The sequence below is a fragment of the Microcoleus sp. D3_18_C2 genome (assembly GCF_036702395.1).
Taxonomy (GTDB): domain Bacteria; phylum Cyanobacteriota; class Cyanobacteriia; order Cyanobacteriales; family Microcoleaceae; genus Microcoleus.
Genome location: NZ_JAUBTG010000001.1, coordinates 1 through 57,671 on the forward strand (window position 1 = coordinate 1; position 57,671 = coordinate 57,671).

Below are 57,671 nucleotides of genomic sequence, written 5' to 3' on the forward strand. Positions count from 1 at the left end.
CGCCCGTCCAAAAAGGACGGGCGGGACGCCCATCCCACTTTCAAGAGTGGAAGTTATTTAATTCTCATTCCTAAGCTGTTCGGCATTTAAAAGACGATTGTAGGGTGCCCAGCGTACAGAAGTGTTTCCCGCATAAGCGCGTAAGTGTTCACTCCTGACGCACCATACAAGCCTCGTTAGTGGTTTAAATGCTCCACAGCTTAGCAGACAAAAACAGCTTTCAACATTCCTTCGTCTCGGTCTGGGTGGAGTTCAAATCCGAGTTTTTTACAGAGGCTCTGCATCTTGTAGTTGCTATTGAGAATGTAGCCGACGATCGCCTCTAATTTCTCTTCCTGACCAATTTGCAACATCCGCCTCAATAATTCTGTTCCCAAACCGCGCTGCTGATAGCTATCGCTAACGATGAGGGCAAATTCGGCTTGGTTTGTGCCGTGGAGTTTGCTCAGACGCGCTATTCCCAAAATCCGGTGTGCTGAGGTTTCCGGGTCTGGACGATCGGCTACTAACACCATTTCGCGATCGTAGTCAATAAAACAAATCCGGGTCAAACGTTCGTGAGCAATGCGGTGCTTTAACTTTACCATGTGAGCGTAGCGCAAATACACGCTCTCTTCGGAAAGTTCTTTGTGGAAGAGCACCATCAGCGGCTCATCTTCTGGGCGAATCGGACGGATGGTGATGGGACGATCGCCCTCCGTTGACCATTTTTGAACGTATTGCGTAGGATAGGGGCGAATCGCCGTTGAAATGGGGTTTTCCGTTGTTTGCAGAACAACACGGGCATCAAGAGCGATCGCACCTTCAGGAGAAACCAACAGCGGATTAATATCAATCTCGGCAATTTGAGGTTGCTCTACAATCAGTTGACTGAAACGAACTAATAACTGTTCGAGTTGTACCAGGTCAATTGCCGATCTGCCGCGCACTCCTTGCAAAGCTTTATAGATGCGAGTTTGCTCCATCATCCGCCGCGCTAAGGTGGTATTTAAAGGCGGAAGTGCGAGCGATCGATCTTGAAAGACTTCCACTAATTGTCCGCCGGAACCAAACAGCATCACCGGCCCAAATTGTGGGTCAATACTGCTACCCAAAATTAGTTCATAGCCTTCCAAATGCACCATCGCCTGCACGGTTACGCCAAGAAACGCTGCAGGATCGATCGCCCGTACCCGCTGGGCGATCGCCTCAAAGGCACTAATTACAGCCTTAGCATCGCCTAAATTTAGTTGGACGCCCCCCACATCGGTTTTGTGAGTAATCGTCTCAGAATGGAGTTTTAGCACCACTGGATAACCGAGGATCTCGGCAATTTCCACAGCTTCGGCCGCACTCGCTGCAATTTCTGTCGCTACGGTGGGAATCCCGTAAGCTGCTAGCAACTGTTTTGATTCGTACTCGGTTAATAGAGTGCGATTGTTTTGACGGGCGGCAGTCAAAATCTTCGCAGCAGTAGCACACCCGGAAGTATCGAGTTCGCAATCAGCGGGGAGAGATGGCGTTTCGTAGATAGCGCGCAGGTTGTATGTGTACCGCCACATATAGTTGAATAACCTGACGGCGGTATCGGGATAAGGGAAAGTCGGAATATTTGCCTGATTGAGAATTTGCGTTCCCGCTGACACTTCCACACCGCCCATCCAGCTTGCTAATAAGGGCTTTCCGAGTTTGCTGTAAGACTTAAGTTTTTCTGCGGTTTGGGTGGGATTTGTCATCGCTTGTGGCGTCAGGATGACCAGCAATCCGTCACTATTGGGATCGGGAGCGACAACTTCTAAAGTTTTGGCGTAAAGATCGCTACTAGCATCGCCCAAAATATCGATCGGGTTGTGATGACTCCACTGAGGTGGCAAAAACTCATCAAGTCGCTGCAGCGTCTCCGGTGCCAAATCTGCCAGGGCACCGCCGTCGCTAATTAAGGCATCAGTGGCGATCGCCCCTGGGCCTCCGGCATTGGTGACGATCGATAGGCGGTTGCCCTGCGGTCGCGGTTGCTTGGCCAGAATTTCTGCCATGTCGAACAAATCGGAAATCGTATGTACGCGCAACGCGCCACAGCGGCGGAAAGCAGCGTTAAGCACGTCATCGCTACCCGTCAAAGCTCCCGTATGGGAAGCGGCGGCTTGGGCGGCGGCGGCGGTACGTCCTACCTTGAGAATGATGATCGGTTTGTCGATCGCCACTGGGCGGGCGGCGGACAGGAACGAACGAGCATCACCCATAGATTCCATGTACAAAACGATACTGTGAGTATGGGGATCGTCCCCGAAATACTCGATCAGATCGCCCCAACCGACATCGAGCATAGAGCCGATCGATACAAAGGCGCTAAAACCGACATTTTCCCCCAAACTCCAGTCGAGAATCGAAGTACAGAGGGCGCCGCTTTGACTGATGAAAGCGACATTACCCGGACGGGCGATCGTACCTGCAAAAGTAGCATTGAGCCCAACCACAGGATTCATCACACCGAGGCAATTTGGGCCGATAATCCGCATTCCGCCCAGACGCGCTTGGGCGAGAACTTGCTGTTCTAAAGCCTCCCCAGCCGCACCAATCTCTTTAAAGCCTGCAGAAACAATAATTGCTCCTTTCACCCCAGCAGCGATACATTCGCGGATCACTTGCGGCACCCCAGCAGCCGGCGTAGCAATCACCGCCAGATCCACTACTTCCGGGACGCTAGCAATGTCAGGATAAGACTTGAGCCCCAAGACGCTGTGGCGCTGCGGATTCACTGGAAAAACTGTGCCGCCAAACGGATTCCGAATCAAGTTCCACAGGAGAGTTCGTCCAACGCTTCCTTCTCTCTCTGTTGCGCCGATTACAGCCACGGAGCGAGGCCGAAAAATCCGATCGAGCGGATGACGCTGTTCTTTCCAAATATCGTGAGCCCGATCGCTCGCAGTGCTTTGATTCATTGAATTTATCTGCATAGTACCCTACTTCAATTAATCAGCAATTAATATTGCTCTGCTTTCGATAACTATCACCGAATCAAATCCGAACTCTTTTTCTGCTTTTTTTCTGCTTTTTCTTCATCTTCTTCGGGTGTTTGCGGTTCCTGAAAAAAAAAATCTCATTGCCCGTTTCCGACACGCCCGCCCTTAAACAACATTTGGGTTGTCTAAGTGTTAGTTCGGGAACCCCTTTGGTCAGAGCTTCCTCAACAATTCACGAGGAGGTTCTGCCTACTATCTATCTTAATTCTTCCCACCAAATTAGCAAGTCAACTTTTGTAACAAATAGCGAACCGGGTATTTAAAATATTGAAATTAAATATATACTAGATATAGTGGTCGAAGCAAAAAAGATCGATCGCTAATAAAAAATTGAGGTGAAAGCAAGCTATGTTTGCAGAATGGCACGGCTTTACTGAAGGCAACTGGACAAACGAAGTCAACGTCAGAGACTTCATCCAAAAGAATTACACCCCCTACGAAGGGAATGCAGAATTTCTCACAGCACCAACCGAAAAAACCCAGCAACTTTGGCAAAAAGTTCTGGAATTAATGAAGCAAGAGCGCGAAAAAGGTGTATTGGATGTTGATACAAAAGTTCCCACATCGATCACGGCTCATGCAGCAGGATACATCGATCGCGACTTAGAACAAATAGTAGGTTTGCAAACAGATCGACCTTTGAAACGCGCGATTATGCCCTTGGGCGGGATTCGCGTTGTCAAGGCCGGTTTAGAAGCTTACGGCTATCAGCTCGACCCGCAAACTGAAGAAATATTTACGAAATATCGCAAAACTCATAACGATGGTGTATTCGATGCTTACACGCGCTCGATGCGTCTGGCGAGACGTTCGGGTATCATCACAGGTTTGCCAGATGCCTACGGACGCGGGCGGATAATTGGTGACTATCGGCGCGTTGCTTTGTACGGCGTCGATCGCCTAATTGAGGATAAAAAAACACAGCAAGAATCACTCGAACTAGACGCGATGGACGAGGGAACAATTCGCTTGCGCGAAGAGTTATCCGAGCAAATTCGGGCATTGTTTGAGTTAAAAGAAATGGCTGCTAGCTACGGCTTTGATATTAGCCGTCCGGCAGCAAATGCACGAGAAGCTGTCCAGTGGCTGTATTTTGGCTACTTGGGAGCAGTGAAAGAACAAAACGGGGCAGCGATGTCTCTCGGCCGCGTATCGACGTTTTTAGACATTTATTTCGAGCGCGATTTACAAAGTGGCGCGAGTTCCGAAGTGGAATTGCAAGAACTGATCGACCATTTTGTAATGAAACTCCGCATGGTGCGGTTTTTGCGAACTCCCGACTATAACGCTCTGTTTTCTGGCGATCCAACTTGGGTAACAGAGGCGATCGGCGGTATCAGCGATGACGGTAGAACATTGGTAACTCGTAACAGTTTCCGATTCTTGCACACCCTGTCAAACCTCGGTACTGCACCCGAACCAAATCTCACCGTTTTGTGGTCGGAAAACTTGCCGGAAAACTTCAAAGAATTCTGTGCGAAGGTATCCAGCGACACAAGTTCTATTCAGTACGAAAACGACGACTTGATGCGTCCTCAATACGGCGATGATTACGCGATCGCCTGTTGTGTTTCCGCCATGCGAATTGGCAAGCAAATGCAGTTTTTCGGCGCGCGAGTTAACTTAGCTAAGACTTTGCTCTATGCGATTAACGGCGGTAAAGATGAGAAGTCCGGCGACCAAATCGCGCCGCAGTTCCCACCGATTACTACCGAATATCTCGATTATGACGAGGTAAGAGCCAGGTTCCGCGACATGATGGCGTGGTTGGCAAAAACGTATATCAATACGTTGAATGTCATTCACTATATGCACGACAAATACTGCTACGAACGCCTGGAAATGGCACTGCACGATCGCGATGTTTACCGGACAATGGCCTGCGGAATTGCCGGATTGTCGGTGGTGGCGGACTCCCTGTCGGCGATTAAAAACGCTAAAGTTAAGGTGCTTCGCAACGAGCAAGGTTTGGCAGTGGATTACTCGATCGAAGGAGAATATCCCAAATATGGCAATAATGACGATCGCGTAGACAGTATAGCCATCGAACTTGTGCAAAGCTTCATGAACGAAATTCGCCAGCACAAAACCTACCGCGGCGCTGTAGCGACTCAATCGGTACTCACAATTACCTCTAACGTAGTTTACGGCAAAAAAACTGGTAGCACTCCCGACGGACGTAAAGCCGGCGAACCCTTTGCTCCCGGTGCTAACCCGATGCACGGCCGAGATTCCTGTGGGGCGATCGCATCCTTATCTTCTGTAGCCAAACTGCCTTACAGTGATTGTCAAGATGGCATATCGAATACTTTTTCGATTCTACCGCAAGCCTTGGGCAGAATGGAGAGCGATCGGACTAACAACCTAGTTAGTCTTATAGACGGTTACTTCCACGATGGCGGCCATCACATCAATGTTAACGCCCTCGATCGGCAAACATTACTAGATGCGATGGAACATCCAGAAAACTATCCCCAGCTAACAATTCGCGTCTCCGGTTATGCGGTTAATTTCATCAAACTTACCCGCGAACAGCAATTAGATGTGATTAAACGGACTTTCCACGAACGCGTCTAAATCCCAGCAGAAAAAACTCGGCGATTGAAACCGCTCAAGAGTCAAACGAAGTCCGAGCTGAGGGGGACTCAAGAAGCGCCTACATAATTGGTTCTCCATAAGTCTTTTTTCGTCTAGTTTCGCTGTTAAACCATGAGGCCAGATCCCCCCTAACCCCCCTTAAGAAGGGGGGAACAAGAGTATTCTTGAATTCCCCAGACTATCTGGGGATTCAAGGGGAACCGTCCACTTCTCAAAGTCAACCCCTACTCCCCTTTTTAAGGGGGATTTAGGGGGATCGAGCCTCAGCAACCAAACGAACAATCCGCAAGTTTCCCGGCTTAAGTTAACACCGAGATTCCCTCATCTCAAATCCGTTAGCATCGTCCTGTATTCATCTCTCTCTTCTCTTCCTCTGCGTTCTCTGCGTACTCTGCGGTTTAATCATTCCAATGCAACCGGAATTGATATCATCCCTACTCTCAAAATCCTTACCAACAAACAGCAAATTAAATGTCTGGAATTGGTCGCATTCACTCAATCGAAACATTTGGTACAGTAGACGGCCCCGGAATCCGGTTTATCGTCTTCACCCAAGGCTGTCCGTTACGCTGTCTGTACTGTCACAATCCCGACTGTCGCAATTCCCACGATGGTAAAGAAGTAACCGTCGATTATTTAATCGAGCAAATTATAAAATGTAAATCCTACCTACGGAAAGGAGGCGTTACCGTCAGCGGCGGCGAACCATTGATGCAGCCGGATTTTGTCAAAGAAATCTTTACCCGCTGTCATCAAATGGGTTTGCATACAGCGCTGGACACATCAGGCTTCTGTGTTTTAGACGTTGCTAAACCGGTTCTGGAAATGACCGATCTGGTTTTGTTGGACATCAAATCCTACATTCCCGAACTCTATTACAAAGTCACCAATGTTTCCATCGAGCCTACTTTAGCAATGGCCAAATATCTCAGCGAAATTGGCAAACCGACGTGGATTCGCTTCGTTCTAGTTCCTCACCTCACCGATCACATCGAAAACGTAGAAAAATTAGCGGAGTTTATTGCCAATCTGAACAATGTGGAAAAAGTCGAAGTATTACCATTTCATAAAATGGGAGAATACAAATGGGAGCAATTAAAATTGGATTACGAACTCAAGGATACACCTCCAGCTTCACCGGAACTCGTGCAACAAACAGTTGATATTTTTCGCAGTCGCGGGGTCAATGCGATCGGAGCTAGCGGTATATAATAATTAAAAGGCCACGTTCACAAGTCACCCACAATCTTGAAATTATCTGCGTCGATCTGCAGGTTCCCTACCAATCAAAGATTGAGGCAATAATTTTTCCGAAATCCACATCACGAAAAATCACATGAAAGTTACCAATTTAGAAGAATTAGAAGTCCTAATTCAAAAAGTAAAAGCAGCCCAAGCTGAGTTTGCCACCTACACTCAAGAACAAGTCGATCGCATATTCAAGCAAGTAGCTTTAGCCGCTAATGCCGCCCGCATTCCCTTAGCCAAAGCAGCAGTCAAAGAATCGGGAATGGGAGTCATCGAAGATAAGGCAATCAAAAATCATTTTGCCTCGGAAATGATTTACAACAAATATAAAAACGACAAGACTTGTGGTATCATCGAGTCCGATCGGCATTTTGGCTACGAACGCATTGCCGAACCAGTGGGATTGCTAGCGGGAATCGTTCCTGTAACTAACCCGACTTCCACCACCATCTTTAAGTCATTAATCGTGCTCAAGACGAGAAATGGCATTATATTTTCGCCCCATCCCCGCGCCAAATCCTGCACGGCTGCGGCGGCAAAAATCCTCCTCGATGCTGCTGTAGCAGCCGGCGCACCACCGGATATTATTGGGTGGATTGATGAGCCAACTGTGCCACTTTCCCAAGCTTTGATGCAGCACCCCGATATCAAACTAATTTTGGCAACTGGCGGGCCGGGAATGGTAAAAGCTGCCTACTCTTCAGGACATCCCTCCCTCGGTGTCGGCGCTGGAAATACTCCCGCCATCATCGATGAAACCGCTCACATCCAAATGGCTGTCAGCTCAATTTTGCTCAGCAAAACTTTCGACAACGGCACGATTTGTGCTTCGGAACAATCGGTAGTTGTTGTGGATGAGGTGTACGATGCCGTGCAACTGGAATTTATCAAGCGCGGTGCTTATTTCCTGAATGCTGAAGAACGAGAAAAAGTGCGGCGGGTAATCTTAATTGATGGTCGATTGAATGCCGAAATAGTCGGACAATCGGTGCAAAAGGTGGCGCAGATTGCGGGTTTTGTAGTGCCGTCAAACATCAGGGTTTTGATTGGAGAAGTGGATACGATAGGTAAAGAAGAACCCTTTGCTTGTGAAAAACTTTCGCCGATTCTCGCCATGTACCGCGCCAAGGACTTTACTGAAGCAGTAGACAAAGCTGAAGCGCTGATAATTTTTGGCGGACACGGACATACTTCTGTACTCTACACCGCCCCCCACAATCAGGAACACATTCGTTATTTTGAAAGCAAATTAGAGACTTCGCGGGTGCTGATTAATACGCCTTCTTCTCAAGGTGCGATCGGCGATTTGTACAATTTCCGCCTCGATCCCTCCCTTACCCTCGGTTGCGGTAGCTGGGGCGATAATTCGATTTCTGTCAACGTGACACCCCATCACCTGCTCAATATCAAAACCGTAGCAGAGCGACGCGAGAATATGCTCTGGTTCCGCATTCCTCCCAAGATTTATTTTAAGTCGGGTTGTCTTCCTGTAGCTTTGAGGGATCTTGCAGGTAAGAAACGTGCTTTGATTGTGACGGATAAACCATTGTTTGAATTGGGATTGACTAAGGAAGTCACAGAGAGTTTGGAAGAAATCGGCATCGATCACTACACATTTTACGATGTGGAACCCGATCCTTCGCTGGCTACTGTTCGCAAAGGTTTAGAAATCTGCAATAGTTTCCATCCAGATGTGATTATTGCTTTTGGTGGTGGCTCGCCGATGGATGCTGCTAAAGTAATGTGGCTGATGTATGAGCATCCAGAAATTGAGTTTGAAGGATTGGCGATGCGGTTTATGGATATCCGCAAGCGGGTATACGAACTGCCGCCTTTGGGTTCAAAGGCAATTATGGTGGCAATTCCAACTACTTCGGGAACGGGTTCGGAAGTCACGCCTTTTGCGGTTGTTACGGATGAACGATCGGGGATTAAGTATCCGCTGGCAGATTATGCTCTGACTCCGAGTATGGCGATCGTCGATCCAGAACTTACGCTGAATATGCCCCGGAAACTGACTGCTTACGGCGGCATTGATGCGCTAACCCACGCTTTAGAAGCTTATGTTTCTGTGTTGGCTTCTGAGTATACAAATGGTTTGGCTTTAGAAGCGATTCGTTTGCTGTTTAAATACCTGCCCAGCGCTTACAAAAATGGTGCCAACGATCCGAAAGCGCGGGAGAAAGTACATTATGCTGCTACGATCGCCGGCATGGCATTTGCCAACTCTTTTCTGGGGGTTTGTCACTCAGTAGCTCACCAATTAGGTGCAACTTGCCACGTCCCTCACGGTTTAGCGAATGCGCTGATGATTTCCCATGTAATTCGCTACAATGCAACGGATGTTCCGTTCAAACAAGCGATTTTTTCTCAAAACAAGTATCCTAACAGCAAGTGGCGTTATGCTCGAATTGCAGACTATCTGAATTTGGGCGGCGATACCGAAGATGAAAAAGTTGAGAAGTTGATCGCAGCGGTGGAAGCTCTGAAGCGTGAGGTAGATATTCCTAGCACGATTCAGGAGGCGATCGCCAGTCAGGGAATGAGTGATGATTTCTTCTTTGCTCGCGTTGAGGAAATGGCCGATCGAGCTTTTGACGATCAGTGTACCGGAGCGAACCCCCGCTATCCGCTGATTGAAGATTTAAAGCAACTTCTGGTGCAAGCGTATTCTGACGGCGACACTTCCGATCTCAATCGAGTGTTAACTTTAGTGTAATCGGCGCGGTGCCATAGATTTCTCCTCAAAAGCCTGTCAATGGGGGGCAGGATACCTAACTCCTACTCCCCACAGTTTCTGGAGAAATCTAACGCAGGGCCCGGTGGTGAAAATAAACCCCGAAGCGGATCAAAATACCAAGTAGGGGTTGAAAAAATATGAAATTGTGTTATAATTTTAGAGGTAACTTTTTTACGAATTTTGTAGTTTTAGTGGCTGTTCGCGCGATGACCTCTTCACCAACCATAGCACCCGTTCGATCGAGTCAAGTTACCCGCAAACCTTATCCCAACTATCGGGTAATAGTCCTCAACGACGATTTCAACACATTTCAGCACGTTGTGGAATGTTTGACGAAATACATTCCAGGGATGACGAGCGATCGAGCTTGGAAACTCGCCAACCAAATCCACCACGAAGGCCAAGCCACCGTGTGGGTTGGCCCGCAAGAGCAAGCAGAACTTTATCATATGCAATTGAGCCGTGCTGGACTGACAATGGCTCCGCTAGAGTCTACTTGAAAAGTGTCTAGAGGGCCGAAAGTTCGATCGTTTTTCGCTAATTAATCTGAAATTGAACGCAGATTGGGATTTAAGAGGCGATCGTGATTTTGCCAATCATCCCCGCCTCTGTATGTCCGGCTACCGTACAGCGCAGGTTGTAGGTTCCCGATTTCATCGGCACAAACACCCATTCTGCCATAGCGCCCGGTTTAAGTTCTAGTTCGTGAATCGCTCCTTTAATTTCCACTTTCCCAGCTTCAACTTTTTGAGTCCAACTCGCATCAGCAAAGTTTTTAGCAGTAAAATAATGTTTCTGCGAACTGGGATTTTTTAGCACTAATTTATAGCGCTTGCCCGATTCAAATTCTAGCAGATTGGGAAAGAATTTGAGTTCCCCAGCTTCGTTACCTAAACTAACAGTAATTTCGGTAACAGGTTGGCGAGACAAATCACCGGCAGCACTAGCAATTGTCGCTGGCATCAAGATTGTGCTCAAACATAAAATTAGTCCCAAAATCACCTTGAAAGTTTTTTGTAACCCCTGGCTGCGGTAGAATTTGCCTAATTGCCAACCGAGTAAATTGATCATGGCTGTTCTGACTACTGTTAACTATTAACTGACTAATGACTAATGACAACTGACAACTGACAACTGACTACTGACTACTGACTACTGACTAATGACTTAATTCGATCGCCAAACTTCATCCCAAGGCCCGCCCCCAACTTCCAAACCCGATAAAGAGCTTTGAGCCTCTAAGATAATTCTAGAACGCTGCTTGCCATTTTTTTCCACATTTCCCCCCAACAACTCTCGCAGTTGCAAGCGCAATTCACCGTGCGTCGTATCCCGGCAGCAAAAAGCCATGCCTTTTTCGGTAGGAGTTCGCACATAACTACCAGGAATGTTTGTAGTGCCAATCAACTCAACTTCAAACTGACTGTTTCTAGCCTGCATTTTCCAGCTTCCCCAAGGTTCAATAGTCCAACTAACTTGCGAATTCCAAGGCACAAATTCGTAAAATTTGCCTCGGTAATGCAGACCAATCATTGCTACCGATTCCATCCACCACAGCACGCCCCGCTTGCCACCACCTGCGGTTAAAGCTAAATCATTTTCGCCTTGAAAACAATTGCAATTAATCCAAAACCACTTTTGCGGAAAAGCACCGCCCCAGTTTTTTTCGCTGTAAGCGGGAGCATCTTTAAATTCGTAGCGATCGCCATTCCAATCGATCCAGCCCGTGGCTAAACCGTGAGCCATTAAAATTTGCCATCCAGGCTCAAAAACGGGCAGTAAAGATAGCATTCCTGCGGTAGATTTCTGGATTTCTTCAGAGTTTCCCCAGCCATAGATAGGTTGAATTTCGTACTGCCAAAAACAGTGGCTGCCGCTTCCCGGATCGTGCAAATAACCTTGATTTAAAGTAGCAGTAGCTTGATAGCCTTCTTCGACGCTGCTGTCGAATACTGCCGGCTCTAAATATTGGGGTTTAATTTGTAAATCTGTTTTGCCCCAATGTCCGAAACCTAAGCTTTCTCTGTGCGCCCAAAACTTATTTACATCTGGAAAGGTGCGACACAAATAGCTATCTTTCGGACCGAGAATCTGAGCTGCACCGCCACTGTAAGGTTGACCGCCTCTGGGGTCTTCGATGGAATACATGAATGCAAAGGATTGTCCGTGAATCGGTAATGTTATTCGGTAGTACCAGCCTTCAAAAAAGCGGCGTGAACTACCGTCCCAGTGGTAGCCACTGTGGGGAGTTTCAAGAGTTTTGAGTTTTGAGAGTGAATTTGACATAGAATTACCAATAGCATGACAGGGAATTCACGGATAACTGTTTCTTCCTTCTTCCTTCTTCCTTCTTCCTTCCTTTATGTCTCTAGCACTTTGGCGATCGCCCTTAGCTCGTGCCCTCCACCGCAACCGCAGTCTTGCTTTTGCCCGTTACTTGCAACTAGCAACTGTTCGGGCTACCGGGCGTCCGGCTAACCGCACTGTGGTGTTTCGAGGCTTTTTAGCAGATACTAATCAGTTAAAGTTTATTACAGATATTCGCAGTGAAAAGGCTGAGGAGATTAATCTCTATCCTTGGGGGGAAATTTGCTGGTATTTCCCGAAAACTCGCGAACAATTTCGGATTGCTGGAAAGCTAGTTTTGGTAGGGGCAGATTATCCAGATGCCCAGTTGTGTTCATCGCGGTGCACAACTTGGCAGGAGCTTTCTGAGGCGGCTAGATCGCAGTTTGCTTGGCCTCATCCGGGGGATGACAAAGCCGAGGCTAGTGCTTTTGATTCTGCTTCCCCAGATGCGATCGAGCCGCTGCCTAATTTTTGCTTGCTGTTGTTGGAACCGGAAACGGTGGATTTGTTGGAGTTGCGGGGGGAACCGCAAAACCGATCGCTTTATCGGCGCGACGGGGAGGGAAATTGGTCTGTGCGATCGGTTAATCCTTGAAAAAGAAGTCAACCGATTTTAGATTTTAGATTTTAGATTTTAGATTGAAGAAAGCGACTCCACTGATAAATCTGGGTAGTCATTAGTCAGTGATTATTGGTTATTGGTTATTTGTTACCAATAACCTTCCAGGCCCCATTGCCAATTCCCTGTTTGGCCAATTCCCTGTTTGGCCAATTCAAATTTTAGATGCCGCTGCCGTCGAAAAATTCTTGAATTGCTTTATCTTTTAACTTGCAGCTAGGGGTTGTAACTAGCTGTGTTTTTTCGGCTACGGCTACATTGCTGGCTTGGTTTAAAGCTTCTGATACTGAGTGGAAATTGTGGGAAGTGGGATCAGAAGTTAAGGAGACAGATGGTTGAGGAACCAAACTTTTTACTTGCTGTTCGAGGGATTCGATACGATCGAGCAAAGAGCGAATTACCACAGCTTCCGAATCCGGCAAACTGCCGTGTTCTAGGGGATTGACGCGCACTCCCGATCGATAGACGATGCGGCCGGGAATCCCTACCACTGTGCAGTCAGATGGTACGTCGCGGAGTACGACGGAACCGGCGCCGATGCGGACGTTATTGCCAATTTGCAGATTGCCGAGTACCTTGGCGCCGGCACCGACAACTACGTTTTCGCCGACTGTAGGGTGACGCTTGCCGCTTTGTTTGCCAGTACCGCCTAGGGTGACACCTTGGTAAATTAGGGCAAAATCGCCGATAATCGCTGTTTCGCCGATCACAACCCCCATACCGTGGTCGATGAAGACGCTTTTGCCGATGGTTGCCCCTGGGTGGATTTCAATTCCGGTCAAAAAGCGAGCTATGTGGGAAATCAAGCGGGGGATGAAGGGAAGTCCCAACACGTAAAGCCAGTGTGCGAGGCGGTGCAGCACTAGGGCTTGAAGACCGGGGTAGCAAAACAAAACTTCCAGCCAGTTGCGAGCTGCAGGGTCGCGATCGAAAATTATACTGAAGTCAGCTCTAAGAGTCTTTAGCACTTTCGGAGTTACCTATTTTGGTTAAACACGCCACTTTCGATTTTACATTTTACTGGATGGGGAAGTGAGCGGTCGATCGGGAGATTGGGGGATATGACGGAGTGGAACCGTGGGAGAGTGGGAGATTGGGGGAGAATTTGATGATATTTTATTGTCTCCATCCAACAGCGCCGCTGCGTTCTATTCCTGTACTGAGATTGTATAGTTAGACTTGACTCCGGGTTCGACAGTACCTACCCAAATCCTGTAAGAGCCTGCTTGCCAGTCAGAATCAAGTATGCCAGCATCTTTATTCTGACCTATATCGTCTCCGCAGCGCACCGCATTACCGGGGCCTTGTACGAGTAAGGTTGTGTCCTTGCCTCCGCTGTTGATTTGGAGTGTGAGTTTTGAAAAGTTTTGCTGCAAGACTATGATGTGGTCGGGAGTTGGGGTGGCAAAACCCAAACATTTGTTTTTGTGGCGATCGGCGTTGGCTATGGCAGATAGAGAGTAGGATCCGCCTGTGGAACCTCTCAAAACTGCTGTTGGGGCTGCAAAACCTCGCGATAAACTTAAAGTGCCGAAATTGGCTGTTTCTGCTAAAACTGGTAGGGCGACGATCGCCGCGATCGCACCCAAGAGCGCACCGTTTTTGAAATTGGCTCCCTGATTAAACAACATGGCCATACTCCTGGCGTCACAACTTAAAATCACAACTCAGAATTTACCCATCGCAGCCCCTGGAATACAAACTATGGAGGAAGAATAATTTTTTTTAAATTAGTTCAACACCTCCTGGCTTATCTTCCTTATGTCTATCAGGACAATCCCTCTACGATCGCGCTCGCTTGTGCCACTCGGATTTCTGCCACAGGCGATCCACTCATATCCGAAATTGTACGGTGTCAGGATGATAAATTTGATACTTCTAGCCTTGCTGTTGGCCCTCGGTTCCCTATTGACACAGGTCTTGGTATTGTTACCTATAGGTCTATCTGGCTGGCTCCACCTGCCTAATTGGCTGAGCCTGACCTTGATTTTTCTGGCTATTTCTTGGTGCTTGGGGGATTAGTAAGCAGTCATGAGTTAATTAGTGATTAGTCAATAGCTAACGCTCAATCATTCCGCTTCCCCCAAGGGTCAAGGCCCGATCGCCCCGGTCTGATGATGTATACTTCACAATTGACAATTCAAGAATCTAAAATCTAGGATTTGACATCTACCTATAGAATGATGCAACGACAAGTTTATTCGATCTCAGCATTTCACTCTCCTGACAAAAGCCTGGGGGAAACTCCTAAAAAACAGGATCGTCCGATACACCGGGCGATCGTGTTAATGCTGGTGGCAACAGGTTTGCTGGGCCTGCACGCTAGTCGGCTGGTGGAATTGCAACTGATACAAGGGAAGCAACACCGGGAACGAGCCGAAAACAATCGCGTTCGCCTAGTGCCCATGCCGGCGAATCGCGGACACATTATCGATCGCAAAGGCAAGTTGCTAGCTGCAAACAATTTAGCTCGATCGGTATATTTGTGGCCGAAAGAACAAACGCCGGAACAGTGGAAAGTGACAGCAGAAAAGTTGAGTCCGCTGGTTAAAATTCCAGCAAAAGAAATTTTAAAAAAAATAAAAGAGGTCGATCCTCAATCCTATAGACCGGTGCGGCTCAAGCAAGCAATGCCGCCAGAGGTGTTCGTGCCACTAGCAGAAGAGGTGGGACAAATGCGGGGAGTGGAAGTGCGGCCAGAAGCGAACCGCTACTATCCCGAAGGCAGTTTGGCATCTCACGCGATCGGATATATCGGCGAAGCTACCGCAGCCGACTTGGAAGCTCATCCTGAATATCCGATGGGGATGATTGTCGGTCAAATGGGCATAGAAGCGAGCTCTAACGAGAAGATTGCGGGAGTGTGGGGCGATCGGCTGATCGAAGTAAATGCCCAAAATGAAGAATTGCGGCTGATGGGAGAGACACCGCCCAAACCCGGTGAGGCGGTGCAGCTAACCATAGACTTGTCCATGCAAAAAGCAGCCGAAAAAGCCCTGGGGAACCGCCGGGGAGCAGTAGTGGCGCTGGATGTCAACACCGGGGCGGTATTAGTTATGGCCAGCCACCCGACTTTTGACCCCAATCTGTTTACGCGAAAAATCACTAAGGATGAGTGGAAAACTCTTCAAGATCCGGAAAATCCATTTTTGAATCGGGCCACGCAGGGCTATCCCCCCGGTAGCACCTTTAAAATTGTGACTTCCGTCGCGGCCCTGGAGTCGGGCAAATTTTCGCCGGACTCAATTCTCGGTACTTCGTCTTACATTACTGTGGGGGGAATTGATTTTAACGAACACAGTGGCGGTTTCGGCGACATCGGCTTTCGGGATGCTTTGGCTTTCAGCAGCAATACGTTTTTTTATCAATTGGGGATTAGTACCGGGCCGGAGCAAATTTCTAAGTGGGGACAGCGCTTGGGAATTGGCAAGGATACGGATTTGAATCTTTTGGGGCTAGGCGGTGGCGATTACGGTCAAATCCCGACGCCGGAGGAGAAGGAGAAACTTTATAAAGAACCTTGGTATGCGGGTGATACGGTAACGATGTCGATCGGGCAGGGGTTGGTGTTGATGACTCCTTTGGAGGGGGCGGTAATGGTGAGTTCGATCGCTAATGGGGGTTATCGCGTGAAGCCTCATCTTTTGACTTCTATGACCGGCACAGCGGAGACTCAACGGGTACATACGGGGATGAAACCTTCAACAGTTCAGGTGATTAAGGAAGGACTGATCGCGGTAGTTGCCGAGGGTACTGGACAGGGATTGAATGACGGTTCGATTCCGCTGACGGCGGGCAAAACAGGGACTTCGGAGGTCATCGGACAGGAGGATCACTCTTTGTATGTCGCCTTCGGGCCCGCCCAGAAGCCGGAAATTGCGATCGCCGTGGTTGTGGAAAATGGCGGTTATGGTTCTGTTGCCGCCGCCCCGATCGCCAAAGAGGTATTTCAAGCTTATTTTGGGCCACAGAAAAATGTGAAGCAGCCAGTAGTTATTAGTCCTTAGTCCTTAGTCCTTAGTCAGTAGTCATTAGTCATTAGTCCTTAGTTATTGGGAATGGGGAATTGGGCATAGTGTCTTGTTTTTCTTCTGACTTCTGACTACTGACTAATGACTACTGACTACTGACTACTAACTAATTGAGCCGCATAAATATAGTAGCTTTGCGAATTCCTGTTATTTCTCCCGTACTGGTGACAGTTAGCGATCGCAAGTGATCGAACAATGGTCTTGCCGAAAGTTCAATTAACCTCAACAGCGGGATTTGTTTTTCCCAAATTGCCCTGCTGGAGGGCCAGTCTAAATAAAAATAGCCGTCGTTAGAGGGCGGAAGCGGTTCAATGCTGGTTTGAAAATCTTGATTGGCAACTAAAGAGACTGTTTCTGCTGCTTCTAGTGCTGCGTCCATTGCTTCTACTGAAGTGGTGAAAATTTCGTATTTGCCGACGGTGGCTCGGACTCCTTTTGCCTCGGTTTCGATCGCACTTTTTCTATTATTTTCTTTACCATAATTCTGGCTAGTTGTCAACTGCGTCCAAGCGGTAATTTTCTGGTTTCTCAGAGTGAAGCTGCCGATGCTGTATTCTTTGCTGCGGGCAATTTCATCGAGTTTGTCGATCGCCTGTTGGGAATCAGCAGAGTTTTCGGCGGCAAAAATCCAGTCGGCACCATTTGACGAATTCGGAAGCACTGCTAAAGCGTATTCTCCTTGTACCCAGTCAAATATATCCTGCGGCAGGTTGACGCCCCAAAGTTGCTGAATATCTCCCAGGGTGCGATCGACTAAATTTGAGACTTCTGGATTAGTAGAAACCGCCGATGACAAATCAGCCCAAAAATTCCTTAAGTCGGTGCTGGCGACCGCGAAAGGACTCGCTGAGGGAATGTATTGCAAGGCTTGCACAGGTTCGGAAAGCGTTGGAGAAGCTGTGTTTTCTCGCGATGTCACTAAAGCAGTTTGAGCCAGCAATCCCCGTCGGTTGACTCCGACAGCAACTGCGAGGGAATTAAGAGAAACTTGGGGATTTTGCTCGGTTGCTGATTGCGGGAGATTGACAAATGCTAAAGCGATTCTGCCTTGAGTTAGCTGCTGCAAAGCTTTTTGATATTCCGGGGTATTGTTGAGATTTAGGTTTGCTGTTTCAAGGTTATTAATTGCATCTCGAATCACAATCGGGCTATTGGAAAATAAAACAAAACTTTGGTTATTCCCAGAATTAAAATTACCGCCGATGGCTGCTGTTGCGAAGCTGGATGGCAACTTGGAAGTCGGCAGAGAAAACGGATTAAAAGGCGAAAGCGAAGCAGATTTTTTCTGGGATTTTGGTGCTTGTTTATAATTAATTCTCACGCCTTTATATATTTCCGACTGCACTGTTTTATCGCCACGAGATTGTTGGCGCCAGTAGGAGTCAAGAAATTTTTGGCTGCGATCGACCTTTTGGGAGGAAACGGCCAGCAAAAACCCGGTTTGTTTGCCGTTGCTGCTGTCGCCATCGAAATCGGGGTTTGTGACGGCGAGGGTAATTTCGTCACCTATCCAAGGTTGGATATCTCGACTGTAATCGAGGCCTGTATTGCCGAGGAAACTTTTTTTGATTTGCTCAAATTCTGCGTGCGATCGACTTCTTTCTTCGGGAGTGGCAAAAACTTGTCGCAATGCTTCGAGGCGATCGGGATTTACCAGCATTGATGCTAACAAAGGTGCTTGTTTCGAGACAAACACAGCCGCAGCCGGAGTAGTTGTCGGCCCGCCAGCGAGCAAATTCAGGGGAGTGTGAGTTGTCAGCCAGTAAAAACCACCGGCACTCAAGCCTAAGAGTGCCAAGACGCCAGCAATGAGGAAAGAAAAGAACGATCGCAACTTCATACAACAAGGACTAATGACCACAGTCTATTATTAACTAGAGTAGCGCATGACCGTAGCTGTCGGCAGATACTTTTTGTGCTGTTCGCAAAAAAAAAGAATCAATTAAAATATTCTCAAGCTCTAAAACTCAAGTAAAATGCTAACAATATCAACGCCCCCCGAACAGCGAGTTTTACTGCCAAATATCAGTTGGCAGTTATATGAAAGCCTGCTAGCGGAACTGGGCAACCAACGTTCCACCAGAATTGCTTATCATCAAGGTCAATTAGAAATTATGGTGCCGCTACCGGAACATGAAAATCGCAACAGGCTGATCGATCGCTTAATTGTAACTCTCATAGAAGAACTCAATCTAGAGTACAACCCCTTTGGCTCGATGACGATCAAAAAACGCAAAAAAGCAGCGGGTAAAGAACCAGATTCCTGTTATTATATCCAGAATGAAGCACTGGTCAGAGGGAGAACAGAATTAGACTTTGCTCAAGATCCGCCGCCCGATTTAGCACTGGAAATTGATATTACCAGCAGTTCCTTAAATCAATTCGATTTATATGCAGATTTAGGCGTACCCGAAATTTGGCGGTACGATGGACGAAGCATCAAGTTTTATCAATTGCAAAATGGCGAATATGCCGAGTGCAATTTTTCGCGGGCTTTCCCGATGCTACCTACTGCAAAAGTTGAGGAATTTATCGATCGCACTCAAACTACAGGCGCAACCACAGCAGTGCGAGAATTACGGGAATGGGTCAATCGATTTTAGATTTTAGATTTTAGATTTTAGATTTTAGAATTGAAGCATTCACCCCACGAATAAATACGTTCGGCAAGTTTCATCGGATACAGGTTTTTTATTTTTCCACGGATGAATCCGGGGGCTTGTATCCTGGATGCTTTCGGTAAAAAATCAAAAAAATCAGTAATTGTGCAGTCTACCACGGCACTCCTCGCGCATCAGAAAAATCTGCATCTAGAACCACCCCCGCATCGAATACAGCATCAGTTAAATCAGCTTTTCTAAACGACGTTATCGACAATTTTTCTATCTGTTCAACAGCGATAAAAAAGCCGATCGCAGTTAACCCCAGAATTACCCCAGAAACCAAAAATAAGACAATTCCCCTGAGAGTATCTCCGCCCAAAAATGTCACAATACCGCTAGCGCCGATCGCAGCAGCAGCCCCAGCCACAGCCCCCGCCACAATTCCAGCTTCGCACCGAGTCGCAGCAATCGCCGTAGCAGCGGTTCCAGCCACAGCCACAGCCCCCGCATCCGCCCCGGCTATCAGTCCCGTCAAAGCCCCAGCAGCCGTCACTGTCACCGCTGTCACCCCAGCCCTAGCAATCAAATTTCTCACCCGCCTGCGGCTTTGTCCGGTTCTGACACCCTGAAAATTTGCCCCCCTCAAAATCGCCCCGGTGAAATTGCAGCCTCGAATGTCGCAACCGCTGAAATTCGCCCCAGATAAGTCAAGCCCTTTAAAAGAACGGTTCCGCAAGTTTTGGTTAGCAAAATTGAGATTTTGAGGTAAAGTCATTCGATTTTAGATTTTAGATTTTAGATTTTAGATTAACCAAGCAAGGATCTGGGTTTTTAGATTTTAGATTATAGATTTTAGATTAACCAAGCACAGGGCATTTAGAATAAAGCCTGTGGTTTATAACGAGTTTCCATGTCTCCCATCTCCGAATCCCCATTTTCCCCCGAACAAATTGCTGCTGAAAGACTCAAACCAGAAGAATATCAAGAAATCGTTCAGCGTCTTGGCCGCCATCCTAATAAAGCTGAATTGGGAATGTTCGGCGTCATGTGGAGCGAACACTGCTGTTACAAAAATTCGCGGCCACTATTAAAACAGTTTCCCACAGAGGGCGATCGAATTCTCGTCGGGCCCGGAGAAAATGCCGGCGTCGTAGACTTGGGAGAAGGCTTGCAACTCGCCTTCAAAATTGAATCCCACAACCACCCCTCAGCAGTCGAACCTTTCCAAGGTGCAGCAACCGGTGTCGGGGGGATTCTCCGCGATATCTTCACAATGGGTGCTCGCCCGATCGCACTTTTAAATTCCCTGCGTTTTGGCAACTTAGACGATGCTAAAACTCAGAGATTGTTCAAAGGCGTAGTATCGGGAATTTCCCATTATGGAAATTGCATCGGCGTGCCCACAGTTGGCGGCGAAGTTTACTTCGATCCGGCTTATTCCGGCAACCCATTAGTTAACGTCATGGCCTTGGGTTTAATGGAAACTCAAGAAATCGTCAAATCCGGCGCATCCGGCATCGGAAATCCCGTGCTTTACGTCGGTTCAACTACTGGCAGAGATGGCATGGGAGGAGCAAGTTTTGCCAGTGCCGAATTGACCGACAAATCAATGGACGATCGCCCCGCAGTCCAAGTAGGAGATCCATTTTTAGAAAAATCCTTAATTGAAGCTTGTTTAGAAGCATTCAAAACCGGTGCAGTCGTCGCCGCCCAAGACATGGGTGCGGCGGGAATCACCTGTTCGACATCAGAAATGGCAGCCAAAGGCGGCGTCGGCATTGAATTCGATTTAGACAAAGTTCCCGTTCGAGAAAGCGGCATGATTCCCTACGAATACCTGCTTTCAGAATCCCAAGAACGGATGTTGTTTGTTGCCCAAAAAGGACGGGAACAGGAATTAATCGATATTTTCCATCGCTGGGGATTACACGCAGTAGTAGCGGGGACAGTCATCGAAGAGCCGATCGTCCGAATTCTCTTTAAAGGCGAAATCGCTGCCGAAATTACCGCAACTGCTTTGGCAGATAACACGCCAATTTATCACCGAGAACTGTTGACAGAACCGCCAGAATATGCTAAAAAAGCATGGGAATGGACGGCGGATTCCCTGCCACAATCCACAGTTGCAGGTATCGAAATTAACGGCAATTTCCAAACTTGGACTCAGATTTTGCTGACGCTTTTAGATACTCCCACCATCGCTTCTAAACGCTGGGTTTATCGCCAATACGACCATCAAGTGCAAAACAATACTGTTGTTTTGCCGGGAGGCGCTGATGCTGCCGTTGTCAGATTGCGTCCGCTAGAACCTTGCCACTCTTCCCTTGCTAACGGGTTAGAAGTACACCCCCTTGCTAAGGGGGATCTACTGAGAGAAAATGCCGTTTCTCTAGCTTCCGAAAGCAAACAGGAAGAAGAGGTAATTCCTCTATTTACAAAGGCACAAGGTAGGGAAACTCCAAAAGTTTCTCCCCCCCTTAGCAAGGAGGAAGCGCCGCAGGGGGCTATTCCCGGAGTTGCTGCAACGGTTGATTGCAATTCTCGTTATGTTTATCTCGATCCTTATGAAGGTGCAAAAGCAGTCGTAGCGGAAGCAGCGAGAAATTTGAGTTGTGTGGGTGCTGAACCTCTCGCAGTTACTGATAATTTGAATTTTGGCAGTCCCGAAAAGCCGATCGGATATTGGCAGTTAGCGTCAGCTTGTCGCGGGATTGCTGATGCTTGTCGGGAGTTGGGAACGCCTGTTACTGGCGGCAATGTTTCTCTTTACAATGAAACGGTTGATGCTGAGGGGAATCCTCAACCAATTTATCCGACTCCGGTAATCGGAATGGTGGGGTTAATTCCCGATTTGAAGAAGATTTGCGGCCAAGCTTGGCTAAAGAAAGGTGATTTAATTTATGTCCTGGGAATTGGTGAATCATCCCAAAACTCCGAACTTCCATCGGAAAGCTCAAAAATCGAAACTTCTCCTACTTTGGGAGGTTCGGAATATTTAGCGGCAATTCACGGGATTGTAGCTGGGAAACCGCCAAGGATAGATTTTGAGTTGGAAAGAAAAGTGCAATCGGTTTGTCGCGATGGAATTCGCCAAGGTTGGGTATGTTCTGCCCATGATTGTGCGGAAGGTGGAATTGCGATCGCCCTCGCGGAATCTTGTATTTCTGCTAAAATGGGTGCGGAAATTCATCTCAGTTTCAACTCGGCAAATGTCCGCCGCTGGGATGAAATTTTGTTTGGTGAAATGGGCAACTGCATTGTAGTTTCAGTCGCACCGAAAAATCAAGAAATTTGGGAAGCTTACCTGCAGGAACATTTGACAAAAATGTGGCAGAAGCTTGGTTTAGTTTGCTGTGCTGAATCACCTTTACGGGTTGTGAGTGCTGACAATCAAGTGTTAATTGAGGTTGGGATGAGTGAGATGGGCGATCGATTCTATAATGCGATCGAGCGTCGGATTGGATCTGTTTGACAACGTGAAGTTTCGATCCCCCTAAATCCCCCTTAAAAAGGGGAGTAGGGGCTGACTTTGAATACTCTTGTCCCCCCCTTCTTAAGGGGGGCTAGGGGGGATCTCCGGGTTGAAAACACACCCTAGAACCCCAACTTCTTACAAAATTCACGATTCTGGTAAAAACCTATTACAGAAGTCGGGGTTCTTGCACACTATACAATATAAACAATATCATTCCTAAAATAAATGATTTGCTGTATCAATCCCAACTGCCCCAATCCTCAAAACCCCGACGGGCAAACATATTGCATCAGTTGTGGCCTTCAACTCGTACCCATCCTGCGAAATCGCTTCCGCATGATCAAACTCCTCGGTCAAGGTGGCTTCGGCAGAACCTATTTAGCAGAAGATATTGATAGACTAAATCAACCCTGTGTCGTTAAACAATTAGCACCCGATGTCCAGGGAACTTGGGCGATTAACAAAGCAGTAGAATTATTTCAGCTAGAAGCTAGACAACTGCAACAGCTAGGACAACATCCCCAAATTCCATCCCTTGATGCCTATTTTGAAGACAACAAATATTTGTATCTCGTACAACAGTTTGTGGATGGGGATAATTTGTTGACGCTTTTCCAAAATCAGGGAATTTGGCAAGAAAGCCAAGTTAAGCAACTATTACTCGAACTTTTACCTGTTCTCAAGTTTATTCACGAACAAAAAATTGTTCACCGAGATATCAAGCCAGAGAATATTATGCGCCGTCGCAGCGACGGTTTGTTAATGCTGATTGATTTCGGAGTTTCCAAACAGTTGTCAGGAACAGTGATATCGCGACAGGGAACGCAAATTGGTTCCCATGGTTATGCACCGCTTGAACAAATGCAAGGGGGTGAAGCTTATGCAGCAAGCGATTTGTTTAGCTTGGGGGCGACGGCTTTTCATCTACTGACGGGGGTACATCCTTATGGTTTGTGGACGGAACACGGTTATAGTTGGACTGGCAATTGGCAGCAACATTTGAAGAGTCCCATAGACAAGGAATTGGAATTGATTTTATCTAAGTTGTTGGCAAAAGATATCCAGCAGCGCTATCAATCAGCCGAGGAAGTTTTAAGAGATTTTCAAGGTCAGTCAAGACAATCTCCCGCACCGACACCAAATCCCACAATTCCTGTGATTCCACAGCACTCTTTGCCGTTACGAACTAAGACAACAAGGCGAGGTTTCTTGCAATTAGCGGGTTTTGCTGGGGGAGGATTTGCATTAGCTGTGCTGGGTCAAAGTTTGTGGAACAACAAAACTTCTTCATCTTCACCAAATCTTCCGCCTTCATCCAACAATGCGGCCCCATCTCCTAAATCATCAGCTCAAAAATCATCTCCAAAAACTACAGCAAAAAAATCATCGCCAAAACCATCTCCACAATCTGTAGCAGAAAGTCCATCGCCCAAACCATCTCCAAAACCCGCACCAGAAACTCTAAAACCTACGCCATCTTCCAATGCTTTAAAAAGCTTTACTTTTGAAACAGTGACAGTCAACTCAACGGGGCAAATTGCCAACCGCCGTCAAGGAAAAGCACAGGCTTTTATAGAAAATATTGGGAATGGTATTAGTCTAGACATGGTAGCAATTCCTGGCGGCAGTTTCGTGATGGGTTCGCCCGATACGGAAGCCGGACGAAGTAGCTATGAAGGGCCGCAGCGTACCGTGAATATTCCTGCTTTTTTTATGGGTCAATATGAGATAACTCAAGAACAATACCAAGCGGTGATGGGAAATAACCCTTCTGAGTTCAAAGGTGCGAAACTTCCTGTGGAAAAAGTAAGCTGGAATGATGCTGTGGAATTCTGCAAGCGGCTTTCTCAAAAAACAGGCAAGACTTATCGCTTACCTTCACAAGCGGAATGGGAATATGCTTGTCGCGCCGGAACTAAAACACCTTTCTATTTTGGCGAAACTATTACCCCAGATTTAGTTAATTATAATGGCAATAATCCCTATGGTGGGGCACCGAAGGGACTTTACCGCAAACAAACAACTGATGTCGGGAATTTTTCACCCAATGCTTTTGGACTTTATGATATGCACGGGAATGTTTGGGAATGGTGCAGTCATCCCGACAACGATCGAAGCGATCGCCGGGTGCGTTGTGGCGGTTCCTGGAACGACACTGCGGTGAATTGTCGCAGTGCGTATCGTCTTAGCAATTTGGCGGGCGATCGTTACTCGGACATCGGTTTTCGCGTGGCTTTGGTTTCCGCGTAGTCTCTGGTTTTCGGTTCTTTGCTGTAGTCTCCCGCGAGGACTTTTCTTTTAAGGCTGGGCGGTTTCAACCTGGTTGATAAATATAGTCCTTGACGCATCAAAACCTTCATAACCGGGTTTTTTGGGGTTTTTGCGGTCTGTAGCGCGTCTTCTGGGCAAAAAAAACCGGTTTCTGGCTACCCGTGCAGAAGTCCTATAATAGTTAAAATATGCCACGGTCACATATTAGGAAGGATAAAAAATATGACCCTCAATCTTCCTCTTCCCGATTCAATTCAAAATTTTATTAACGAACAAGTGGCAATCGGAGGCTACAGTAATGCAGCGGAATACATCTTGCACCTAATTCGCCAAGAACAAGCAAGAGCCGCGCGGGTTGAGTCGTTATTGTTGGCTGGTTTGGATAGTGGCAATTCTATAGAGATTACCGATGATTGGTGGGAGCAAAAACGGGCTCAGTTGGTGCAGAATCTTGACCCACACCAGCAATGACTAAACGGATTGTCATTACACCAAGAGCAAGTCAAGATTTAGACGAAAATTTTGCTTATATTGCTCAAAATAATCTTGATGCTGCATTGCGTTTTTTTGATGCAGCACGTCAGACATTTGCGAGATTGGCTCAAATGTCGGGAATGGGTCGCCTGTATCCGGTTAAAAATCCACGGTTGGAGGGTTTGCGAAGATTGTCAGTTAGGGGGTTTGAGAATTATCTGATTTTCTATCTGTCTTTTGATAACTATATTGAGGTAGTGAGAATTCTGCACGCAGCGAGAGATTTAGAGGAAGTTTTGTCAGGAGATGAAGCTGATTGACTTTGTAAAGTAGGAAAATTTTTCAGGCTGCCAAATCTCCATCCCACGGTTCACTCCTGTCGGTATTACTTAATACTCGATCGCCCCCAAAATGACATTACATGGCCGCACAGATTCCCATGATGATATAGTATGTCAATCTCACAGAAAAGTCAAGCTCGATCGCCCTTAAATTCTAATATTTGAAAAAGCCCATCAAGCAAGTTTCTAATTTATTTGCCATTGCACGATCGCCAATCTCTTCAGTCTGGCGTTGCGCTGACTTCGTTTGACAATCGCCCCAGCCATCGCCCCAGCCATCGCCCCAGCCATCGCCCCAGCCCTCGCCCGCTGTTAATTAAGGTTAATATAGGATTTGGGGGCGATCGATACTACAATGCCATTAAACGCCGCATCGCTTCTGTCTGAAATGCTACACGATTTGGAAATAATGACAGATCCGTGGCAAGATTAAGGGAATGTTAAGTTATGCGACGCCTTCGCAAACAAGATTTCCCGCTGAAACTGTCCCCCTAACCCACCTTCCCCATTAGGAACCCACCCATCTATGATTCCCAACCATTCCTTCGCGGCTGACGAGCATTCTAGCAAACCCGACAAGCCCGAGGAAGCTTGTGGCGTTTTCGGTATCTACGCACCGGGTGAAGATGTCGCCAAGTTGACCTACTTCGGTTTGTATGCTTTGCAGCACCGCGGTCAGGAATCAGCAGGGATTGCTACCTTTGACGGTGAAAAAGTCCACCTGCACAAAGATATGGGACTGGTTTCCCAAGTCTTCAACGAATCGAGTTTAGGTCACTTGCCCGGTAACTTAGCCGTAGGGCACACTCGCTACTCTACTACGGGCTCCTCGCGCGTGGTCAACGCTCAGCCTGTGGTTGTCGAAACTCGTTTGGGAAGTCTGGCCCTAGCACATAACGGTAATCTTGTCAATACTAAAGAATTGCGCGAAGAATTGCTGTCTCGGAAGTGCGAATTTGTCAGCACGACGGATTCAGAGGCGATCGCAGTGGCGATCGGTTCCGAGGTAGACAAGGGCAAAGACTGGCTGGAAGCAGCGATCAGTGCCTTTGGTATGTGCCAAGGAGCCTTTAGTTTGACGATCGCCACCCCTAAAGGCGTGATGGGAGTCCGCGACCCCCAAGGCGTCCGCCCGTTGGTAATTGGCATCCTCCCCACAACTCCGGTACGATACGTTTTAGCATCGGAAACTTGCGGCTTGGATATTATCGGTGCTGAATTTTTGCGGGACGTAGAACCCGGGGAATTAGTTTGGATTACAGAGGAAGGTATGGCTTCCTTCCACTGGAGCCAGCAACAGAAGCGCAAACTTTGCATCTTTGAAATGATCTATTTTGCTCGCCCCGACAGCCAGATGGAAGGTGAAAGTTTGTACAGCTACCGACTGCGGATCGGGCGTTTGTTGGCAGCAGAATCTCCGGCTGATGCTGATATAGTTATCGGCGTTCCCGATTCTGGAATCCCGGCGGCGATCGGCTTTTCTCAAGCTTCCGGCATTCCTTACGCCGAAGGATTGATTAAAAACCGCTACGTGGGGCGCACTTTTATTCAACCGACTCAGACAATGCGGGAGTCAGGAATCCGCATGAAACTCAACCCTCTCAAAGATGTGTTGGAAGGAAAGCGGGTAATTATTATCGATGATTCGATCGTGCGCGGCACTACCAGTCGCAAAATCGTCAAAGCCTTGCGGGATGCTGGCGCAACAGCAGTTCACATGAGAATTTCCTCGCCGCCGGTGACTCATCCGTGTTTCTACGGTATCGACACCGACAATCAAGATCAGTTGATTGCTGCTACTAAGTCAGTCGCAGAAATCGGCACCCAAATTGGGGTTGATTCCTTGGCTTTCTTGAGTTGGGATGGAATGCTGAAGGCGACTAACGAAGACCCGATGAGTTTTTGTTCGGCGTGTTTCACCGGTGATTATCCGATCGACGTTCCAGAAATGGTAAAACGGTCTAAGCTCATATTAGAAAAAGCTGGAACCTAGAAAATCCCAAAGCGAGAAAGCGATCGCCCGTCACTTTCCGCAATTTATGGATTTTCAAGTTTTTCTGGTAAGTCATTGCCAGAATGTGTGTAGAAATGTTACATTAACTTAGCTTTAGCAATTCTTGCAGAATTTGTGAACTGTAGTGAACAGTCGCTTGGGTAGAACTTGTGCGAAACCCAACCCTCGGATTGGAGATGGGAGATTGGAGATTTGAGATTTGTGCTTGAATCTAAAATCGGCAATCTAAAATCGATGGTTTTTCCCTACACTCTCGTTCACAATTCCTGCTCGAAACGCTGTATGCTACCTGCAGACTGGAGGTAGTTCCTCCAGATGTCCACTCTCAGATGGAAGTCGCATTTCGCACCAACAACGGGCACATGAGATTTTTTCAGATAACAGGGTCGATCGCACTAATTTTTCCGACACAAGTATTCGACAAGCCAACTTGCTTGAGAATCGCGGACGGGCTATTCATGCGAACTAAATAACTTTAGAAACCCTTGCAGAGTAAAAAGATGGCTCCTTGCAGGTTGAATGTTACCTCACCTGCATAGGGCATACAACCCCCCGACTCCTGTCCGGGAGAGCCAAAAATTTAGATATTAGTTTAAGCCCCCAGATTCATCTGTGGAGTGAATCTAAAATCTAAAATCTAAAATCTAAAATCGATTGACTGTTAAAAGAAGGCGGAATGCGGTTTCTCAAGTCAGCTTAAATCGGAAACTTCGTGCAATCAAATACTGTTCTCAATCAGCCGAGCAATCAAGGCTCATCCTCTCGTACAGCAGAGTTACCTTTTACTCTTCAAGATATCAAGGCAGCCATTCCAGCCCACTGTTTTGAGCCATCGGCATGGAAATCTCTGGCTTATTTCTTTTTAGATATTGGCATCATCGCAGGTTTGTATGCGATCGCCTACACCCTGGATTCCTGGCTCTTTTATCCAATCTTTTGGTTGATGCAGGGAACCATGTTTTGGGCATTGTTTGTAGTGGGTCACGACTGCGGACACGGTTCATTTTCTAAGAGCAAATGGCTCAACAACCTGATCGGACACCTGTCCCACGCTCCAATTCTCGTGCCCTTCCACGGTTGGCGGATTAGTCACAGAACCCACCACGCAAATACAGGCAGCTTAGATAACGATGAAAGCTGGTATCCGGTATCGGAAAGCAAATACAATCAAATGCCTTGGTACGAAAAGCTAGGACGCTTTTATTTGATGTTATTTGCCTATCCAATTTATCTATTTCGCCGATCGCCCGATCGAGTAGGTTCTCACTTCATGCCCGGTAGCCCGATTTTCCGTCCGTCCGAAAAATGGGATGTGTTGACAAGTTCCGCATCCTTGGTACTGATGGTAGGCTTTTTAGGCGCGCTAACCTATCAGTTTGGTTGGCTGTTTTTACTCAAGTTCTACTTGGTTCCCTATGTAGTGTTCGTGATGTGGCTGGATTTGGTAACATTCCTGCACCACACAGAAGCCGATATTCCTTGGTATCGCGGAGATGATTGGTCTTTCTTGAAAGGTGCATTGTCTACGATCGATCGCGACTACGGAATCATCAATTCCATCCATCACGATATCGGCACCCACGTAGCCCACCACATTTTCTCGACAATGCCGCACTATCACTTGAAGGAAGCAACGGAAGCCATCAAGCCAGTGTTGGGCGATTATTATCGCAAGTCAACCGATCCAATTTGGAAGAGCTTTATTCGCTCTTACTGGGATTGTCATTTTGTCTCCGATACAGGTTCTGGAGTTTACTACGAATCACCTAACAGTCGGCGATCGGCTGAAGTTAAGTAGTTTAAATAAACAATAGAATACGCAAAAACCCGGCTTCTTTAAGAAACCGGGTTTTTCTTTTTTGTGCGTGTTTGATCATAAGATATTCCACATTTAACCTGCATATTGGGGGCGGGCAAGATGCCCACCCACAATAAATTTACAGATTACCTTTAAGCCCGATCGCCGTAACAATAGTCCACGCATCCACCAACAGCAGCAGCAGCGTACATCCCAGCAAAATAAGATACATCCAAGGCTGCGACAAAGGGCGGACATCTCTAGTATCAATACCTGTTTTTGCTTCCACCAAACCGACTAATTTACCAAATCCAGCCACCCGCATTGGCAACAAATAACCTTCACCCGAATGACTCAAAAAATAGTAAACTAAACCTCCTTGACCGGTCGATCGAGGTTTGAGAGCTTTTACCTCAGTCCAAGGTAGGGACCAACCCTTGCGAAAAAAATGCGGAAACCACTTGGGATATGTGACTTCAATCCCTTCCTCGCTCAAAATTACCCTTTCACTGAGCACGCCGTAGAGGCCCACAGCCCCAACAACAATTCCCGCCCAGAGTGCGGCGGGAGGAACCGGTGCTTTCGTTACTTCCGACAAAAACGGCAATGGAATTGTCAGGGCTGTGTACAAGCTCAACAGCGTGATTCTAATCAGGGGAGAAAGCCGGAATACCGCCGGCTCAAATACTGGGGCAGAAGATGGGGAAGAAGCAAGAGGTTGTGCTGACATGGCTGAATTCGAGAAGCTGTTTAAGGATATTTTTGCACAGCTTTTGGGCCCGCCAACCAAACTCAGAGAAATACGAAAAACCGGACAATATTTCCAGTTGTGAGTTTTGATCTAAAATTCATTTCACAAACTTTGATTCTTAACTGTTGAGTTTTTACCGCTTTGCAGAAGTTGGAATTTTGAGCGCGGAGTTATCAATTAACTGACAATTATATAACTCAAAACTCACAACTGGGATTAATCAACGGCGGTTAGCGCCGGTACAGTCAAAGGTTCTGAGATTTCTCTGGATTTGGGGCGGCCGGCCATGATTGTTCGATCGCCCGGAACTGCCTCTGGGGATCTGCTAGGATTGACCTTTGAATAGGGGCCTTCGTTAATCTGCAAGCGATCGCAAGGAATTTTATCCGACAAAATTGCACTAGCCATCATCCCGGTGTGAATTTCCAATGCTGCAGCGGGCATCGCTTCAAACACTAAGCGCTGTCCGGGAAACACCACTCGTTCAAAGTACCAGTTAGGAATGTTGGCGATGCGAGCAATCTGAATCTGACTGGTGGCGTTGACGTAGCAGCACAGAATCTTGCTGTCAATGTTTGAGGGTACGGGGTCAAGAATTTGAGCCATAACTGCTGAGGGAGCCTTGCCTAAAAGTTTTAGTTATCTTCTCAGGCTAACACTAGGCGATCCCGCCTACTGTAAAGCCGACTACCAACTCCCTAATACATGAGAGACCGATCGAACTTCTATTAAAATATAACCGGATAAATATCGGCTTTTTGACTCCTAGCAGAGATTTTTTGTCAAAATAAGCTGTATTCACTTAAAAATTAGCTTTTTTCTGCTGCTGTCGCCGATCGACACCAACAAGCTCGGCTTTTAGCCAGTTTAAAAAAATTTAAGAATATTTAATGTCAAATTGCGAAAATTAGACATATTGTAAAGTTATATTAAAAGAATATTAACATAGCTGAAAAAGTTCCACTTTAGGATATGGCAATCATGGAAAACCGAGAAAACCGAGTCCTGTACGTTCGCCTCCCTTGCAATCCGATTTTCCCGATCGGAGTTGTCTATCTTTCGGATCACGTACACAAGCTGTTTCCCGATGTCGAACAGCGCATTTTCGATTTAGGTGCCGTACCCCCCCTGGATTTCGCTAAAGCTTTAGATGCCAGCATAGACGAGTTTAAGCCGACTCTGCTAGTTTTCTCTTGGCGGGACATTCAAATTTACGCGCCCGTCGGCGGCAGAGGCGGCAATCCGCTGCAAAATGCCTTCGAGTTTTACTACGCCAAAAATCCGCTGATCAAGTTCCGGGGAGCACTCGGAGGACTGCGTTTGGCCGCGTCTTACTACACCGAACTCTGGCGCAATTTAGGACTGATTAAGCGCGGATTGAAGCGGGCCCGGAAATACCGCCCCGAAGCTCGTGCAGTGGTCGGAGGCGGTGCTGTGAGCGTGTTTTACGAACAGTTGGGCCGCAGTTTGCCGGCGGGAACAGTGGTTTCGGTGGGGGAAGGCGAAGCTTTGCTGGAGAAGTTGATTAAGGGCGAAGATTTGGCAGAGGAAAGATGTTATGTGGTGGGAGAAACCGTGCCGCGCGCGAAGCTAATTCACGAAAAGCCAGCCAACATCGAGAAAACTGCTTGCGACTATAACTACATCGAAACGATTTGGCCGGAATTTTCCTATTATCTACAGGATATGGACTTCTACGTCGGAGTCCAAACCAAGCGCGGCTGTCCTCACAATTGCTGTTACTGCATTTATACGGTGATTGAAGGGAAACAAGTGCGGATCAATCCGGCGGATGAGGTGGTGGCGGAAATTCGGCAATTGTACTCGAGAGGTATCCGCAATTTCTGGTTTACCGACGCTCAATTTATCCCAGCCCGCAAATTCATCGACGATGCAGTTGAATTATTGCAAAAAATCATCGCCGCCGGCATGGACGACATACACTGGGCCGCTTACATCCGTGCGGACAATCTCACACCAGAGTTGTGCGATTTGATGGTAAAAACGGGGATGAATTACTTTGAAATCGGCATCACCAGCGGTTCCCAGGAACTGGTTCGCAAAATGCGGATGGGCTACAACTTGCGAGTAGTTTTAGAGAATTGCCGCGATTTAAAAGCAGCCGGTTACAACGATGTGGTTTCCGTGAATTACTCGTTTAACGTCATTGACGAAACCTTTGAAACCATCCGGCAAACTATTGCTTATCACCGAGAATTAGAGCGGATTTTCGGAGCCGATAAAGTAGAACCCGCGATTTTCTTTATCGGCTTGCAGCCGCACACAATTTTGGAAGAATACGCCTTTAAAAAGGAGATTCTGCAACCGGGTTACGATCCCATGAGTTTGATGCCTTGGACAGCGCGAAAGTTGCTGTGGAATCCCGAACCTTTGGGTTCGTTTTTCGGGCAAATTTGTTTAGAAGCTTGGCAGCGGAATTCCAATGATTTCGGCCGCGAAGTGATGGCAATTCTGGAGGAAAAACTCGGCTGTGCGGATTTGGAAGAAGCATTAACCGCGCCAGTGGAAATCAAAGACAAACAATTGGCAGCAGTTAATTAATTAATTACCAGGTTCGCAGTCAGGAAGACGGTTCTTTTCAAAAGGGGAAATGGGAGGAAAAATCTATCTTCTATTTCCCTTTTTATTATTCAATAAATAGGTAAGTGCAAATAAACATTACCGTGTAATATCAAATCCGCCCTTCATCGTCCTGTATTCATCTCTCTGTTCTCTGACCGAAAGCATCCAGGATACAAGCCCCCGGATTCATTCCTTCGCAGACTCAGGACCCAGAAATAAAAAACCTGTATGCGATAAACAAGCCCCCGAATTTATCCGTGGGGTCAATTCTTTAATCTAAAATCTAAAATCTAAAATCTAAAATCTAAAATCGATTGACTCTGCGTTCTCTGCGTTCTCTGCGGTTTAATCATTCCAATGCAACCGGAATTGATATAAAAGAGTCCGTTCGCGACATGGGGGCGCTGATTCCCGGTTTCTACGAAAATCAAAGGTTTAGTAACGAGAAATATATGAAGAAACCCGGTTTCTCAAATCGGCGTGAACAAGTCATAAAATCTTAAAAATGTCATAAATACAAGAGATTGCTTGCCTGCGATCGCATTGACATACTTGTGTATTTTCACGGGTGTTAGGTGCACAGTTCGCACCTTACTTAAACCGAGGGTATACCGGGTTCCCTGCACCTCTCACCTCTGAGATTAAATATTATTAATATCCAGCAAAGATAGCTTAAGATGTAATTATATAGTTAAAACCAGGAGTAACAGGATGTTTTATAAAGATACAGTTAAGGACATTAAAGCAGTAGTTCTAGTTATGGCGGGGATTAGTGCGATAGGCTTTTTGACCGCCTCAGCAGAAGCAACTGCACTAAATCAACCCGCACCCAACACTTTGGGCAATAATCAACCGCTGCAAATTGCTCAAGTTGAGGGATGTCCGAGGGCCGAAATGGTGCAATTTTTCGCAACGCCCAACTTTTCTATATACATTTGCAAAACCCAGGAAGGCGATATTTTTTACCGCGGCCTTAGCAAAATAAATGGCACCCAAATCAATGTCATGCAAGTAACAGCAGGTGATGACGGAAGTTATGAAGCGACTAACGGCAATATTATCTATTCGATTAATCCCCAACGCCTGCAAGTCCGCCAGAATGGTAAGGTAATTTTGACCGAAGCTGTCATTAAGTAACACTAACTGTTATTTAATGATAAATTCACTAAATTTAGGGTGTATTTTATTTAATATCATGTCCGATCGATTAACCATAATATGCCGATGGGGGCGGGTTTTTAATATTGTCAATTATTGGCAGGTATTGTTGGTGAACCCGCCCCTACAAAAATTGCGATGGCTCGACCGGACATGATTTAAGTTAAAAATTTAATGCCCACCAAAACATATTGATTCCTTAATAATCCAAGAGAATCAATGGTAACGGTTATAAGATTGACTAACTTTTGTTCAAATATCTCTCAATCAAGACGATCGCCACAATATCGTCCACTGGCTTCGGTGGCGTCCGCATTCCCTGGGGAATCAAGCGCGAAAGTCCCGTGGGAGGGTACATTTGCCAGTAGCGTTCCCTCGCTTCTAAACTGCTGTACCTCTCGTCCACCTGAACAATTTTGAGCGCTGGCGACAAACTCTGTGTCAGTTTTTGTTTCCAACTCTTAGAAGTCGTTTGATCTCCGATTACCAATAACTCAATGGGAAACTGTTCGCACAAAGATTGAATAGTAGATATCGCTGCTTCCGACAGCACAACTTGATGGTAGCAGACCTTCTTATCTCTACCCATTACAGCTATGCCGCATTTGTCTTTACCTGGATCGAAACCTAAAATCATATTTATGAGTCCTGTGTTAATAAGTTTGTAGTTGCGATCGAGCGCCAGTCAACTCAATCGCCAACCTATATCTAATCTGATACTTGCATTCTTGAATGTCTCAAAATCTTTGCGGGCGATCGTACTTATTTTGCTTGACTTTTTTGCAGGATTGACATATTATATCATCATGGGAATCCCTGCGGCCATATAATGTCTAAAATCAGAAACCGGGTTTTTGCCATAATCTTTACTTCCAGTTTTAATTTATCGAAAAAACCCGGTTTCTTTTGCCCCCCCGCAGCAATCAGAAACCGGGTTTTTGCCACAATATTTGCTTCCCAGTTTGGATTTATCGAAAAAACCCGGTTTCTTTTGCCCCCCGCAGCAATCAGAAACCGGGTTTTTGCCACAATATTTGCTTCCCAGTTTGGATTTATCGAAAAAACCCGGTTTCTCACAGCAACGCGCACAAATCAGAAACCGGGTTTTTGCCACAATATTTGCTTCCCAGTTTGGATTTATCGAAAAAACCCGGTTTCTCTCACCTCTGTGCAGGCGGTGCGTCGCTGTGAGATTGTCGATTTGATTTGCAAATTACTGATGGCGACGCACCCTACTATCTTGAATCGGGTGCAAAGATGAGTGCAAAAAAAAAAAATTAAAGCGGGCGCAAGAGGGTAAACAGGAAACAGGGAAAAGGGCTAAAGAGTCAAGAAGAGTCCTCACAGATAAGACAGGGAGAAAGGGACAGCCAAAGCAACCGCTACACGAAAACCCCTGCACGGGCCCAAAAAGCCCGAGTAGCGCCGAGGGAAGAAGCTGCGGAAGGCAGCACGGCAATTGACCGCACCGCTCCTCCACGAACCTCCACGCAGCACTCCGCCACTACTTGTTCCAGTTTCCCAAGAACTTCCGTCAATCGGTGCGCCGTCATAGTTAATGTGCACCTTATCGCTGCACCATTCGCTGACCTGACCGTGCATATCATAAAGTCCAAAGGCATTCGGGCCAAAACTCCCTACATCTATCGTTTGTCTGCGAACAAGTCCCTCGGGCGCTGCACCATAGGGTTGATAACCGTTATAATTAACTAAATCCGTGGTAATTGTCTCGCCAAAATAGAAAGGTGTTATAGTTCCGGCGCGACAAGCATATTCCCATTCTGCTTCCGAAAGTAAGCGATAAATCTTGCCTGTTTTTTCAGAAAGTTTCCGGCAGAATTCTACAGCCTGATTCCAGCTTACGTTTTCTACAGGAAGTTTTTCACCTCTAAACTCCGATTGATGATTTCCCATAACTGCTTGGTACTGTGCTTGGGTGAGGGGGTATTTTCCTGCATAAAAAGCTGGTAATGTTACTTGATGCTGCGGACTTTCCTTATCTTTTCTATCTCGCTCTGTTTCTGGCGAACCCATCATAAATGTGCCTCCGGGAATGTAAACCATTTCGAGCACAACTCCATTACCTAAGTCTTCCGGGAAGTAATGAGCCGCATACTTTCTACGACTGTTTTCTTTTCCTTCAGCATCCACTGTGATGACATCAAATTCAAATGTAGGGAGATAGTCTTGAAACTGCGGTTTTATCTTTAAATCATCTCTATCTTTCAGGAGTGAATAGGCAGCAAGTTTCACCTGCATTGATTCCTCGCGCAAGGCTTGCATTATCACATCTAAGCCAGCTTCTCCATATTTGAGTGCTTCGGAGAGGGCGGCGATTCTCACTTCGACAATGGGTGAGGCTAAGCGGCTTTTAACACCGGGAATGCCTCCGAGTACCGCCGCATTGACAGGAATTAAATTTTGACCGCCACGGACGGCATCGTATTCTCTGGGTTCATTTTGATTGTCTGACATTACACCGCACGCTCCTGCATTTTAATTGAGCAAAATTTTGTTTTGTGATGTCAATATCTCAGGGTTCGATTCTTCGTTTCTTTCTTTGCGCTCTTAGCGGTGCGGTGCGTCGCTGTAAGATTGTTGGTGGTGCTTCCAGATTTTTGGTGGCGACACACCCTACTAATTGGGTATGGTGCGTCGCTGTAAGATTGTTGGTGGTGCTTCCAGATTTTTGGTGGCGACACACCCTACTAATTGGGTATGGTGCGTCGATGTGAGATTGTTGGTGCTGCTTCCAGATTTTTGGTGGCGACGCACCCTACGATTGCTATATATATGGCGGCACGGATTCCCATGATTTAATGATATGTCAAGGGCGCGAAAAAGTCAAGCAAAATTGTCATTCGATCGCCCAAAATTTTTCATCAAATTCGATATGTCGATCGCACTTATTTTTTAACTTTCAAATCTCCTGGGCCAGCTTTTTGTTGTCCGGTGCGAAAAACAACGACTCCGTTTTCACGAGCAACTAAATCTATTTTAAGCGGGCCGGCGATGTAAGTGACATCTGCCGCGATCGCCTGAACGTCCAGCGGTTTCTCGTACTGCTGCAATCGCTCGATAAAACCAGCTAAAGTTTCAATCTGACTGTCGGCCACTTGAACTCTACCGCCGACAACGCCGATTAGGCGAGCGCGAAATTGACAAGCTTCTATCAATTGCAGCAACTGCTGCCGCACCTGTTCGTCAGTCAAAGTCACCGGATCGACAGCAACCCCTGCAATCACATCTCCAGCGCGGAACACAACTCGATTGATTTCTGCTTCTGCAAATACCTTAATTAGCTTTTCTTCCCGCAGGTAATTAGCGCCGGCAACAATTCGCACCACGTAGTCTTGACCGTCTTTAATCTGACTAATTAGTTGATCGATTTCTGCTTTAGTAATTTGAATAACCTGATCCCTAACCTTGGTATTTTCCGGCTGCATCAGTCCGACGGTGGTTTTATTTGCTTCTTGCAAAAGCCGATCGATCGCGCGACTCGCCATACCGGGTTCAATAATGCGAACCACGCCAGCAGCTAAAATTTGACCGCGCCTGATAGCAACTGTACCCTCGCGGATTGCCTGAAAGTCGCGTTCCAAAATTTGCACTTGCTGCTGCAAGACAGTTTGTTGCTGTTCGAGTTGAGCTTGTTGCTGTGCCAAGGTTTCTAACAGTGCTTCCCTCTCGGCAATTACTTTGTCGCGCTCGACAATAGTTCGATCGCGCTCGGCGAGATTTTGCATTCGCTGGGCAATTTCCTTGTCTCGCTGGGCAATTAGTTCGTTGCGATCGACAATTTCCTTGTCCCGCTGGGCAATTTCTGCGTCTCGCTTGGCAATTTCTGCGTCTCGCTGGGCAATTTGAGTTTTTACCTGCTCTCGCTGCTCGATTAACTGTTGCCGTTCCTCTTGCAGTTGGGCGATTTCCGATCCTAAAGCCGTTTTTTGAGCAGAAACTGTTTTCAATTGGTTCTGGGTGCGATCGAGCTGAGCTTGTGTAGTCGATCGAATCGTTTCCACCAGTTTCAATTGTTCTTCGGTGCGGGATTTAGCTGCTTCCACGCTCCTGAGCTGTTCTTCTGTCTTAGATTTAGCCGCTTCTACCTGACTTAACTGCTCTTCAGTTTTAGACTTAGCTGCTTGCACGCTGTTGAGCTGGGCCCGCAGCGAGTTTAATTTTGTTTGCGTCAGAGCTTGCTCAGCATTAGCTGCTTGGAGGGATTGATTTATTTGCTCTAAATTGGCTCTAGCTTGCGCTTGAGCGGCTCTGGCTTGAGCTAATTCAGTTTCAACTCGATTTTTTTCTTGAGTGGCTTGGTTGATTTCTCTGCGGGCGTTGTTGAGCCTTTTTTGAATCTCGTCTATTCTAAAAACTCCCGTTCGCAGCGGCTTGCTAGTAGCAAACAAAATGCCCAGAGTCAGTGCTGACAAGATGCTGCCAGCCATCACTGTCACAACAACAGCAGTATCGCGGGGGCGAAGTTTGAACAAGCTCAATCTTGCCTTGCCAACTTTCGTCCCAAGGCGATCGCTGACAGTGGCGATCACACCCCCCAACACTAAAATTACAAATACCAGGATGTATCCAGCAGTCATTCCGATTTTAGATTTTGGATTTTGGATTTTGGATTGAATCTAAAATCCAAAATCCAAAATCCTATACTTTCTCGGCATCAAGTGAATTGCTGGCTTAGGGCCACCGGGTTGTGGACTGTGATCTTTTTCTTGTGGATCGAGATCATGGTTTCTTGCCTGAGATCGCCCAGCAAACGAGTCACCGTTACCCGCGTCGAGCCGATCGCTTCGGCGATCGCCTGGTGGGACAGCTTCAAATCTATCGTAATCCCCTCAGCCCCCGGCACGCCAAAATCCCGGCACAGAATCAGCAAAAAGCTGACGAGTCTCGAACCCATATCTCGGTGCGCCAGCGTTTCAATCATCATCTCGGTTTGCAAAATCCGAGACGACAGTCCCCGCAGCATCACCATCGACAGTTCCGGGTCTTCCTTGAGCGCTTTCTCGACTTGTTCGATCGGCAGCGAGATCAATTCCACCGGCGTAAAGGCTACCGCGTGGTAAAACCTGTCCGATCGGTGTCCCGTAATCAGAGACAGCACCCCAAATACGCTATTTTCGCGCAGGAGGGCGACTGTAATTTCTTCCCCTGCTTCGTAAACCCTGGAGAGCTTCACAGCACCTCTAATGAGAACGTAGACGCGCTCAGCCGGGTCTCCAGGGAAAAAAATTGTCTTGCCCCGTTCAAAGGTTTCCACAATGGGTGGAAACGCCCCGCCGCTGATTTGGCGGAACACGGCTGCTAGCGGTCTATCATGCGTCACGACTAGATCCTTTGTACTAATCAATACTTTATAACTTGCCGATTAACCTTATTGAGTAAATATACTGCCCAACCTCCAATATCCAAGGATTCTGTTACTTCCATCTAATGTTAAGGTAAACACGCACTGTATGATTAAATCTAGCCCTTCTCTTAACTTTTTCAATTCCGCCCCCATGTAGCTCCACAGCAAAATTAATATCAATTGTGTCTCAATTGTGTCTCAATTGTGTCTGAATCAGTTAAATCTGAATCAGTTGTGTCTAAACTGGCGGGGTTGTCAGATATAGCCAATGAGAACGGTGCAAGTTGCTTTTAGATAAACTACAGATGATAGATTTGACCGGAAAAAATGCTCTTGTTACGGGCATTGCCAACAATCGCTCGATCGCCTGGGGCATAGCTCAGCAGCTCCACAAAGCTGGGGCCAACCTCGGCATAACTTATTTGAAGGACGAGAAAGGCAAGCACGAGCGCAAAGTCGCTGAACTGGTGGAACCGCTCAATCCCAGTCTGTATTTGCCCTGCAATGTCCAAGACGAGAGCGAAATTGAGTCTACTTTTCAAACCATCGCCGACAAGTGGGGCAAGTTAGATGTCCTGATCCACTGTCTGGCTTTTGCCGGCAAGGACGAACTTTCGGGAGACTTCACCAACACTTCGCGCCAAGGTTTCTCCAATGCTTTGGATATTAGCGCTTACTCGCTGGTGCGGCTTTGTGCTGCTGCTAAACCCCTGATGGCCGAGGGTGGCAGTATTGTGACGCTGACTTATTTGGGCGGCGTCCGGGTAGTTCCTAACTATAATGTGATGGGAATTGCTAAGGCGGCTTTGGAAATGAATGTTCGTTATCTGGCTGCTGAACTGGGCCCGTTAAATATTCGGGTAAATGCGATTTCTTCTGGCCCGATTCGGACTCTGGCTTCGTCAGCAGTTGGCGGTATTCTGGACATGATCCACCACGTTGAGGAAGTGGCCCCGCTGCGGCGGACGGTGACTCAGCAGGAAGTGGGAAATGCTGCGGCTTTTCTGTGCAGCAATCTCGCTAGCGGAATTACGGGTCAAATTTTGTATGTCGATGCCGGTTACGAAATCATGGGAATGTAACAGTTGTCGAGAATTTAGAGTTATGTAGGGGCGGGTTTAGACAATAAACTTTAACTTTAACAAGTAAGTTTGATCTCGCATCTTCTTGCACCATTTTCAAGAACCTGTAGGGGCGGGTTCACCAAAAACTTTCTCCGGTAACAGACAGGTTAAATAAACCCGCCCCCACCCACTCGCATCTTCTTGCACCATTTTCAAGAACCTTACGGGGCGGGTTCACCAAAAAGTTTCTCCGGTGACAGACAGGTTAAATAAACCCGCCCCCACCCACCAAAAATCCCTTGATTGACTGCAGGTGTCTGATGTCAGTTGTATGCACAACCCGCCCCTTGCTTGAGACTCAACACTAAAAAAATCCCGTTCTCAAATTACTAATTATCAATAACTAATGAATGACCAATTGCGAATTATGGAAATAATCGATCGCCCTTCTGTACCTCCTGCAAGTTCAGTTCAACCAGCTAGGGCCGCCTTGGTGAAACGCACGACACTGGAAACGGATGTCACGGCCAGCCTCAATCTCGACGGTGTGGGAACTTGCAAGGCGTCTACGGGGATTCCGTTTTTAGACCATATGTTGCATCAGATTGCTTCTCACGGATTGATCGATTTGGACGTGCAGGCGATCGGGGATTTGGAGATTGACGACCACCACACGAACGAAGATGTGGGAATTACTTTAGGCCAAGCGCTAGCAAAAGCTGTCGGGGATCGATCGGGCATTTCTCGCTTCGGACATTTCATCGCCCCTCTCGATGAAGCTTTAATTGAGGTAGTGCTAGATTTTTCGGGACGCCCTCACTTAAGTTACAGCTTGGAAATTCCCAACCAGCGGATCGGCACTTACGATACTGAATTAGTGAGAGAGTTTTTTTCGGCGGTGGTGAACCACACTCAAATGACACTGCACATTCGACAGTTGCAGGGCGGAAATTCTCATCACATTGTAGAAGCGGCGTTTAAGGCATTTGCGCGAGCTCTGCGGATGGCGGTAGAAATCGATCCCAGGCGCGCCAGTCGGATTCCGAGTTCTAAAGGAGTTTTGTAGTATGGGGTTTGCAGTAGCGTTTGGGCGCTACTACGAACTTGTAAATTAAAATAGCCCTATTACTCTGTGATTTTTGAGCATTACTCAGTTAATATCTTTCGCATTGATGAGGTAAAGCTACAAATATTTCTGAAAGTAACGGCTCCTTTAACACCTATAAAAGGTTTCACAATGCTATGTCTAGAATTCGCTAAAGGTAGCATAAAATTCACAATAGCATACTTTTCATTGTCTGAGGTAATATCTGTTTCTAAAGTATGCAATTGAAAAATGCTACTATTAAAAATTTGAAAAGGGCTTTCTAAAGCTGCAAACTCTTGGTCAGAAAGTTCAATGTATTGTTCAAAGGTTTTGATAAGAGCGCATAAATCTTCAACCTCAATTGGTTTGGGCGCAGAACTAATGGAAAATGCAACAAGCTGAGTGGTGCCAATCTTTAAGACGATAAATAGATTAACAACATTTTTAGAAGACAGAAGTTTTCTTATATAAAAAGTAATCAGGTATCCGTCAGCCTCAAGGCAACATTTATTCGCCTCCTTTAGTTTCGGTAGATTTGAAGGAGAGGGCATATATGAAGTTCTTCTGGCTTCCTTAAGAGCTTCCATCTCTTTTGTCACATTACACACCCACTCTAAAAGTTCTTTTGCTTCTTGTTGAGACTTCCCTAATTTTATTTCAAAATCATTGATGACTATCGCGTGACAAGCTTCATTCAATAAGTTCTGCAATAGACATATTTCCTGAAACAAAAAGCTAATATTCATCAAGCTTTCACCGGACTGTTTAATATCTTGAAGAATAGATTCAAAAAAACCTCTAGCTTGTCTGGGAGAGGTATTCACTCTTGTTGTAAAACTATTTGGTATTACCTGTTGCACTTCCTGAACAAGTTGCAGGAAAAATTCTACTTCTTCGATCGACAACTGAATCGCAACGTTGTTATCTGCTATTGTAGAAACATTCATCATAATTTTTTCTATCTTGAATTGACTAGACTTGTTGGAAAAGTGGAATAGATTTGTAGTTAGGACAAAAGTCTTTGCTGATGAGTTGGCAATGAAAGGACTGAAGTCCTTACTACAAACAGGTCAATCGAGACTTGTATTAACCACCCGCCCTCAATCTATCCAAACTTTGTCAAGAATCTGAAAGCATCGAGTACATGACTCGCGCAAACGTAAGGCGAAGTATTGTAAAAAGCTTGCCAAGCCGCCGCTTTATCTTCGTCGTATTTATCGGCTCTTTCCGGGTGTTTTCCTTGCCAATTCAGGCGCACTGCGTGACCGACTAATACATCTAAAACGATGTATTCTTCTACTTGCAATTCTGGGTTGCGCTGGGCGATCGCCGCCAACTCCATCAGCGCCTCAATATTGACTTGCCGGTATTCCGGTGCGACAATTTTATTCAGCAAATGCTCAATTTGTAGCGCGAAATTCTTTTCACCGGGTGTCATTTCCGATAAAATGATATGGCTATCTAACCGATTGCGACGCTCTAATTTGTCGCCAATTATCAAGCCTTTGCAGTGCCGCAGCAGTCCCCAAACACTCGGATAAAAATCCTTCGGTACGCGATTGACAGTACCTTCCATTTGCCGCTTCCGGCGCCATCCTCCCCCAGGCATTGTTGGTTCTTCAGAAACTGGCGCTACTACCCATTCAATGTCTTTTTCCGGCTGTTTGACGCGCAGGGATTCTTGCTGTTTGAGGATTTGATTCATTTCCTCGTATTCTGTCAACACTTGGCGCAGGCGATTTTTGATTTCAAAGGGACTTAGCTGCATTAAATGTTCGTAAGCTTCATTTTGGGTAACTCCCAATTCGCGGGCAAACTCGCTAGTCAGCAGCAAAATAAAGTAGCTAACTCTTAGCGTCAGCAGGCCTTTAAATAACTGCGGTTCGGCTTTAATTAGCAGGCCTAGGTAGATGAGAACTTCTTGAGTTAAAACTCGATCGCGAATGTCTTCTCCGCAGAATTGGCGAATTTTGTCCATCACTTCCGTATAAGAACCAGGGCGCGAAATTATCGAATCTTCGCTGTAGGCTTTACCCACAGCAATCTGCTTTTGTCGCACCAAAATGTCTGTCACCGCATCGGACAAGCTGATATCAACCTTGTCCAGCAAACCTGCGGCATGGCGGATGACTGCCCATTGGATTTTTGATTGCGAACTTTCTCCAGCTTTTATATAAACTTCGTTGAGTAAATCCACAACTTTAACTGTTTCTTGCGCCCCTCCAAATCCTGTATCAAAATTTAATCCTTTGAGTCTAACTAACGTGTGCAGCAACTCAATTTGTTCGTACAAGTTTTCTGAATCGCGCAGGCTAGTTAGCAAGAATTGAGTATTAGTTTCGCACTCTAATTTAAATTCTTGCGTGTGACCCAACGGCCAAGTTTTTTCAGGATTGTAAGTTAGATAGCTTCTGGTTTCTACTGCACCTGTCACTGGAGATTCTGTGAATTCAAAATCGTGCATGAAATCTATTCTCTCGGTGCCAGCGGTCAGCATTAACTGCTTAAGATTTCCGAGTTTAACTGGCGTGTTGTTACAGTGTCCATCCCGGAATTCCTTCATTAATTCTAACAGCGCTTCCCGCCCGGTTTCCAGCATCGTGTGAGTCAGCATCAGCGTTACCGTAGGGCGTCCCAACTGATACCAGTGGCGGTGAATGTGAGCTATTTCGCTCTTGATTTGAGCTACTAAAAAATGGTAATCTAAAGTTAAGTAAAACTCTTGTCTGTTCAAAAATGAGGGGAGAAATACGATCGCCTCTTCGCGAATTTTAAACACCCGAGAAGTTGTTAAACTCCGCAAACGGCGCACGGGGCGGCCGGTTAAGCCTAATTGGTCGTTGCGTCCAATTTGGGTGTAAATAGCTGATAATTCTTTAGTCTGGCGGACTTGAATAGGTTCTACCTGTTTTGGGGTTTGCGCGGCAATGCCGTTAGCGGCTAATTCTGCTTGCAAATCTTCGTCTTCAGCTAACAGTGCAATTTGCACTAAAGGTTCTCTGTGTTGGTCCACTGACAGATGCCTTCCCAGCGGATCGATATCGCCCACTGCGATTAATCCTTCATTTAGCAATTGACCGAGAAAATACAGACTTTGGGCCCAAACTAGGGGAATATTTTCATTGGGTAAGCGCTGCTGGCTGCTGGGATTTAGCTTTTCTGCTTCTATATTTTCGGCGGGGACGTAGTACAATTCTGGTAGTAGCGGCACACCAGAGCGATCGACTGCTAAAGATTCCAAACGCTGCTGGTACTCTTGCACTTGGGCTTGATTTCCCTGAAATATGCCGTCCAACAATAAATAAGTGAAAAATAGCGGCCACTCGCATTCAATGTGCTCGAACTGCCTTAATTCTGTGGGCTCGTAGTGCAGGCGATCGGCATCTTCCAACACTGTTTGGTGTCCGTCCCGCAGAAACCGCTTGCAGCCGTAATTTCCTTGCAATTTGTCAATAATCTTATTTCGAGTCCGTTCTATTAATTCTCGATCTTCCACAGCAAAAGCCGGAAAGCTAATCACACTCAATAAAGCGGCATCTACTTCTTTTGAACTCGATTCGCGAGGCAAAAGCGATTCCAAAGTTATGCGACTTCTGGCAATTTCGTCTGGCAAAACGTGTATCACCGATGCTTGAGAGCCTTTAATTCCGAACAAATCCAACCCATTTATTGCTTCCAGCGCTGCTTTTGCCATGCCAACTGAACTGGCGTTCAATTCTGCATTGCCGCGATTGATTTTATGACCTCTTTCCCAAATTCCGTAATCCGGCGTGCGGTAGGCTCTACCGATGTAGTAAACTAAATTTTGCACGAAATTGACTTCATCAATTGTAAAAATTACGTGCAGCCCGGAAGCCGTCATTTGAGCAAGAATTAATAAGAATATAGATGTAGCGTCTAACTGTAAATGTCCCCACTGGTCATCACCGACAACAATACTTCCCGTTTGAGTATTGTATTTAGCGTGCAGGGCGTCTAGCGGCGACTGAGTATTTTTAAAACGTTCTACTTTGCTCGATTGCTGCATCATCGCAAACAGCAAGCCGCGCATCAGTTTGACTGTGCTGTGTTCGAGTTCAAATGTCCTGCCCTGATCTCCATCAATTTTGCGGTAAGCTAAACCCAAACCCCAAACCGCGAGAATGCTGTACACGTTGTCGCGCACCCAGGCATCGGTGTAGTCGCCGTGGGCGTTAACGGCGGTACTCGCGGGCAGCAAACCAGTAATTGGGTTCTGGCGCTTGAGGATGATGGTTTTGATTTGCTCGTAGTAATAATCTAACCTGGTTTGCCGCTGGTTTTTTGCGATCGCCATTTCGTTTTCCTGCTTTTTCCTGATGCGAGTAGATTTGGGGTGAATAGACTTTTAAATATATCAGAGATTAGATTATTTCTCAAGTTATCCAAACACAAAAAGGTAATTGCCATGTCTACCCAAAACCACAATAACAACAGCGTTCCTTTCGTGAAAGTTGTCTACTCTACAGTGAAAATTAATGGTAAAATTGAGCTAGTACCGATGGAATGGTACGCAGACGGCTCTGTCAAAAAAATCGAACGCTAATGCTCGATCGCACTTGGCGGGCAAACTCTAATGAACTTGCGCGACTCGTCGCTTACAAAAAAACCGGTTTCTGGGCCACAGAACGATGACTTAACAGACTCTTGGTGGCACAAACCGGGTTTTTTGCGACCAAAACTGGTCTAGCGTCGATCGCCAATCTAAGCTAATTTAAATAACTAGGTGTGTAGGAATCTCAAAGAAAAAAATATGGATCGATCGCGCCCGCAATTTTCAGTGCTGGGACTACCAGTTCACATATTAGATGATTATGCAGGTTGGCTGATGGAGCGTCTGCATCAAGGGTTAGGAAGTCATGTGGTGACTTTGAATGCTGAAATGGCCATGCAAGCCGAGCAAAATCAGGCCTTAGCAGATGTAATCCGCAAAGCGGAACTCGTGATTCCCGACGGTTCGGGAGTGGTGTTGTACTTGCGGCTGCGTGGCAAACCGGCACAGCGCTATCCGGGGATTGAATTAGCAGAATCGCTGTTAGAAGCTGCCGGAAACTTGCCGAATTCTGAATCAATATTTTTCTTCGGAGGTCACCCCGGAATTGCGGAGGCGGCAGCAGAAAATTGGCAGCAAAAAGTTAAGGGATTGTCGATTGTTTCTCAGCATGGATATCTCTCGCCACACGAACAAAAAGACTTGGATCAAAGCTTGAAAGAAATGCAGCCAAAACTGATTTTTGTGGGCTTGGGAGTGCCGCGCCAAGAGTTTTGGATTGCCGAACACCGGCATCTTTGTCCTGATTCGATTTGGGTGGGAGTTGGCGGCAGTTTTGATATTTGGGCGGGCAAAAAAACTCGCGCCCCTGCTTGGTTTTGCGACAATCATTTAGAATGGTTGTATCGGCTTTATCAAGAACCTTGGCGGTGGCGGAGGATGTTGGCTTTGCCACAATTTGCCTTGAAAGCTTTGGGGGATTTTCGAGCTTAAAAATGCCACAATAAAATAGGTTTGTAGTGAGGACTAAAGTCCTCATAAAATTATCAGGAATTCAGTCCTCACTACGAACCGATCGCGATTAAACAATGTAAGGAGAATCGATCGCCTTTGCCCGATTAATCGCCACCAAAGTCTGGTAAATCAAAGCCGAAATCTCACCGCGGGTAATGTCCCGCAGCGGCGAAAGCCAATCGCGGGAAGGATAATTAACCACAATCTTCAAAGCAGTTGCTGTGCCGATCGCACTTAAAGCATAATTAGGAATTTGAGAGCGATCGGTGTAAACTTTCAAAGTATCAGGATTGCCGCCCTTAAGTTCCAAACCGTTAACCAAAGACACGATCGCATCAGCCTTAGTTAAATTCTGATTCGGGCCGAACTTCAACCCCGGAAACCCCGCCAAAAACCCCCCCCGATTTGCCCGTTCGATCGCACTTCTCGCCCAAAAAGTAGCAGAAACATCAATAAAATTTGTAGCCGGCACCCTCGGAATCGGACTAAACGCACTCACCAACAGCGCCGCATATTGAGCACGGTTTAAACTGTCATCAGGCCTAAAAGAACCGTCAGGAAAACCGCTAATTATATTCGCCGCAGCCAAAGCTTCAATAAACTTCTGTGCCCAATGTCCAGAAATATCGCTGAACACTGTACCCCCGATATTCGGATTGCCGCCGCCCTTTCTCACCGCAGCTTGCACAGCTTTAAAAGCATTCACTTTCCCGTAACCAAACCAATCGCTGCGGCCGTTGTTAGGATCGTAATTTCCCATGCGATTGCCCAACTGGGGATCGGGATCGGGATCGACAATTTTCTCAGCAGTTTGTTCGAGAATTCCCCGCACTTCCCGCGCCGTCAAACGGGGGTTAGCCGAAAGTATCAACCCTGCAACCCCAGCGACTACTGGAGTGGCGCTGGAAGTACCGCCAAAAGTATCAGTATAGTCCCCCCAGTCGTAGCCCCGATTGCCCACTCGATCGGCAGTAAACACCCCCAAACCGGGCAAATACTGCGTCACCTCCGGCGGCGTGCCGATAAATCCGGTTTCTGGCAACCAAGTTCCCGGCGGCGCGTTGTTGCTGGGGGCGCAAACCGAGATGCTGGTGCCCCAATTGCTGTAGGCTGCTTTTTTGTTGAGGGAAGTGGAAGCGCTGACGGCAATTACGTCGGGGTGGACGGCAAATCCTGCCAGCCATCTAGTTTGACCGCCCAGGACGTTGTTGGGCCAGCCTTTCTCGTTAATTGTGCCGTTGACTGGGCGGTTGGCATTGCCGGCAGCGAACAGAATAACGCAGCCTCTGCCGCCCCGCCCTTGGGTTGCTGCTTTGGTGATAACGGCACTCTGCCGCAGGGAAAGGGGATAGTAAACTGCCGCAGGCCCCCAACTGCAAGAAATGACGGCGGCACCTTTTTCGATCGCCCAATTAAATATTTTTTCGACAGAATCGTCATCGAGAAAACCCGTGGTACGAATGGGCATCAGGGCGCATCCGGGGGCGACGCCGACAATGCCTTTGCCGTTTTCTTCAGCAACGGCGACGCCGGCACAACTTGTGCCGTGGTTGTCTGAGTCGGCGACTGGCATCGGGGAAGTGTCGCCCTCTTTGAAATCGATGGGTGAGACGATTTTGCCTTGGGCTTGAAAATCCGGGTGGGTGATGTCAACTGCATCGTCGGCGATCGCAATTACGATCGATCGAACTCCGCGAGTCAGGTTCCAAGCTGGTTCTGCATAAATTTGAGCACCGCCGACAAGTTCCTTGCCGCCTTTGTTGTTGAGATACCACTGTTTGGGATAAAGCGGATCGCGGGGCGTGTAATGCTGCTGCGTCTCTACTAAAATGTTGGGTTCTGCTACGAGAACTTCTGGATATCTTGTCAGGCGGTTGGCAATTTTGACCGGGTTTTCTGTTGCTTGTTTGGTGACGAAGCAGACGAAGGTGTTGGGAATTCCTTCTACTGGCCGGACTATTTTTAAAGCTGCTGCATTGGCGATCGCCTTTCGCGATTCTTCGTCTACTTGTTCGCCAAATTGAATGGTAATTTGGTCGGTTAAATAAAAGAATGTACTGGGATTGTTCGCGGGGCAATAGACGTGGCTGGCAAAAGCTACGGCATCGCTGGCGCGCGCTGTTTGCATTGCTGCTTCTAGGCGATCGGCTGAAACGAGATATTCTTCGAGATTACTTTGGCCGACGCGGCGGTTGAGTTTTGCCCCAGTTGTTGCAGCCCAATCGTTTGAGGCTGATGCTGTTGGTGAGGGGCGGACTGTAAAGCGATCGTCCGCTTTTGACAGCAGCAATTCATCGCCGCCGCGCTGCAAAATCAGTGGGAGACTTTCATCGGGAACTCCAATTCCTTGATAGTTTTGGAGAGTCTCGGAGGTGGGTTTGCTTGGTTGTACCATCAGAAATGTTCCTGTTTGATTTTGATGTAGATTTATCAAACATATTTATAAGCTGTCAGGGAGGTTTTTGCTATGAGGGGTTTGAATCTGTAACTAACAGCGGTAGTTTTTCCATCAGTCCGCGTCGGACTTAGTTTGTGCGATCGCGTTGCTAGCGGTTTCAACCGCCGAGTCTTTTTCGAGATCAGCAAGTTTTTCAGCAGATAAACACGCTCAAATAAACACGCTAGGATTAACATTAAAAAATTCTCCCAGCGCCTTAGCTTGCGCCTTGCTAATCGCCCGTTTCCCATTAACCACCTCAGAGACTACTCCTTTGGAACCAATCACGCCCACTAAATCGGCTTGTTTGAGTTCGCGAACTTCCATGAAATGCAATAGAACATCCCGGGGAGTCACTTCTGGATCTGGGTAATATTTTGATTCGTATTCTTCGATCAACAGCCCCCAGAGACTCAGTAAAGTTTCTTCTTCTACTGTTAATTCTTCCTTAGACATCAGAAAATCGACTTCTGCGAGGGCAAGATCATTATCTTCTTCGTTCAGGATTGGCTTAGGCTGAGATTTAGCCAGCAGTTGACCGTAAGCTGTTCTTTCAATTGCCATATTCATGGTGCGTTCGATTGTTGAATTAGATCGGGACTTACGCATCAAATACCAAAGAAACCGGGTTTTTTACCAGGTTTAAAGCCTCAAATGCAGTATTTAGGTAAAAAAACCCGGTTTCTGCGTCCCGGACTAGATTGCCGGGATCTGTCCAATCCCCCGCGATTTCCTTGTTCAATCCAAAATCTAAAATCCAAAATCTAAAATCCAAAATCGATCGCCCACCCTTTGACATTTCAACAAATTTGGTTTACACTTAGCCGGTTGCGATCGCCAATGGTAAGATCGGCTCAAGCTAAATATTTTTTTAAAGCGCATAGGCGCAAAGTAATTTCATGGTATACTCTGGAACTGTTTGCTGGCTTCGCTCCACTGCCCGGATTACGATCGGGGCGATCGCAGCTTTTACCCTGTTGCAACCGATCCAAGTCCAAGCACAACAACCTTCTGGGCCAGAGAACCAACAGCAAATCGAGCCCGCCGACGACCCCACAGACCCCAACAATCTTCGCCCTCTGACGCAAGACAGCAGTCTGCTGAGCGTCCCAGGAGGCCAGCGTTTGATGACAGAAGCCAGCAGTGCTATTTCCTCTCAGAATTACGCACTGGCTACTCAAAAACTCCAAGAATCCCGCCAAATTTTCAATCAACTGTCCAACTTCTACCAACAACTGGGTAGCAGTTTTGCCGGAATTGACATCCGCTTGGCGGAAAGCCACCGCACCAAAGCTGTAGAAACAGCCCAAATGCGCGACGAAGCCACCTACCGGCTGGCGTTGGTACACCGGGCCCAAAATAAGCCCGAACTGGCTGTGCCCCTGCTGATTCAGATTATTCGATCGCAGCAGCCAACTCGCGACTTGGGCAAGAAAGCTTACCAGCAGTTACTGGAATTGGGTTTTGTGGATTCGCCCTTTCCCCGACCTGCCAGCAGTCAACCGCGATCGTCTAACAAATAGTTCCACTAAAATCTAAATTACAGCCGTTTATCAGAGAAACCAATGGTTACACCGTCTCAAGTAGCAGAAATGATTAAGGCAGGGTTGCCCGACGCTAAAATACAAGTTGACGATTTGACCGGTGGCGGTGACCACTACCAGGCGAGAGTCGTCTCTGCAGCCTTTGAAGGAAAAAGCCGAGTACAGCAGCACCAACTGGTATACGGCGCTCTCAAACAGGCAATGGCTAGTGAAGCCATCCACGCTTTGGGCTTGGAAACCTTAACTCCTGCAGAATGGGAAGCGAAAAGTCAAGCTGCTTAATTGTTGAGCGGCAATTGGGTATCACAAGTTTGTGCTTGTGTCAATAGTTGCTTGAAATACAACTGCTGCACTTACCCACAAAAACCAAAGAAACCGGGTTTTTTAACCGGAATCTATGGCTGTAACGAAAGATTTTCCTAAAAAACCCGGTTTCTGCGTCAGTCAACGTTGAAAAATTTTCAAACAATATTAGGACCTACCATGAGTACAACAGCACATCAAAGAATTGACGAGTTGGTTAAGCAAAACAAAATCATGGTTTTTATGAAGGGCAATAAGTTAATGCCCCAGTGCGGTTTTTCTAATACTGTGGTGCAAATTCTCAATACTTTGGGAGTGCCTTACGAAACTGTTGATGTTTTAGCAGACCAGGAAATTCGTCAAGGCGTTAAAGAGTATTCCAACTGGCCGACAATTCCTCAAGTTTATATCAACGGCGAGTTTATTGGTGGCTCGGATATTATGATCGAGATGTATCAAAAGGGCGAATTGCAAGAAGTTGTGGAAGTGGCTTTGGCTTCTTAAATTAGACAGAAAAAACATTTCCCCGACTTCTTAAAGAAGTCGGGGAAATAACAGCAATCGCGTTTTACTTTGAATTAAGTTAATTTACTTACAGCGGATTCCAGGTTGATAAAGTACACCCCAGAAACCGGGTTTCTTCTGGATTTCTCGCCAGAAACCGGTTTTATTCAAGAAACCCGGTTTCTCTGTACTTCACTTACCTGGAAAGTGCTGTAATTATTCGTTACCAGGCAAAGCCTAGGAACGCAATGCAGTAGGCTAGGCATCGAATTTTTAGGCTCCCAAAGCGAGGCCGAGCCTGTGGACATCGGTTCCGAGGCATAGCCGGGGAACCAGTTAAAATTCCCAATTCCCAATTCCCAATTCCCCATTCCCCATTCCCAAATCATCAAGGGTTTATCAAACCGAATTTGCTATTTAATAGTAGTCTGCTTCAGTTTGGGTCTGTGGCATTGCAAAATTGGAGGGGTCGTGAATGTAACGGGCTGCTTCTTCCTCTAGTCTGTGAATCAGATAGGGTTCCAAACTGTTGGAGTGCCGCAGGGCTGCTAAATAGCCGTCTAAGTAAAGCCGCAGGTCATCAAAGCGATAACCTCTATTCCACATTTCGACGAGGGCGTCGGTGAGTTTTTGGTAGTGCCGGATTGTTTGGGTGTCTTGTAGCATGGTGTGAGTTTGAAATCCTTTGTGGTTTGTATAATGACGGCGGGATTTAGGAATGGCCTCGATTGATGCTGAGTGGCTCAGCTTGAAGCTATTTCTAAATAAAAGTTTTTACCCTGCTCAACAGGCTACCCTCCATAAAAAATTTCACTCGTTGCAATGCAGTTGCTCGACTTTTTGCGCGCACCTAGATAATTCGCTGTGCGTTTAATTGAGTCGGGATGTGGCTGAATTTGACGGTCAAAGTGGCTGAGTGTTCCGGCTACCGAGCGAACGGTTGGAGGAATTCTAGTTTCACTTGCGCGATTTGTCAACCTCCTGGAATTGGGGGCTGGGTCGGGGGGATCGCTTTTGGCAGGCGGTTGGGGCATGGGATCGATCGGCTTTACACTGTCCTATTTTCATTGTAAGCTCATCGCCAGAATGATTTAACCTTTCTGCAGGCTGACCCTGCCAAATTAACCCAATCTTTAAAATTCCTACCCTAGGTATGTCCGCTGCTTTAAACGCAGCTCATGCTTGAGTAGCGATGGTTACAAAAGCTTGACAAAAGCTCTGTTAACCTTGTAGCAATTAGTGATATGGGAAGCTCGCCTCTGTGGAATCTGCAAGTATTTCAATTGTTGAAGGGAATCCGCACCTGCGATCGCTCTTGGGCTGGCATCTACAGCAAGTCGGTCACTGGGTGCACCAGTCAGCGGATATCAGTCACGCTAGGGAAATATTTTTCAGCCGCCAGCCAACCCTAGTCATTCTGGATGCCCAATTGCCCGATGGGGACGGTTTGGAATTTTGCAACTGGCTACAACAGCAGCAGCAGTCGCTGATTTTGATGCTGTCGGCGCGGAATTCGGAATCGGATATTGTTGAAGGTTTGAAGGCGGGGGCAGACGATTACCTGACTAAACCCTTTGGGATGCAAGAGTTTATGGCCAGGGTGGAAGCTCTGATGCGCCGCAACCGCACGATGCTACCGCCGGCGACGCTGGAGTGCGGGCTGCTGAAAATTGATTTGGTGCAGCGCCGAGTCAGGTTGTACGAGGAACATATTGAGCTGACTCCCCAGGAATTTAGCCTGCTGTACGTGCTAGCTCAAGCTGGAGGAGTGCCGCTGTCGCGCTCGGATTTGCTGCGTCGGGCCTGGCCTGATGCGATTGATAACCCCCGGACGATCGACACTCACGTACTCTCTCTGCGTAAAAAAATCGAAATCGACCCGCGACAGCCGAGCTTGATTCAAACTGTACGCAATGTCGGCTACCGACTGAATCTGGAGTTGTTAAATAATGCCAATCAACATTCACCAGTGCCCAGGGCGGTGCTTTCTTAAACTGCGATCGGGCTATAAGTCTGATTTTATTTGGGGAATTGATTGGCGATCGCATCGGTTTTCGCTGCCATAATAAAGTCATTGCGATGCAGTCCAGAAATCTCGTGAGTCCACCAAGTAACGGTAACTTTCCCCCACTCGGTTAACAGTGCGGGGTGATGTCCTTCAGTTTCTGCTGCTTCGCCGACGCTGTTTGTAAAGGCGATCGCACTTTTGAAATCCGGGAATTCGTAGGTGCGTTCTATTTGGGGAATGCCATTTTTTTCGGTCAAATTCCAGTCGGGAATTTGAGGTTTTAGCTGGACAATTTCGTAAGCTGTGACGCGGGCAGAGTTTGGGCTGCAGGCTGCACAGGGTTCTGTTGCTAAAGGTTCCATAAATTGCTGTTTAGCGAGAAGATGCTAAAAGATATTATAGACATTTCTAATCTGAATTATTTTGAAGGGCAACTGTCCTTTAGGATTGACATCTTGCACCATTTTTAATAAGCTTTTTATGGGCGGGTAGGATGCCCAACCCACAAGAAATTCACTCTTTGTGGAACAGGCCGGAAAGCCTGTTTTTGAGAATGGTGCAAGGCAGACATTGCGATCGAAATCGTTCAAAAAACAGATGAGCAATCCTTTAAAATTTCTGGAAATTATCGTTCACTGTGGAATCGGTTGACCGATAATATCAGGAATGGGCGGGTTGATTTGGCTATCTCGGTGATATTGTAAAACTTGGCGAACCCGCCCCTTCAAGTGCGATCGATCAACCGATAATTTTCTTAATCAAATCCAACTTACCCTTATAGGGAGCGTACCGCCATTTTAAGTCAAGTAAAAATGACTTTTGCAGCACGCTTTTTTGATGCGAAAAAGTATCAAAACTTGCTTTCGCGTGATAGCTACCGATGCCGCTTTCACCAACTCCGCCAAAAGGTAAATCTTTTACTCCCACTTGCATAACCGTGTCGTTGAGACAAACTCCCCCCGAAGAAGTTTCCCGCAAAACTCGCTCTTGTTTCTCTTTATTTTTAGAGAACAAATACAAAGCTAGGGGTTTGGGACGGGCGTTTATTTGCGCGATCGCCTCCCCGAAATCATCATACTCCAAAACTGGCAAAATCGGCCCGAAAATCTCATCCTGCATCACCGGCGAATCCCAGGAAACACGATCTAAAACCGTCGGTGCAATATATCTATCTTCCGGTTTCACTTCCCCACCGACGACAATTTCTCCATCTTTGATAAACGCACTCAAACGGTCTAATTGCCGCTGGTTGATAATCCGCGAATAGTCGGGACTTGTTTGCGGATTGTCGCCGTAAAATTCGTGAATGGCTGTTTTAATTGCTGTCATCAAAGCAGGTTTAACTTTTTTATCAACTAATAGGTAATCGGGAGCGATGCAAGTTTGTCCGGCATTGAGAAATTTGCCCCACGCAATGCGTTTTGCTGTGTATTCAACCTGAATGTCTGAGTCTACAATGCAAGGACTTTTTCCACCTAATTCTAATGTGACAGGTGTCAGGTGTTTAGCGGCAGCTTCCATGACTATTCTACCGATTTTAGTGCCGCCTGTAAAGAAGATGTGGTCAAATTTTTCGGCTAGCAATTGTTGGCTGATTTCGACTCCTCCTTCGACGGCGGCTATATAGGCGGGATCGAAGGTTTTGGATATCAGGTCGGCGATAACTTCGGAGGTGTGCGAGGCGATTTCCGAAGGTTTGAGAAGTGCACAGTTGCCGGCGGCGATCGCCCCGACCAAAGGTGATATCATTAGCTGAAATGGGTAATTCCAAGGCCCGATGATTAAAACAACGCCCAAAGGTTCAGGGTAAATGCGGGCCGATGCTGGGAATTGATCTATCGAAGCAGCCACTTTTCTCGGCTTTACCCACGATTTGAGGTTTTTGATGGCATAATTAACTTCGGCGATCGATGCGATTTCAAGATAAGCCTCGAATTCCGGCCGACCGAGGTCTGCCTTGACGGCATCGACTATTCGTGATTGATTAAGTTCGATCGCACTTTTAAGTTTTTTGAGTTGTTCAAGCCGAAAATCCACATCTTTCGTTTTCCCAGTCGCAAAAAATTGCCGCTGCTGCTGGATAATATCGCTGACGCTGATTACCATTTTTTGTCCTCCATGTCTATAAATAAATGTTACAACAGGAAAACGGAACTTGGGTAAAGTGCGATCGGTGTTAAAGCGCAGACCTCTTGAAAAAGTCTGCGATCGGGGCTTTATGCTATAACTTATAAAGTATTAATTGTAGATGCTTAATTTGAGTTAAGTCATGAAAATATCTAAGAACGATTTTTTTTTCTATTCCTGCTGGCTGCTTTGCTTGCTTGCAGTAGCAGGATGTACCTCTAAGCCCGAAAAGCAAGTTGTCATCTGCTCGAAAGACTTTACCGAACAAGTCATCCTCGCCGAAATTTTAGCACGCCATATCGAAGCTAAAACAGATATCAAAGTAGAACGAGAACTGAATCTGGGAGGTTCGCTTTGCCATCAATCCCTAACAGCAGGTAAAATCGACTTGTACGTCGAATACACGGGGACTGCTTACGCCAACCTGCTCAAACAAAAACCGATTTCTGACCCCAAAAAAGTCCTCGATTACCTCAAACAAGAATATCCCAAACAGTTTAAAGCAGAATGGACGGAACCGCTGGGATTTAATAACAGTTTTGCGATTATTGTGCGGGGAGACGATGCCAAAAAACTCAATTTACAAACTCTCTCGCAACTTGGGAAAGCTTCACCTAACCTCCGGGCTGGTTTCGGCCCAGAATTTAACGAGAGAGAAGATGGGTTTCCCGGATTGGCGAAAACTTACGGAATTAAGTTTCGAGAACAACCGAAGGAATTGCTGTTAGGATTGCTTTATCAAGCGCTGCAACAAAAAGAAGTAGATGTGATTGCTGGTAATACGACGGACGGTTTGATTCAAAGTTTAGGTTTAGTAGTTCTCAAAGATGACAAGGGCTATTTCCCGCCCTACGAAGCAGTTCCGGTTGTGCGATCGCAAATTTTGGAACAATACCCGGAATTGCGTCCAGTGCTCGCAGAATTGGGCGGCAAAATCTCTGAGGAAGATATGCGGAAACTCAACTATCAAGTTGACGGGGAACAGCAGGAAGCTGGACAAGTGGCGCGGGAGTTTTTGCAGCAAAAGTTGGGCGGTTCCCAGCCCGCACCTAACGCAAAATAATCGGCAGTTTCTATCCTAAAAGTTCACTTTATATCCGTAGCAGCTTACTTAAAAGTTGGGATTAGAAATTGGTAAGTATTGGGATTTCTACGATTTCAGCAATTTTATGAGCTAGCTTTTTAAAGTCTCCGTAAACACTTTGCACGGCCTGGATGTGAGAACCAATTGCCCCATCCGCAGGTTTGAGGTGGAACATAGGTTTATGGGCTTCCTGGGCAAGCGGCATCAGACTCTGATAGTGTTTTAGCAAAGCTAAACAGTGAGGATCTTCGGCGATGGAAAGTGTGCTATTTTCCGATTCATTGAGCACAGCTTCCCGATAAATATTAGGAATCCGTGCAATCCATCGCTGATAAGCTTTCACTGGGCGGTCTAGCCGTACCGAGTGTTGCAGGACAATATAACCAACAGGTTGCATTTGACCTTGAGGAAGCTTTAAATCAGGGGCAGGATTTTTCTCTAATCTTTCTAGCCATTCTTGCCGCCAGCGTCTGAGAGTTGGGCCGAGATTTTTCAATCCTTGCAGTGAGAATAAATCCGGTGATAGAGGAACTACTACATAGTTAGCTGCAATCAAAGCGGCCCGGTTA

The 57,671-nt window shown here is 46.8% G+C and carries 48 protein-coding genes (1 of these 48 running past the window's edge); 26 read left to right on the top strand and 22 right to left on the bottom strand.

The window, feature by feature from the left end:
- Positions 1 to 200: 200 nt before the first annotated feature.
- Positions 201 to 2,921, bottom strand: a complete 2,721-nt coding sequence (locus tag QUA88_RS00005; protein WP_333052437.1) for a bifunctional acetate--CoA ligase family protein/GNAT family N-acetyltransferase — start codon at positions 2,919 to 2,921, stop codon at positions 201 to 203.
- A gap of 429 nt (positions 2,922 to 3,350) precedes the next feature.
- Here QUA88_RS00005 and pflB point away from each other — a divergent pair, with 429 nt between their 5' ends.
- The 4 genes from pflB to clpS all read left to right on the top strand — a co-directional run bounded on the left by pflB (position 3,351) and on the right by clpS (position 10,088).
- Entirely contained in the window at positions 3,351 to 5,579 is a 2,229-nt protein-coding gene (pflB, locus tag QUA88_RS00010) for a formate C-acetyltransferase (RefSeq protein ID WP_333052440.1), read from the top strand.
- Positions 5,580 to 6,071: 492 nt separating this feature from the next.
- On the top strand, positions 6,072 to 6,812 hold the full coding sequence (pflA, locus tag QUA88_RS00015) for a pyruvate formate-lyase-activating protein (RefSeq protein ID WP_333052442.1): 741 nt from the start codon (positions 6,072 to 6,074) through the stop codon (positions 6,810 to 6,812).
- Positions 6,813 to 6,936: 124 nt separating this feature from the next.
- Entirely contained in the window at positions 6,937 to 9,567 is a 2,631-nt protein-coding gene (adhE, locus tag QUA88_RS00020; RefSeq protein ID WP_333052445.1) for a bifunctional acetaldehyde-CoA/alcohol dehydrogenase, read from the top strand.
- 227 nt (positions 9,568 to 9,794) lie between these two features.
- Entirely contained in the window at positions 9,795 to 10,088 is a 294-nt protein-coding gene (gene clpS, locus QUA88_RS00025) for an ATP-dependent Clp protease adapter ClpS (protein WP_172185659.1), read from the top strand.
- A gap of 70 nt (positions 10,089 to 10,158) precedes the next feature.
- On the opposite strand, the gene QUA88_RS00030 is transcribed toward clpS, so the two are convergent.
- Positions 10,159 to 10,659: a plastocyanin/azurin family copper-binding protein gene (locus tag QUA88_RS00030; protein ID WP_333052448.1), complete on the bottom strand. Its 501-nt coding sequence runs from the start codon at positions 10,657 to 10,659 to the stop codon at positions 10,159 to 10,161.
- 96 nt (positions 10,660 to 10,755) lie between these two features.
- Positions 10,756 to 11,874 carry a tocopherol cyclase family protein gene (locus tag QUA88_RS00035; RefSeq protein WP_333052451.1) on the bottom strand — a complete coding sequence of 373 codons (1,119 nt, stop codon included), beginning with the start codon at positions 11,872 to 11,874 and terminating at the stop codon, positions 10,756 to 10,758.
- A 76-nt stretch (positions 11,875 to 11,950) separates the two neighbouring features.
- Between QUA88_RS00035 and QUA88_RS00040 the strand changes: the two genes are divergently transcribed.
- Positions 11,951 to 12,532 carry an Npun_F5749 family FMN-dependent PPOX-type flavoprotein gene (locus QUA88_RS00040; RefSeq protein ID WP_333052453.1) on the top strand — a complete coding sequence of 194 codons (582 nt, stop codon included), beginning with the start codon at positions 11,951 to 11,953 and terminating at the stop codon, positions 12,530 to 12,532.
- A gap of 185 nt (positions 12,533 to 12,717) precedes the next feature.
- Here QUA88_RS00040 and cysE read toward each other — a convergent pair whose 3' ends face one another.
- Both cysE and QUA88_RS00050 read right to left on the bottom strand, forming a co-directional pair.
- On the bottom strand, positions 12,718 to 13,524 hold the full coding sequence (cysE, locus tag QUA88_RS00045; RefSeq protein ID WP_333052456.1) for a serine O-acetyltransferase: 807 nt from the start codon (positions 13,522 to 13,524) through the stop codon (positions 12,718 to 12,720).
- Positions 13,525 to 13,704: 180 nt separating this feature from the next.
- Positions 13,705 to 14,187 (bottom strand): hypothetical protein, encoded by a 483-nt coding sequence (locus tag QUA88_RS00050; protein ID WP_333052459.1) that lies wholly within the window; start codon positions 14,185 to 14,187, stop codon positions 13,705 to 13,707.
- A gap of 549 nt (positions 14,188 to 14,736) precedes the next feature.
- Here QUA88_RS00050 and mrdA point away from each other — a divergent pair.
- Positions 14,737 to 16,563 carry a penicillin-binding protein 2 gene (gene mrdA / locus QUA88_RS00055; RefSeq protein ID WP_333052688.1) on the top strand — a complete coding sequence of 609 codons (1,827 nt, stop codon included), beginning with the start codon at positions 14,737 to 14,739 and terminating at the stop codon, positions 16,561 to 16,563.
- A gap of 130 nt (positions 16,564 to 16,693) precedes the next feature.
- On the opposite strand, the gene QUA88_RS00060 is transcribed toward mrdA, so the two are convergent.
- On the bottom strand, positions 16,694 to 18,448 hold the full coding sequence (locus tag QUA88_RS00060; RefSeq protein ID WP_333269635.1) for a DUF3352 domain-containing protein: 1,755 nt from the start codon (positions 18,446 to 18,448) through the stop codon (positions 16,694 to 16,696).
- A gap of 115 nt (positions 18,449 to 18,563) precedes the next feature.
- Here QUA88_RS00060 and QUA88_RS00065 point away from each other — a divergent pair, with 115 nt between their 5' ends.
- Positions 18,564 to 19,190, top strand: a complete 627-nt coding sequence (locus QUA88_RS00065; protein ID WP_333233344.1) for a Uma2 family endonuclease — start codon at positions 18,564 to 18,566, stop codon at positions 19,188 to 19,190.
- A 169-nt stretch (positions 19,191 to 19,359) separates the two neighbouring features.
- Here QUA88_RS00065 and QUA88_RS00070 read toward each other — a convergent pair whose 3' ends face one another.
- Positions 19,360 to 19,965 carry a pentapeptide repeat-containing protein gene (locus tag QUA88_RS00070; protein ID WP_333052467.1) on the bottom strand — a complete coding sequence of 202 codons (606 nt, stop codon included), beginning with the start codon at positions 19,963 to 19,965 and terminating at the stop codon, positions 19,360 to 19,362.
- Between the two features lie 135 nt (positions 19,966 to 20,100).
- Here QUA88_RS00070 and purL point away from each other — a divergent pair, with 135 nt between their 5' ends.
- From purL to QUA88_RS00105, 7 genes are all read left to right on the top strand, one after another.
- On the top strand, positions 20,101 to 22,662 hold the full coding sequence (gene purL, locus QUA88_RS00075) for a phosphoribosylformylglycinamidine synthase subunit PurL (RefSeq protein ID WP_333269638.1): 2,562 nt from the start codon (positions 20,101 to 20,103) through the stop codon (positions 22,660 to 22,662).
- Between the two features lie 228 nt (positions 22,663 to 22,890).
- Positions 22,891 to 24,915: a bifunctional serine/threonine-protein kinase/formylglycine-generating enzyme family protein gene (locus tag QUA88_RS00080; protein ID WP_333269640.1), complete on the top strand. Its 2,025-nt coding sequence runs from the start codon at positions 22,891 to 22,893 to the stop codon at positions 24,913 to 24,915.
- A 243-nt stretch (positions 24,916 to 25,158) separates the two neighbouring features.
- Complete coding sequence (locus tag QUA88_RS00085; RefSeq protein WP_333052475.1) at positions 25,159 to 25,407, top strand: type II toxin-antitoxin system ParD family antitoxin; 249 nt, start codon at positions 25,159 to 25,161, stop codon at positions 25,405 to 25,407.
- Positions 25,404 to 25,730 (top strand): type II toxin-antitoxin system RelE/ParE family toxin, encoded by a 327-nt coding sequence (locus QUA88_RS00090; RefSeq protein WP_333052477.1) that lies wholly within the window; start codon positions 25,404 to 25,406, stop codon positions 25,728 to 25,730. The genes QUA88_RS00085 and QUA88_RS00090 overlap by 4 nt, the downstream gene beginning before the upstream one ends.
- A 216-nt stretch (positions 25,731 to 25,946) precedes the next feature.
- A complete protein-coding gene (locus QUA88_RS00095) occupies positions 25,947 to 26,138 on the top strand; it encodes a hypothetical protein (protein ID WP_333269642.1) in 192 nt (63 codons plus the stop codon).
- 139 nt (positions 26,139 to 26,277) lie between these two features.
- Complete coding sequence (gene purF / locus QUA88_RS00100) at positions 26,278 to 27,744, top strand: amidophosphoribosyltransferase (protein WP_333241685.1); 1,467 nt, start codon at positions 26,278 to 26,280, stop codon at positions 27,742 to 27,744.
- A gap of 733 nt (positions 27,745 to 28,477) precedes the next feature.
- The gene (locus QUA88_RS00105; RefSeq protein ID WP_333052482.1) at positions 28,478 to 29,563 is read left to right on the top strand and encodes a DUF3474 domain-containing protein; all 1,086 of its coding nucleotides are present in this window, start codon (positions 28,478 to 28,480) and stop codon (positions 29,561 to 29,563) included.
- Between the two features lie 139 nt (positions 29,564 to 29,702).
- Here the strand turns inward: QUA88_RS00105 and QUA88_RS00110 are convergent, their stop codons facing one another.
- Entirely contained in the window at positions 29,703 to 30,293 is a 591-nt protein-coding gene (locus tag QUA88_RS00110) for a hypothetical protein (RefSeq protein WP_333259650.1), read from the bottom strand.
- A 237-nt stretch (positions 30,294 to 30,530) separates the two neighbouring features.
- Positions 30,531 to 30,920 carry a DUF1830 domain-containing protein gene (locus QUA88_RS00115; protein ID WP_333269644.1) on the bottom strand — a complete coding sequence of 130 codons (390 nt, stop codon included), beginning with the start codon at positions 30,918 to 30,920 and terminating at the stop codon, positions 30,531 to 30,533.
- A 375-nt stretch (positions 30,921 to 31,295) separates the two neighbouring features.
- Between QUA88_RS00115 and QUA88_RS00120 the strand changes: the two genes are divergently transcribed.
- The 3 genes from QUA88_RS00120 (at position 31,296) to QUA88_RS00130 (ending at position 34,034) form a co-directional block, all read left to right on the top strand.
- Positions 31,296 to 32,876, top strand: coding sequence for a photosystem II high light acclimation radical SAM protein (locus QUA88_RS00120; RefSeq protein WP_333269646.1), 1,581 nt, complete (start codon positions 31,296 to 31,298; stop codon positions 32,874 to 32,876).
- Positions 32,877 to 33,211: 335 nt separating this feature from the next.
- Positions 33,212 to 33,400 (top strand): hypothetical protein, encoded by a 189-nt coding sequence (locus tag QUA88_RS00125; protein WP_333208418.1) that lies wholly within the window; start codon positions 33,212 to 33,214, stop codon positions 33,398 to 33,400.
- Between the two features lie 208 nt (positions 33,401 to 33,608).
- Positions 33,609 to 34,034 (top strand): hypothetical protein, encoded by a 426-nt coding sequence (locus tag QUA88_RS00130; RefSeq protein ID WP_333052491.1) that lies wholly within the window; start codon positions 33,609 to 33,611, stop codon positions 34,032 to 34,034.
- A gap of 262 nt (positions 34,035 to 34,296) precedes the next feature.
- Here the strand turns inward: QUA88_RS00130 and QUA88_RS00135 are convergent, their stop codons facing one another.
- The 4 genes from QUA88_RS00135 to ntcA form a co-directional block, all read right to left on the bottom strand.
- Positions 34,297 to 34,692, bottom strand: a complete 396-nt coding sequence (locus QUA88_RS00135) for a pre-16S rRNA-processing nuclease YqgF (RefSeq protein WP_333052493.1) — start codon at positions 34,690 to 34,692, stop codon at positions 34,297 to 34,299.
- A gap of 704 nt (positions 34,693 to 35,396) precedes the next feature.
- Complete coding sequence (locus QUA88_RS00140; protein ID WP_333265193.1) at positions 35,397 to 36,530, bottom strand: formylglycine-generating enzyme family protein; 1,134 nt, start codon at positions 36,528 to 36,530, stop codon at positions 35,397 to 35,399.
- Between the two features lie 431 nt (positions 36,531 to 36,961).
- Positions 36,962 to 38,653: a DUF3084 domain-containing protein gene (locus tag QUA88_RS00145; RefSeq protein WP_333269649.1), complete on the bottom strand. Its 1,692-nt coding sequence runs from the start codon at positions 38,651 to 38,653 to the stop codon at positions 36,962 to 36,964.
- Positions 38,654 to 38,730: 77 nt separating this feature from the next.
- Entirely contained in the window at positions 38,731 to 39,396 is a 666-nt protein-coding gene (gene ntcA / locus QUA88_RS00150) for a global nitrogen regulator NtcA (RefSeq protein ID WP_333272220.1), read from the bottom strand.
- 329 nt (positions 39,397 to 39,725) lie between these two features.
- Here ntcA and fabI point away from each other — a divergent pair, with 329 nt between their 5' ends.
- Positions 39,726 to 40,502, top strand: a complete 777-nt coding sequence (fabI, locus tag QUA88_RS00155) for an enoyl-ACP reductase FabI (RefSeq protein WP_333052503.1) — start codon at positions 39,726 to 39,728, stop codon at positions 40,500 to 40,502.
- A gap of 409 nt (positions 40,503 to 40,911) precedes the next feature.
- On the top strand, positions 40,912 to 41,550 hold the full coding sequence (gene hisB, locus QUA88_RS00160) for an imidazoleglycerol-phosphate dehydratase HisB (protein ID WP_242725824.1): 639 nt from the start codon (positions 40,912 to 40,914) through the stop codon (positions 41,548 to 41,550).
- An 80-nt stretch (positions 41,551 to 41,630) separates the two neighbouring features.
- On the opposite strand, the gene QUA88_RS00165 is transcribed toward hisB, so the two are convergent.
- Together QUA88_RS00165 and QUA88_RS00170 are read right to left on the bottom strand one after the other, a co-directional pair.
- Positions 41,631 to 42,521, bottom strand: coding sequence for a hypothetical protein (locus tag QUA88_RS00165; RefSeq protein WP_333208415.1), 891 nt, complete (start codon positions 42,519 to 42,521; stop codon positions 41,631 to 41,633).
- 155 nt (positions 42,522 to 42,676) lie between these two features.
- Positions 42,677 to 45,886, bottom strand: coding sequence for a glycoside hydrolase family 15 protein (locus QUA88_RS00170; protein WP_333269652.1), 3,210 nt, complete (start codon positions 45,884 to 45,886; stop codon positions 42,677 to 42,679).
- A 111-nt stretch (positions 45,887 to 45,997) separates the two neighbouring features.
- Here QUA88_RS00170 and QUA88_RS00175 point away from each other — a divergent pair, with 111 nt between their 5' ends.
- Together QUA88_RS00175 and QUA88_RS00180 are read left to right on the top strand one after the other, a co-directional pair.
- On the top strand, positions 45,998 to 46,135 hold the full coding sequence (locus tag QUA88_RS00175; RefSeq protein WP_333038037.1) for a hypothetical protein: 138 nt from the start codon (positions 45,998 to 46,000) through the stop codon (positions 46,133 to 46,135).
- Between the two features lie 207 nt (positions 46,136 to 46,342).
- The gene (locus tag QUA88_RS00180) at positions 46,343 to 47,074 is read left to right on the top strand and encodes a WecB/TagA/CpsF family glycosyltransferase (protein WP_333052515.1); all 732 of its coding nucleotides are present in this window, start codon (positions 46,343 to 46,345) and stop codon (positions 47,072 to 47,074) included.
- Between the two features lie 88 nt (positions 47,075 to 47,162).
- Here the strand turns inward: QUA88_RS00180 and QUA88_RS00185 are convergent, their stop codons facing one another.
- Genes QUA88_RS00185 through QUA88_RS00195 form a run of 3 tightly spaced genes read right to left on the bottom strand, consistent with a single transcriptional unit; the run spans position 47,163 to position 50,102 of the window.
- A complete protein-coding gene (locus QUA88_RS00185) occupies positions 47,163 to 49,490 on the bottom strand; it encodes a S8 family serine peptidase (RefSeq protein WP_333208413.1) in 2,328 nt (775 codons plus the stop codon).
- Positions 49,491 to 49,525: 35 nt separating this feature from the next.
- On the bottom strand, positions 49,526 to 49,729 hold the full coding sequence (locus QUA88_RS00190; protein WP_333052700.1) for a hypothetical protein: 204 nt from the start codon (positions 49,727 to 49,729) through the stop codon (positions 49,526 to 49,528).
- A complete protein-coding gene (locus tag QUA88_RS00195; protein WP_333233358.1) occupies positions 49,704 to 50,102 on the bottom strand; it encodes a transcriptional regulator in 399 nt (132 codons plus the stop codon). The genes QUA88_RS00190 and QUA88_RS00195 overlap by 26 nt, the downstream gene beginning before the upstream one ends.
- Positions 50,103 to 50,431: 329 nt before the next feature.
- On the opposite strand from QUA88_RS00195, the gene QUA88_RS00200 reads away from it, so the two are divergent.
- The 3 genes from QUA88_RS00200 (at position 50,432) to grxD (ending at position 51,883) form a co-directional block, all read left to right on the top strand.
- Positions 50,432 to 51,055 carry a hypothetical protein gene (locus tag QUA88_RS00200; protein WP_333052522.1) on the top strand — a complete coding sequence of 208 codons (624 nt, stop codon included), beginning with the start codon at positions 50,432 to 50,434 and terminating at the stop codon, positions 51,053 to 51,055.
- Positions 51,056 to 51,097: 42 nt separating this feature from the next.
- Entirely contained in the window at positions 51,098 to 51,358 is a 261-nt protein-coding gene (locus QUA88_RS00205; RefSeq protein ID WP_333052524.1) for a BolA family transcriptional regulator, read from the top strand.
- A 201-nt stretch (positions 51,359 to 51,559) separates the two neighbouring features.
- On the top strand, positions 51,560 to 51,883 hold the full coding sequence (gene grxD / locus QUA88_RS00210; protein WP_190657705.1) for a Grx4 family monothiol glutaredoxin: 324 nt from the start codon (positions 51,560 to 51,562) through the stop codon (positions 51,881 to 51,883).
- A 417-nt stretch (positions 51,884 to 52,300) separates the two neighbouring features.
- Here the strand turns inward: grxD and QUA88_RS00215 are convergent, their stop codons facing one another.
- Positions 52,301 to 52,549 (bottom strand): DUF6761 family protein, encoded by a 249-nt coding sequence (locus tag QUA88_RS00215; RefSeq protein WP_332985209.1) that lies wholly within the window; start codon positions 52,547 to 52,549, stop codon positions 52,301 to 52,303.
- A 595-nt stretch (positions 52,550 to 53,144) separates the two neighbouring features.
- Between QUA88_RS00215 and QUA88_RS00220 the strand changes: the two genes are divergently transcribed.
- Positions 53,145 to 53,876: a response regulator transcription factor gene (locus QUA88_RS00220; protein ID WP_333052527.1), complete on the top strand. Its 732-nt coding sequence runs from the start codon at positions 53,145 to 53,147 to the stop codon at positions 53,874 to 53,876.
- A gap of 26 nt (positions 53,877 to 53,902) precedes the next feature.
- Here the strand turns inward: QUA88_RS00220 and QUA88_RS00225 are convergent, their stop codons facing one another.
- Entirely contained in the window at positions 53,903 to 54,253 is a 351-nt protein-coding gene (locus QUA88_RS00225; RefSeq protein WP_333233360.1) for a 4a-hydroxytetrahydrobiopterin dehydratase, read from the bottom strand.
- Positions 54,254 to 54,629: 376 nt separating this feature from the next.
- Positions 54,630 to 55,997, bottom strand: coding sequence for an aldehyde dehydrogenase (locus QUA88_RS00230; RefSeq protein ID WP_333052532.1), 1,368 nt, complete (start codon positions 55,995 to 55,997; stop codon positions 54,630 to 54,632).
- A gap of 163 nt (positions 55,998 to 56,160) precedes the next feature.
- Between QUA88_RS00230 and QUA88_RS00235 the strand changes: the two genes are divergently transcribed.
- Positions 56,161 to 57,081: a glycine betaine ABC transporter substrate-binding protein gene (locus tag QUA88_RS00235; protein ID WP_333269656.1), complete on the top strand. Its 921-nt coding sequence runs from the start codon at positions 56,161 to 56,163 to the stop codon at positions 57,079 to 57,081.
- Between the two features lie 61 nt (positions 57,082 to 57,142).
- Here the strand turns inward: QUA88_RS00235 and QUA88_RS00240 are convergent, their stop codons facing one another.
- A protein-coding gene (locus QUA88_RS00240; protein WP_333269658.1) for an AAA family ATPase crosses the window boundary here: on the bottom strand, positions 57,143 to 57,671 show its 3' portion. Its footprint extends 476 nt past the window's final position; only the last 529 of its 1,005 coding nucleotides appear in the window; the start codon falls outside the window, past its right edge — the gene reads right to left on this strand; its stop codon occupies positions 57,143 to 57,145.

What these genes read in the sequence shown, in the direction of transcription:
- mrdA (WP_333052688.1), top strand. Translation starts at nt 14,737, where the DNA reads ATGATGCAACGACAAGTTTATTCGATCTCAGCATTTCACTCTCCTGAC.
- QUA88_RS00175 (WP_333038037.1), top strand. Translation starts at nt 45,998, where the DNA reads ATGTCTACCCAAAACCACAATAACAACAGCGTTCCTTTCGTGAAAGTT.
- QUA88_RS00195 (WP_333233358.1), bottom strand. Translation starts at nt 50,102, where the DNA reads ATGAATATGGCAATTGAAAGAACAGCTTACGGTCAACTGCTGGCTAAA.
- QUA88_RS00120 (WP_333269646.1), top strand. Translation starts at nt 31,296, where the DNA reads ATGGAAAACCGAGAAAACCGAGTCCTGTACGTTCGCCTCCCTTGCAAT.
- pflB (WP_333052440.1), top strand. Translation starts at nt 3,351, where the DNA reads ATGTTTGCAGAATGGCACGGCTTTACTGAAGGCAACTGGACAAACGAA.
- QUA88_RS00035 (WP_333052451.1), bottom strand. Translation starts at nt 11,874, where the DNA reads ATGTCAAATTCACTCTCAAAACTCAAAACTCTTGAAACTCCCCACAGT.
- purL (WP_333269638.1), top strand. Translation starts at nt 20,101, where the DNA reads ATGTCTCCCATCTCCGAATCCCCATTTTCCCCCGAACAAATTGCTGCT.
- adhE (WP_333052445.1), top strand. Translation starts at nt 6,937, where the DNA reads ATGAAAGTTACCAATTTAGAAGAATTAGAAGTCCTAATTCAAAAAGTA.
- QUA88_RS00185 (WP_333208413.1), bottom strand. Translation starts at nt 49,490, where the DNA reads ATGGTACAACCAAGCAAACCCACCTCCGAGACTCTCCAAAACTATCAA.
- purF (WP_333241685.1), top strand. Translation starts at nt 26,278, where the DNA reads ATGATTCCCAACCATTCCTTCGCGGCTGACGAGCATTCTAGCAAACCC.
- QUA88_RS00070 (WP_333052467.1), bottom strand. Translation starts at nt 19,965, where the DNA reads ATGACTTTACCTCAAAATCTCAATTTTGCTAACCAAAACTTGCGGAAC.
- fabI (WP_333052503.1), top strand. Translation starts at nt 39,726, where the DNA reads ATGATAGATTTGACCGGAAAAAATGCTCTTGTTACGGGCATTGCCAAC.
- QUA88_RS00170 (WP_333269652.1), bottom strand. Translation starts at nt 45,886, where the DNA reads ATGGCGATCGCAAAAAACCAGCGGCAAACCAGGTTAGATTATTACTAC.
- clpS (WP_172185659.1), top strand. Translation starts at nt 9,795, where the DNA reads ATGACCTCTTCACCAACCATAGCACCCGTTCGATCGAGTCAAGTTACC.
- QUA88_RS00225 (WP_333233360.1), bottom strand. Translation starts at nt 54,253, where the DNA reads ATGGAACCTTTAGCAACAGAACCCTGTGCAGCCTGCAGCCCAAACTCT.
- QUA88_RS00050 (WP_333052459.1), bottom strand. Translation starts at nt 14,187, where the DNA reads ATGTTGTTTAATCAGGGAGCCAATTTCAAAAACGGTGCGCTCTTGGGT.
- QUA88_RS00145 (WP_333269649.1), bottom strand. Translation starts at nt 38,653, where the DNA reads ATGACTGCTGGATACATCCTGGTATTTGTAATTTTAGTGTTGGGGGGT.
- QUA88_RS00235 (WP_333269656.1), top strand. Translation starts at nt 56,161, where the DNA reads ATGAAAATATCTAAGAACGATTTTTTTTTCTATTCCTGCTGGCTGCTT.
- QUA88_RS00085 (WP_333052475.1), top strand. Translation starts at nt 25,159, where the DNA reads ATGACCCTCAATCTTCCTCTTCCCGATTCAATTCAAAATTTTATTAAC.
- QUA88_RS00090 (WP_333052477.1), top strand. Translation starts at nt 25,404, where the DNA reads ATGACTAAACGGATTGTCATTACACCAAGAGCAAGTCAAGATTTAGAC.
- QUA88_RS00065 (WP_333233344.1), top strand. Translation starts at nt 18,564, where the DNA reads ATGCTAACAATATCAACGCCCCCCGAACAGCGAGTTTTACTGCCAAAT.
- QUA88_RS00115 (WP_333269644.1), bottom strand. Translation starts at nt 30,920, where the DNA reads ATGGCTCAAATTCTTGACCCCGTACCCTCAAACATTGACAGCAAGATT.
- grxD (WP_190657705.1), top strand. Translation starts at nt 51,560, where the DNA reads ATGAGTACAACAGCACATCAAAGAATTGACGAGTTGGTTAAGCAAAAC.
- QUA88_RS00200 (WP_333052522.1), top strand. Translation starts at nt 50,432, where the DNA reads ATGGTATACTCTGGAACTGTTTGCTGGCTTCGCTCCACTGCCCGGATT.
- pflA (WP_333052442.1), top strand. Translation starts at nt 6,072, where the DNA reads ATGTCTGGAATTGGTCGCATTCACTCAATCGAAACATTTGGTACAGTA.
- QUA88_RS00215 (WP_332985209.1), bottom strand. Translation starts at nt 52,549, where the DNA reads ATGCTACAAGACACCCAAACAATCCGGCACTACCAAAAACTCACCGAC.
- QUA88_RS00130 (WP_333052491.1), top strand. Translation starts at nt 33,609, where the DNA reads ATGTTTTATAAAGATACAGTTAAGGACATTAAAGCAGTAGTTCTAGTT.
- QUA88_RS00165 (WP_333208415.1), bottom strand. Translation starts at nt 42,521, where the DNA reads ATGATGAATGTTTCTACAATAGCAGATAACAACGTTGCGATTCAGTTG.
- QUA88_RS00110 (WP_333259650.1), bottom strand. Translation starts at nt 30,293, where the DNA reads ATGTCAGCACAACCTCTTGCTTCTTCCCCATCTTCTGCCCCAGTATTT.
- QUA88_RS00190 (WP_333052700.1), bottom strand. Translation starts at nt 49,729, where the DNA reads ATGTTAATCCTAGCGTGTTTATTTGAGCGTGTTTATCTGCTGAAAAAC.
- QUA88_RS00040 (WP_333052453.1), top strand. Translation starts at nt 11,951, where the DNA reads ATGTCTCTAGCACTTTGGCGATCGCCCTTAGCTCGTGCCCTCCACCGC.
- QUA88_RS00180 (WP_333052515.1), top strand. Translation starts at nt 46,343, where the DNA reads ATGGATCGATCGCGCCCGCAATTTTCAGTGCTGGGACTACCAGTTCAC.
- QUA88_RS00205 (WP_333052524.1), top strand. Translation starts at nt 51,098, where the DNA reads ATGGTTACACCGTCTCAAGTAGCAGAAATGATTAAGGCAGGGTTGCCC.
- QUA88_RS00135 (WP_333052493.1), bottom strand. Translation starts at nt 34,692, where the DNA reads ATGATTTTAGGTTTCGATCCAGGTAAAGACAAATGCGGCATAGCTGTA.
- QUA88_RS00230 (WP_333052532.1), bottom strand. Translation starts at nt 55,997, where the DNA reads ATGGTAATCAGCGTCAGCGATATTATCCAGCAGCAGCGGCAATTTTTT.
- QUA88_RS00080 (WP_333269640.1), top strand. Translation starts at nt 22,891, where the DNA reads ATGATTTGCTGTATCAATCCCAACTGCCCCAATCCTCAAAACCCCGAC.
- QUA88_RS00140 (WP_333265193.1), bottom strand. Translation starts at nt 36,530, where the DNA reads ATGTCAGACAATCAAAATGAACCCAGAGAATACGATGCCGTCCGTGGC.
- QUA88_RS00030 (WP_333052448.1), bottom strand. Translation starts at nt 10,659, where the DNA reads ATGATCAATTTACTCGGTTGGCAATTAGGCAAATTCTACCGCAGCCAG.
- QUA88_RS00005 (WP_333052437.1), bottom strand. Translation starts at nt 2,921, where the DNA reads ATGAATCAAAGCACTGCGAGCGATCGGGCTCACGATATTTGGAAAGAA.
- hisB (WP_242725824.1), top strand. Translation starts at nt 40,912, where the DNA reads ATGGAAATAATCGATCGCCCTTCTGTACCTCCTGCAAGTTCAGTTCAA.